The 57,671-nt window shown below is 36.1% G+C and carries 52 protein-coding genes and 7 pseudogenes (2 of these 59 running past the window's edge); 50 read left to right on the forward strand and 9 right to left on the reverse strand.

What is annotated here, in order from left to right; translation table 11 throughout:
* From QUF86_RS09650 to QUF86_RS09675, 6 genes are all read left to right on the forward strand, one after another.
* Nucleotides 1-185: the 3' portion of a hypothetical protein gene (locus QUF86_RS09650; RefSeq protein ID WP_289314781.1), read on the forward strand. It extends 46 nt beyond the left edge of the window; only the last 185 of its 231 coding nucleotides appear in the window; its start codon lies beyond the left edge, outside the window; the stop codon is at nt 183-185.
* Between the two features lie 392 nt (nt 186-577).
* Nucleotides 578-1,027 (forward strand): Lrp/AsnC family transcriptional regulator, encoded by a 450-nt coding sequence (locus QUF86_RS09655; protein ID WP_289314782.1) that lies wholly within the window; start codon nt 578-580, stop codon nt 1,025-1,027.
* A 485-nt stretch (nt 1,028-1,512) separates the two neighbouring features.
* Nucleotides 1,513-3,129 (forward strand): gamma-glutamyltransferase family protein, encoded by a 1,617-nt coding sequence (locus tag QUF86_RS09660; RefSeq protein ID WP_289334160.1) that lies wholly within the window; start codon nt 1,513-1,515, stop codon nt 3,127-3,129.
* Nucleotides 3,130-3,432: 303 nt separating this feature from the next.
* On the forward strand, nt 3,433-5,085 hold the full coding sequence (locus QUF86_RS09665) for a thiamine pyrophosphate-dependent enzyme (protein ID WP_289334161.1): 1,653 nt from the start codon (nt 3,433-3,435) through the stop codon (nt 5,083-5,085).
* A gap of 55 nt (nt 5,086-5,140) precedes the next feature.
* Nucleotides 5,141-6,559: a Na+/H+ antiporter NhaC gene (nhaC, locus tag QUF86_RS09670; protein ID WP_289334162.1), complete on the forward strand. Its 1,419-nt coding sequence runs from the start codon at nt 5,141-5,143 to the stop codon at nt 6,557-6,559.
* A 454-nt stretch (nt 6,560-7,013) separates the two neighbouring features.
* Nucleotides 7,014-7,373 (forward strand): winged helix-turn-helix transcriptional regulator, encoded by a 360-nt coding sequence (locus QUF86_RS09675; RefSeq protein ID WP_289314786.1) that lies wholly within the window; start codon nt 7,014-7,016, stop codon nt 7,371-7,373.
* A gap of 137 nt (nt 7,374-7,510) precedes the next feature.
* Here the strand turns inward: QUF86_RS09675 and QUF86_RS09680 are convergent, their stop codons facing one another.
* Together QUF86_RS09680 and QUF86_RS09690 are read right to left on the reverse strand one after the other, a co-directional pair.
* Nucleotides 7,511-8,071, reverse strand: coding sequence for an NAD(P)H-dependent oxidoreductase (locus QUF86_RS09680; RefSeq protein ID WP_289314787.1), 561 nt, complete (start codon nt 8,069-8,071; stop codon nt 7,511-7,513).
* A gap of 585 nt (nt 8,072-8,656) precedes the next feature.
* A complete protein-coding gene (locus QUF86_RS09690; RefSeq protein ID WP_289334163.1) occupies nt 8,657-9,019 on the reverse strand; it encodes a hypothetical protein in 363 nt (120 codons plus the stop codon).
* Nucleotides 9,020-9,480: 461 nt separating this feature from the next.
* Here QUF86_RS09690 and QUF86_RS09695 point away from each other — a divergent pair, with 461 nt between their 5' ends.
* The 8 genes from QUF86_RS09695 (at nt 9,481) to QUF86_RS09730 (ending at nt 16,497) form a co-directional block, all read left to right on the forward strand.
* A complete protein-coding gene (locus QUF86_RS09695) occupies nt 9,481-10,341 on the forward strand; it encodes a transporter substrate-binding domain-containing protein (RefSeq protein ID WP_289334164.1) in 861 nt (286 codons plus the stop codon).
* 270 nt (nt 10,342-10,611) lie between these two features.
* A complete protein-coding gene (locus tag QUF86_RS09700; protein ID WP_483313910.1) occupies nt 10,612-11,181 on the forward strand; it encodes an MOSC domain-containing protein in 570 nt (189 codons plus the stop codon).
* 300 nt (nt 11,182-11,481) lie between these two features.
* Nucleotides 11,482-12,009 carry an RNA polymerase sigma factor gene (locus QUF86_RS09705; protein ID WP_289334165.1) on the forward strand — a complete coding sequence of 176 codons (528 nt, stop codon included), beginning with the start codon at nt 11,482-11,484 and terminating at the stop codon, nt 12,007-12,009.
* Nucleotides 11,993-13,081: a DUF4030 domain-containing protein gene (locus QUF86_RS09710; protein ID WP_289314791.1), complete on the forward strand. Its 1,089-nt coding sequence runs from the start codon at nt 11,993-11,995 to the stop codon at nt 13,079-13,081. The genes QUF86_RS09705 and QUF86_RS09710 overlap by 17 nt, the downstream gene beginning before the upstream one ends.
* Nucleotides 13,082-13,312: 231 nt before the next feature.
* Nucleotides 13,313-13,525, forward strand: coding sequence for a hypothetical protein (locus QUF86_RS09715; RefSeq protein ID WP_289334166.1), 213 nt, complete (start codon nt 13,313-13,315; stop codon nt 13,523-13,525).
* Nucleotides 13,526-14,464: 939 nt separating this feature from the next.
* On the forward strand, nt 14,465-15,028 hold the full coding sequence (locus QUF86_RS09720) for a dihydrofolate reductase family protein (protein ID WP_289334167.1): 564 nt from the start codon (nt 14,465-14,467) through the stop codon (nt 15,026-15,028).
* Between the two features lie 269 nt (nt 15,029-15,297).
* On the forward strand, nt 15,298-15,687 hold the full coding sequence (locus QUF86_RS09725; protein WP_289334168.1) for a cupredoxin domain-containing protein: 390 nt from the start codon (nt 15,298-15,300) through the stop codon (nt 15,685-15,687).
* A 255-nt stretch (nt 15,688-15,942) separates the two neighbouring features.
* On the forward strand, nt 15,943-16,497 hold the full coding sequence (locus QUF86_RS09730; protein ID WP_289314795.1) for a hypothetical protein: 555 nt from the start codon (nt 15,943-15,945) through the stop codon (nt 16,495-16,497).
* 80 nt (nt 16,498-16,577) lie between these two features.
* Here the strand turns inward: QUF86_RS09730 and QUF86_RS09735 are convergent, their stop codons facing one another.
* Nucleotides 16,578-17,990 carry a PQQ-dependent sugar dehydrogenase gene (locus QUF86_RS09735; protein WP_289334169.1) on the reverse strand — a complete coding sequence of 471 codons (1,413 nt, stop codon included), beginning with the start codon at nt 17,988-17,990 and terminating at the stop codon, nt 16,578-16,580.
* A 497-nt stretch (nt 17,991-18,487) separates the two neighbouring features.
* Here QUF86_RS09735 and QUF86_RS09740 point away from each other — a divergent pair, with 497 nt between their 5' ends.
* Both QUF86_RS09740 and QUF86_RS09745 read left to right on the forward strand, forming a co-directional pair.
* Nucleotides 18,488-18,838 carry a PadR family transcriptional regulator gene (locus tag QUF86_RS09740; protein WP_289334170.1) on the forward strand — a complete coding sequence of 117 codons (351 nt, stop codon included), beginning with the start codon at nt 18,488-18,490 and terminating at the stop codon, nt 18,836-18,838.
* Complete coding sequence (locus QUF86_RS09745; RefSeq protein ID WP_289334171.1) at nt 18,825-19,667, forward strand: permease prefix domain 1-containing protein; 843 nt, start codon at nt 18,825-18,827, stop codon at nt 19,665-19,667. Before QUF86_RS09740 ends, QUF86_RS09745 begins: the two co-directional genes overlap by 14 nt.
* 230 nt (nt 19,668-19,897) lie before the next feature.
* Here the strand turns inward: QUF86_RS09745 and QUF86_RS09750 are convergent, their stop codons facing one another.
* Nucleotides 19,898-20,278 (reverse strand): winged helix-turn-helix transcriptional regulator, encoded by a 381-nt coding sequence (locus QUF86_RS09750; protein ID WP_289334172.1) that lies wholly within the window; start codon nt 20,276-20,278, stop codon nt 19,898-19,900.
* Between the two features lie 143 nt (nt 20,279-20,421).
* On the opposite strand from QUF86_RS09750, the gene QUF86_RS09755 reads away from it, so the two are divergent.
* From QUF86_RS09755 to QUF86_RS09785, 7 genes and pseudogenes are all read left to right on the forward strand, one after another.
* A complete protein-coding gene (locus QUF86_RS09755; protein WP_289334173.1) occupies nt 20,422-21,297 on the forward strand; it encodes an SDR family oxidoreductase in 876 nt (291 codons plus the stop codon).
* Nucleotides 21,298-21,555: 258 nt separating this feature from the next.
* Nucleotides 21,556-21,789: a cyclase gene (locus tag QUF86_RS09760; RefSeq protein WP_289334174.1), complete on the forward strand. Its 234-nt coding sequence runs from the start codon at nt 21,556-21,558 to the stop codon at nt 21,787-21,789.
* Between the two features lie 201 nt (nt 21,790-21,990).
* Nucleotides 21,991-22,386: pseudogene (locus QUF86_RS09765) on the forward strand (IS110 family transposase); the annotation flags it as partial.
* A gap of 292 nt (nt 22,387-22,678) precedes the next feature.
* Entirely contained in the window at nt 22,679-23,641 is a 963-nt protein-coding gene (locus tag QUF86_RS09770) for an L-lactate dehydrogenase (protein ID WP_057219290.1), read from the forward strand.
* Nucleotides 23,642-23,666: 25 nt separating this feature from the next.
* The gene (locus tag QUF86_RS09775; protein WP_289334175.1) at nt 23,667-23,801 is read left to right on the forward strand and encodes a hypothetical protein; all 135 of its coding nucleotides are present in this window, start codon (nt 23,667-23,669) and stop codon (nt 23,799-23,801) included.
* Nucleotides 23,802-23,813: 12 nt separating this feature from the next.
* Nucleotides 23,814-24,038: a hypothetical protein gene (locus QUF86_RS09780; RefSeq protein WP_289334176.1), complete on the forward strand. Its 225-nt coding sequence runs from the start codon at nt 23,814-23,816 to the stop codon at nt 24,036-24,038.
* Nucleotides 24,039-24,100: 62 nt separating this feature from the next.
* The gene (locus QUF86_RS09785; protein ID WP_056527698.1) at nt 24,101-25,672 is read left to right on the forward strand and encodes an L-lactate permease; all 1,572 of its coding nucleotides are present in this window, start codon (nt 24,101-24,103) and stop codon (nt 25,670-25,672) included.
* Nucleotides 25,673-26,369: 697 nt separating this feature from the next.
* On the opposite strand, the gene QUF86_RS09790 is transcribed toward QUF86_RS09785, so the two are convergent.
* A complete protein-coding gene (locus QUF86_RS09790; protein ID WP_289334177.1) occupies nt 26,370-26,672 on the reverse strand; it encodes a hypothetical protein in 303 nt (100 codons plus the stop codon).
* Nucleotides 26,673-27,519: 847 nt separating this feature from the next.
* Here QUF86_RS09790 and QUF86_RS09795 point away from each other — a divergent pair.
* Nucleotides 27,520-27,828, forward strand: coding sequence for a hypothetical protein (locus QUF86_RS09795; protein ID WP_289334178.1), 309 nt, complete (start codon nt 27,520-27,522; stop codon nt 27,826-27,828).
* A 385-nt stretch (nt 27,829-28,213) separates the two neighbouring features.
* The gene (locus QUF86_RS09800) at nt 28,214-28,711 is read left to right on the forward strand and encodes a hypothetical protein (protein WP_289334179.1); all 498 of its coding nucleotides are present in this window, start codon (nt 28,214-28,216) and stop codon (nt 28,709-28,711) included.
* Between the two features lie 572 nt (nt 28,712-29,283).
* On the opposite strand, the gene QUF86_RS09805 is transcribed toward QUF86_RS09800, so the two are convergent.
* Nucleotides 29,284-29,793, reverse strand: a complete 510-nt coding sequence (locus QUF86_RS09805; RefSeq protein ID WP_289314811.1) for a GNAT family N-acetyltransferase — start codon at nt 29,791-29,793, stop codon at nt 29,284-29,286.
* A 400-nt stretch (nt 29,794-30,193) separates the two neighbouring features.
* Here QUF86_RS09805 and QUF86_RS09810 point away from each other — a divergent pair, with 400 nt between their 5' ends.
* The 9 genes and pseudogenes from QUF86_RS09810 to QUF86_RS09845 all read left to right on the forward strand — a co-directional run.
* Entirely contained in the window at nt 30,194-31,222 is a 1,029-nt protein-coding gene (locus QUF86_RS09810; RefSeq protein ID WP_289334180.1) for a serine hydrolase domain-containing protein, read from the forward strand.
* Between the two features lie 257 nt (nt 31,223-31,479).
* On the forward strand, nt 31,480-31,854 hold the full coding sequence (locus tag QUF86_RS09815; protein WP_430104244.1) for a hypothetical protein: 375 nt from the start codon (nt 31,480-31,482) through the stop codon (nt 31,852-31,854).
* Between the two features lie 149 nt (nt 31,855-32,003).
* Entirely contained in the window at nt 32,004-32,810 is an 807-nt protein-coding gene (locus QUF86_RS09820) for a putative protein N(5)-glutamine methyltransferase (protein ID WP_289334181.1), read from the forward strand.
* Nucleotides 32,811-33,030: 220 nt separating this feature from the next.
* Nucleotides 33,031-33,228 (forward strand): annotated as a pseudogene (locus tag QUF86_RS09825) (MerR family transcriptional regulator); the annotation flags it as partial.
* 13 nt (nt 33,229-33,241) lie between these two features.
* Nucleotides 33,242-33,501: pseudogene (locus tag QUF86_RS28900) on the forward strand (hypothetical protein).
* The gene (locus QUF86_RS09830) at nt 33,498-33,758 is read left to right on the forward strand and encodes a hypothetical protein (RefSeq protein ID WP_289334182.1); all 261 of its coding nucleotides are present in this window, start codon (nt 33,498-33,500) and stop codon (nt 33,756-33,758) included. The pseudogene QUF86_RS28900 and the gene QUF86_RS09830 overlap by 4 nt, the downstream one beginning before the upstream one ends.
* A 130-nt stretch (nt 33,759-33,888) precedes the next feature.
* A complete protein-coding gene (locus tag QUF86_RS09835) occupies nt 33,889-34,026 on the forward strand; it encodes a hypothetical protein (protein ID WP_289334183.1) in 138 nt (45 codons plus the stop codon).
* A gap of 665 nt (nt 34,027-34,691) precedes the next feature.
* On the forward strand, nt 34,692-34,874 hold the full coding sequence (locus QUF86_RS09840) for a hypothetical protein (protein ID WP_289314816.1): 183 nt from the start codon (nt 34,692-34,694) through the stop codon (nt 34,872-34,874).
* 338 nt (nt 34,875-35,212) lie between these two features.
* Nucleotides 35,213-35,431, forward strand: a pseudogene (locus tag QUF86_RS09845) (DNA topoisomerase IV subunit B); the annotation flags it as partial.
* A gap of 324 nt (nt 35,432-35,755) precedes the next feature.
* Here QUF86_RS09845 and QUF86_RS09850 read toward each other — a convergent pair.
* Together QUF86_RS09850 and QUF86_RS09855 are read right to left on the reverse strand one after the other, a co-directional pair.
* Nucleotides 35,756-35,884 (reverse strand): annotated as a pseudogene (locus tag QUF86_RS09850) (YhjD/YihY/BrkB family envelope integrity protein); the annotation flags it as partial.
* A 305-nt stretch (nt 35,885-36,189) separates the two neighbouring features.
* A pseudogene (locus tag QUF86_RS09855) lies at nt 36,190-37,296 on the reverse strand (amidohydrolase); the annotation flags it as partial.
* Between the two features lie 379 nt (nt 37,297-37,675).
* Between QUF86_RS09855 and QUF86_RS09860 the strand changes: the two are divergent.
* The 5 genes from QUF86_RS09860 (at nt 37,676) to QUF86_RS09880 (ending at nt 46,543) form a co-directional block, all read left to right on the forward strand.
* On the forward strand, nt 37,676-40,030 hold the full coding sequence (locus QUF86_RS09860) for an FtsX-like permease family protein (protein ID WP_289334184.1): 2,355 nt from the start codon (nt 37,676-37,678) through the stop codon (nt 40,028-40,030).
* Nucleotides 40,031-40,166: 136 nt separating this feature from the next.
* Nucleotides 40,167-40,934 carry an ABC transporter ATP-binding protein gene (locus QUF86_RS09865; RefSeq protein ID WP_289334185.1) on the forward strand — a complete coding sequence of 256 codons (768 nt, stop codon included), beginning with the start codon at nt 40,167-40,169 and terminating at the stop codon, nt 40,932-40,934.
* A gap of 200 nt (nt 40,935-41,134) precedes the next feature.
* The gene (locus QUF86_RS09870; RefSeq protein WP_289334186.1) at nt 41,135-42,118 is read left to right on the forward strand and encodes a glycosyltransferase family 2 protein; all 984 of its coding nucleotides are present in this window, start codon (nt 41,135-41,137) and stop codon (nt 42,116-42,118) included.
* 1,175 nt (nt 42,119-43,293) lie between these two features.
* Nucleotides 43,294-46,029, forward strand: coding sequence for a DUF3289 family protein (locus QUF86_RS09875; protein ID WP_289334187.1), 2,736 nt, complete (start codon nt 43,294-43,296; stop codon nt 46,027-46,029).
* Complete coding sequence (locus QUF86_RS09880; RefSeq protein ID WP_289334188.1) at nt 46,022-46,543, forward strand: hypothetical protein; 522 nt, start codon at nt 46,022-46,024, stop codon at nt 46,541-46,543. The genes QUF86_RS09875 and QUF86_RS09880 overlap by 8 nt, the downstream gene beginning before the upstream one ends.
* Nucleotides 46,544-47,009: 466 nt before the next feature.
* On the opposite strand, the pseudogene QUF86_RS09885 reads toward QUF86_RS09880, so the two are convergent.
* A pseudogene (locus tag QUF86_RS09885) lies at nt 47,010-47,123 on the reverse strand (YjcZ family sporulation protein); the annotation flags it as partial.
* Between the two features lie 301 nt (nt 47,124-47,424).
* Between QUF86_RS09885 and QUF86_RS09890 the strand changes: the two are divergent.
* The 11 genes from QUF86_RS09890 to QUF86_RS09940 form a co-directional block, all read left to right on the forward strand.
* Nucleotides 47,425-49,245 (forward strand): GMC family oxidoreductase, encoded by a 1,821-nt coding sequence (locus tag QUF86_RS09890; protein ID WP_289334189.1) that lies wholly within the window; start codon nt 47,425-47,427, stop codon nt 49,243-49,245.
* Nucleotides 49,246-49,793: 548 nt separating this feature from the next.
* Nucleotides 49,794-50,207: a YhfM domain-containing protein gene (locus QUF86_RS09895; protein WP_289334190.1), complete on the forward strand. Its 414-nt coding sequence runs from the start codon at nt 49,794-49,796 to the stop codon at nt 50,205-50,207.
* Nucleotides 50,208-50,333: 126 nt separating this feature from the next.
* Nucleotides 50,334-50,984 (forward strand): hypothetical protein, encoded by a 651-nt coding sequence (locus tag QUF86_RS09900; RefSeq protein WP_289334191.1) that lies wholly within the window; start codon nt 50,334-50,336, stop codon nt 50,982-50,984.
* 286 nt (nt 50,985-51,270) lie between these two features.
* Nucleotides 51,271-51,780 carry a DinB family protein gene (locus tag QUF86_RS09905; protein ID WP_289334192.1) on the forward strand — a complete coding sequence of 170 codons (510 nt, stop codon included), beginning with the start codon at nt 51,271-51,273 and terminating at the stop codon, nt 51,778-51,780.
* 440 nt (nt 51,781-52,220) lie between these two features.
* Nucleotides 52,221-52,661, forward strand: coding sequence for an SRPBCC family protein (locus QUF86_RS09910; RefSeq protein WP_053347531.1), 441 nt, complete (start codon nt 52,221-52,223; stop codon nt 52,659-52,661).
* 511 nt (nt 52,662-53,172) lie between these two features.
* The gene (locus QUF86_RS09915) at nt 53,173-53,712 is read left to right on the forward strand and encodes a sigma-70 family RNA polymerase sigma factor (RefSeq protein WP_289314826.1); all 540 of its coding nucleotides are present in this window, start codon (nt 53,173-53,175) and stop codon (nt 53,710-53,712) included.
* Nucleotides 53,705-55,120 (forward strand): DUF4179 domain-containing protein, encoded by a 1,416-nt coding sequence (locus QUF86_RS09920; protein WP_289334193.1) that lies wholly within the window; start codon nt 53,705-53,707, stop codon nt 55,118-55,120. The genes QUF86_RS09915 and QUF86_RS09920 overlap by 8 nt, the downstream gene beginning before the upstream one ends.
* A 330-nt stretch (nt 55,121-55,450) precedes the next feature.
* Entirely contained in the window at nt 55,451-55,921 is a 471-nt protein-coding gene (locus QUF86_RS09925) for a YjdJ family protein (protein WP_289334194.1), read from the forward strand.
* Nucleotides 55,922-56,113: 192 nt separating this feature from the next.
* Entirely contained in the window at nt 56,114-56,491 is a 378-nt protein-coding gene (locus QUF86_RS09930; protein ID WP_289334195.1) for a hotdog family protein, read from the forward strand.
* 585 nt (nt 56,492-57,076) lie between these two features.
* The gene (locus tag QUF86_RS09935; RefSeq protein WP_289336207.1) at nt 57,077-57,556 is read left to right on the forward strand and encodes an RNA polymerase sigma factor; all 480 of its coding nucleotides are present in this window, start codon (nt 57,077-57,079) and stop codon (nt 57,554-57,556) included.
* Nucleotides 57,543-57,671 carry the 5' end (the start) of a zf-HC2 domain-containing protein gene (locus QUF86_RS09940; RefSeq protein ID WP_289334196.1) on the forward strand. Its footprint extends 531 nt past the window's final position, so 129 of the gene's 660 nt are visible here — the first part of the coding sequence; the start codon lies at nt 57,543-57,545; its stop codon lies off the right edge, out of view. The genes QUF86_RS09935 and QUF86_RS09940 overlap by 14 nt, the downstream gene beginning before the upstream one ends.

Consider the following 57,671-nt stretch of genomic DNA (forward strand, 5'->3'; position numbering starts at 1 on the left):
GGAAACAAGGCAAAAAAGATGTTTTACTAATGGTTTGCTTATTCGGGCTTTCCATATTGAACATTGTTGAGTATTTCTCGGATATGGACTTATCATGGTTATCTACCATTGTATTGATTGCATTCATTGTTCTTGCGGTACTCATATATATGGAACGAAAAAGGAACAGGGAAAGCGATGAATGAATTCCGGGTCTCGTTGAGCTAACTGTAGGCGTGAAGGCAGGCTTTTTTTAATATTGTACTTAGCCACACCGGCAAATGGTTCGTTAACAGTTTTCAATGAAAACTTTAAATATTTCATAGTATACTTAACTTATGTAGGTCAAACACCCTTCCAAAGATCCGACTTTTTGGAAATTTTTGTGATGTTCATCTGAACTTTTGAACTACGTTATTTTTTTCTTTTAAAAGTGGATAAAGCCAACCTGAAGTATTGTGTTGGTTTACAGTCCATGTTAGAAAGTCTATTATTAGATTAAGGCCTAGTGAAAGTTAGATTCTTTTCAATTTTTTTAAGTTACAGTATACGATGATTTTAGAAAAGAATCCTGATAACGATGTAGGATGTGAAACAGATGAAGATTACCGATATAGATAAAAAAATATTAGAGATATTAACGATAAATAGCCGAACGTCTTATGCGGATATGGGTAAGGAATTAAACATATCACGAAATGTTGTCCGTGACCGTGTTCAGCAGCTAGTAGAAAAAGGCGTAATTGAAAAATTCAGTGTTGTTATCAACTCTGAAGCTGTTGGCCAAAAGGTATCAGCTTTTTTTGAAGTGGATTGTGAACCTGCATACTTAGTGAAAGTAGCAGAAAAGTTGGCTAAGAACCCAAGTGTTGCAAGCTGTTACCAAATGACAGGTCCCAGCACATTACATATGCACGTTTTAGTTGAAGACTTTCCTTCATTAGAGTCATTCATTAATAACGAATTATATGGGATAGAAGGCATTTCCCGAGTTGAAAGTAATATCTTGCTTCGGCGTTTCAAAAGCAGGTCTGGGTTAAAGTTATAATGAACGCTTCATAATTGTAAAAAGTATACGCTCAATGCAGCCTGAATTCCCGATTCATAGGGACTCAGGCAATTTTTTTGATTTCGTTATTTCCTCTTCAGCAAAACCTTCATTCTTCTGTAATCAAACCTCTATGAACTTTTTCCCTTCTCCATTGTTTGTTGTTTTACCATTTGTAATTAACCAGTACGAGCTACTTTTGCCAACTAACATTGCAATTAAACAGGATGGCATTAATACTCATCCCCTCCTTAAGATATAGATCTACTGCCCTTTTCTTAAACGATATAGAATGTCTTATCCTTCATTTTATTAAATATTTATAATATTCAGAATAAACTTTACTTTCGGCGATAAAACATGCTATTGTTATTTTATTGAGCCGCTTTTATTAACAAACGCAAAGAAAAGACTATTATTTCGAGCGTTTGATTATTTTTACCCCGATTAATAAGCCCATATTGAATTAAAGGAGAGCTAGTAGTATGACTTTACAGCTTGACCCTAATTATTCACCTTATCCATCACAGCGAAATGTAGTTTATGCAAAAAATGGAATGGTCGCCACCTCTCAACCCTTAGCTGCACAGGCAGGGCTAGATATTCTAAAAAAAGGAGGAAATGCGATTGATGCTGCCATTGCAACTGCTGCTTGTCTTACAGTAGTAGAGCCCACCTCAAATGGAATTGGCGGAGATGCATTTGCACTCGTTTGGACAAAAGGAAAAATGCATGGTTTAAATTCGAGTGGCCCGGCCCCCATGAACATATCGGTCGAGAAGGTAAAGGAAGCCGGATACGAAAGCATGCCAAAGTATGGCTGGTTACCAGTCACTGTACCAGGTGCCCCTGCTGCTTGGGTTGAATTATCAAAACGTTTCGGGCGTTTGTCACTTTTGGAAACCATGAAACCTGCGATTGAATATGCAACAAATGGCTTTCCCATTTCCCCTACACTTGGCCGCTTTTGGCAGAAAGCATATGAACAATACAAACAAGAATGTACAAGTGAAGAATTTGAATCTTGGTTTGATACATTTGCTCCTAAGGAAAGAGCACCTGAAGTAGGGGAAATATGGTCTTCTCTCGACCATGCCATCACATTGGAAGATATTTCAAGGACAGAAGGGGAAAGCTTTTACAGAGGGGCAATTGCAGAAAAGATCGCAGCAGCCTCTGCGAGTTACGGAGGCTATCTAACAAAAGGTGATTTAGCTAGGTACAAGCCGGATTGGGTTGATCCTATTAAGGTAAATTACCGGGGCTATGATGTTTGGGAAATCCCTCCAAACGGACAGGGGATAATAGCTCTAATGACTTTAAATATACTGCAAGGATTTGATTTTCCAACCAAAGATTCAACAGATACATACCACAAACAAATTGAAGCCATGAAACTTGCGTATTCTTGCGGTAAACAATACATTACAGACCCTAAGCATATGGGAGTAACTGCAGATGAGCTATTGAGTACTTCATATGGGCAACAACGCCAGGCCCTAATCGGAAGTCAAGCATGTACTCCAGCTCCAGGCAACCCGCCGCGTGGTGGAACAGTATACCTCGCGACAGCAGATGGAGAGGGCAATATGGTTTCATTTATCCAAAGTAATTATATGGGCTTCGGTTCGGGGATTGTAGTGCCTGGAACAGGAATCGCCTTACAAAATCGCGGCTATGATTTTAGTCTTGATCCCACTCATTACAATTGTCTCAAGAGCGGTAAGAAAACATACCATACCATCATTCCTGGATTTTTAACAAAAGATAATCAGCCTGTTGGACCGTTTGGTGTAATGGGTGGATATATGCAGCCGCAAGGACATGTACAAGTCATCATGAATACGATAGATTTTCATTTGCATCCACAAGCTGCCCTGGATGCACCAAGGTGGCAGTGGCAAAATGATAAAACAGTAGAGGTGGAAAAATCATTCCCATCACACATTGCAGAAGAATTAGTACGAAAAGGGCATGACATTAAAGTGGCGGTGGACTCCGGTTCATTTGGCCGCGGTCAAATTATATGGCGAAATCCTGAAAGCGGCGTGCTGATGGGAGGGACTGAATCAAGAACGGATGGTGCAATTGCCAGTTGGTAGTGATTGTAAGTAAAAATAATCTAGAGTCTCTATTTCGATTAGAGGCTCTACAGATTACGTATAGCAGGACCTCAAGAGGAACTTTATGCGGATGTAAAAATTGAAGGATGAACTTCATTACCCCGCTGGTTACAGCAGCTTATTTTGTACGGTTCCCATGGTCTGAGTTCAATTAATTGAATATTCAGAAATCAAAACTGTGTATATGTCCGTTTTTAAGAGGGAAGTTGGAATGTTGACCATAAATATAAGTTAGTAAAAAAGATAAAATGAAAGCGCTTAATATAGAAGGAGGAAGATGAAATGACCAGATTATCAGGAGGAGAGGCCGTCGTCCATGCGATGGTGCGGGAAGGGGTAAAAAAAGCTTTCTGTGTTCCAGGGGAAAGCTATTTGGGGGTATTGAATGCTCTTTATGAGCATTCCTCCATCCAGCTTATCACCGGACGTCATGAGGGAGGGGTTTCCTTTATGGCGGATGCCTATGCGAAGGCATCCGGTGAAGTGGGTGTGTGTATGGCTACAAGAGGACCAGGGGCTTCCAATCTGTCCATTGGCCTTCATGCAGCAATGCAAGATTCTACACCTTTAGTCGCTCTCATTGGTCAGGTGGAACGCCCATTTAAAGGAAGGGAGGCTTTCCAGGAGGTTGATTTCGCTGCTTACTTTAGTCATTTATGTAAATGGACGGTAGAGATTGATCTAGTTGAACGGATCCCGGAACTATTGCATCGGGCTTTTCATATCGCACGGTCAGGTCGGCCCGGTCCAGTTGTCGTGTCGTTACCACATGATATGTTAGAAGATTTCGCTACATTTATAGAACATAAACCTTATGAAACCGCACCGTTGATTCCACATGAAGAATCGCTGGATGAAGCGTTAATGGAAATTTCCAAATCAAGAAAACCGATACTCATTGTCGGCGGCGGAATAACCCAGTCAAAGGCGACTAAGCCGTTAATTCAGTTTGCCGAGGCTTTGGGGCTTCCAGTTGTCACTTCTTACCGGCGCATGGATGCTTTTCCGAATAACCATCCTTGCTATGCAGGTGGGTTAGGGTTTGGCACTCCTGCTAACCTGCTTGACTACATCCGAAATGCTGATTTAGTAATAGCTGTTGGTACACGTTTTTCTCAAGTGACGACACAAGATTATAGTCTTTTAGCCGACAATCCACGTCTCATTCATGTTGATATCTCTTCAGATGAACTCGGAAAAGTATATACCCCAACCCTGCCGATTTTAGCCGATGCAAAACAATTCTTATTAAAAGCGGTAGAGAAAGTGACGGAAATAAAAAATGCAGAAAGGGAGGAACTGCTTAATAAACTGCATTCTAATTATCTAGAGTTTTCAACTACAAAAGCAGATTATTCTACGGATTATGTTGATTTGGATGGCATGATGCATGACCTAATACAATTGCTTCCAAAGGATACAGTGATTACAAGTGATTCCGGCAATTTCTTTGGCTGGATATCTCGATATTACCGTTTTGTCCAAGAAAATACGTATATAGGGACAACTTCAGGATCAATGGGGTATGGTTTGCCTGCTGCGATCGGGGCGAAATTAGCTCATCCTCGAAAAACAGTTATTTCCATTTCTGGCGATGGCGGTTATACGATGACAATGCAAGAGCTTGAGACCGCTGTGAGGGAGAATATACCGGTAGTCACCATCGTAGCGAACAACAATATGTATGGAACGATTCGCATGCACCAAGAGAAGCAATTCCCGGATCGCGTGGTTGCAACGAGTTTATCCAATCCTGATTTTGCTAAAATGGCCATGCTCGTCGGAGCTCACGGGGAACAAGTGGCAAAGAATGAAGACTTTATCCCTGCACTTGAAAGAGCCTTGTCAAGCGGCCGTCCTGCCGTGATTGAAGTACTTACGAATCCTAAAATTCTGTCCGCCGGTCAAAGAAAAGTAAGTGGTTTAAAACTATAAGAACGTGCTGCGATTTTTAGGTTTTTTATTTTTATAGTTTAAAGGGGGAAAAACGTTGAGGGAATTATCCGTGATGAAGGCCACTACATTATTGCTTGTTTCAATTGCAGTTATTTTTGGGGGGTTATTGGTTGTTAAAGCCCCTTCAACCATGGTGCTTGCCGCTGCAGGAATAACGGTTATCATTTTATCCCTGCTTTGGGGGATTAAATGGGAGGACATCGAAAAGGATATTTACGACACCCTAGGAAAGATGTTGCTTCCCATTTTAATTCTACTTGCTGTAGGGGTCTTGATTGGTGCCTGGATGTTATCCGGAACGATCCCTGTCATTATTTATTATGGTTTGTTATTGTTGAAGCCTTCAATATTTTTACTCGTAGTCACCATTGCCTGTACGTTAATGTCATTAATGACGGGAACTTCCTGGGGGACGATTGGAACAGTTGGTGTTGCGTGCATGGGTGTTGCGATCGGACTTGGGATTCCCCCTCACTATGCAGCCGGAGCAATTGTGACAGGAGCCTTCTTTGGTGATAAGCTGTCACCTCTTTCTGAAACAACGATTATGGCGGCTGCTTTTACAGACGTAAATCTTGTTGAACACATTAAACATTTGTTGTACACGACTATACCGGGTTTTGTCATTTCTCTGGTTCTTTATGCAATCTTAGGTTTCCAGTTAAACGGAAAAGATAACAACAACGAAGAAATCAATCTAATTTTATCTACATTAGAGACTCACTTTTACTTGAATCCGATTCTTTTGTTGCCTCCTATTGTCGTGTTGTACTTAATTTATAAGCAGAAACCTACGTTACCTGTCTTTGGAATTGGAATTTTACTAGGTTGTGTGTTAGCGATGGTCTTTCAAGGAAGCAATTTGCTAGAAGTAGCTAATACTATGAACGATGGTTTTACGGCTAAAACAAATATAAAAGTGGTTGATGAAATGTTGCAGCAAGGCGGACTATCCAGTATGTATAGTACACTCGGGATATTATTTGCAGCAGCTATCTTCGGTTCACCTATGAGAACTGCCGGTGTGATTCAGGTGATCCTAGATAAAATCACGGAATTGGCCAAAACCGGAAAAGCGATGATGACTTCTTGCCTTACGCTACACAGCCTCTTTTTTATCATAACAGGCAGTTTTTATGTATCGTTTTCAGTATTAGGGCCAATGCTGGCACCATTATATGATAAATATAATCTGCACCGGAAAAATTTAGGGAGAACACTTGAAGATACTGGATCAGCTTTTTCCCCGGCAGTACCATGGGGGATAACAGGTGCTTTTGTCGCAAGCACGCTGAATGTTTCAACAGGTCAATTTATCCTCTATGCACCAGTTATTTATCTAGGAGTTGTGTTTGCCCTCATTTACATTTTTACAGGGTACGGCATTGCCAAAGCCGATCCAGATCAAATCAACAAAGAAGTGAAAAGCGGAAACGTGGAAGCTACCCTGTAATTGATGAAGTATATTGGTTATCGAAAGCCGGAAGGTTCATGAAATTATGGAGAGAAAATAATAAAAGGTGTAATGGGAAAGTACCTACAAATAGGTGAAATCCATAGTTTGGAAAATAATCTTTTAAAACAATGATTATCCAATTAAATAGTATTAGAGCGTGTTTTGATCAATCTTTTTTCAAAAACAGGCTCTTTTTTTTTAGCCTTTGGTTCGAATATTATATTCCAAGGGGTGGGAATGAGGGAAGACAGCTGTGAAAGCCCTTGGCTTACAGGTGCTTAATTGCGGCAGCCTTTTTATATAACGTCCCGTCCTAACGTACAGGAAAAGGATTTTTTTGATGAGATTTGCTAAGCGTACAAGTCTTACATCCTTTCAATAAGATTGATAATGATATATTGTAAAGTATACACACTTATATCATATACTTATCTAAAGGAGAGTGTAAATTGTGCGTGAAACCTGTGTTCCGACTGGCGTGAAACCAAATGACACTGGCTTTGGATATACGTTGTCCTTAATAGGGGGCAAATATAAAATGATCATTTTGTATTGGCTGTCTGAAAATAAGGTTATGCGACATAATCAGCTGAAGCGAAGTATCGGTACCATTTCCTTTAAAACGCTAAGTGTCATGTTAAAAGAGCTGGAGGCAGACGGCCTCATCGTACGCAAGGAATTTCCCCAAATACCTCCAAAAGTTGAATATTCATTATCTGAACGTGGTCTTTCTCTCATTCCATTGTTAAATATGATGTGCGAGTGGGGAGAGAAAAACAGTTTGCCAGGTCAGGAGGCTGTACAGCCATAGGCCTAGCTAATTTGTTTGGAAAACGTCCTCGTTGGTTTCAGAAATCCGCTCCCGATTTTGTCGACAAACCGAAAGAAGTATTTCTTTAAAAAAGAAATACTTCTTTTTTATGGGTTTAATAAACCACCCTAAACCTATTACAGGTTGTCAACAAAATCCAAATAATCCTGAGCGCTTTTTTCCAATTGGATTGAACCCAGCCCATTTTCTTCTTCTTCGTTTCCACCCGGCTCATTTTCTTTACCATAAAACGCAAAGGGCGAACGATAATCTGCATTGCAATACCGGAATGTCGTTTCAAATGGAACTAATATTTGTTCAAGTGTATAGCGATATCTTCCGTTTTCACTATAATCTTCTTTTATGATTCCTGCAGATACAGCTAAAGCAACTTTACGATTCTTTAATTTATCGCCTCCATTTGAACCATAAGCCCATCCATAAACTAAAACATCGTCAAACCATTTTTTAAGGAGAGGCGGACAATTAAACCAATATACAGGGAACTGCAAAACAAGATCACCATGTGATTCAACCAATTTTTGTTCTTTATCCACGTCTATGTTTCCATCAGGGTAAACCTTAGACAATTCGTGAACCGTATACTTTTCTGGATGTTTTTTGAGTTCTTCTACCCATCGCTTATTAATGGCGGAAGTTTCTATGCTTGGGTGTGTCACGATAACAAGAGTTTTCAAAGATTTGTCCTCCTTAAGAATATTTATCTTGAGTATAAAGTGCACACCGTAAATATGTAAGTATGCACTTTTAGTACAGGTACTTACAAAAAGGTGAGTGTTAAATCAGTCATTAATTATGCGTGAACAACTATACGCCACGATATAGTGTTGCCCCAGGTAAGGAAATTTTGGATTGTTGTTTGGGGGATTTTTAGTGGAGGGTATTATATTTTTTGTTTTTTTGATTGTTGGGTTATTCATTCTCTATATAGTTATTGAAACAGCAGTAAGAAAAGGAATTAACAATTCAATTATTGGTTCAATTTCATGAAAAAAAGTATGGAGTTAAAGATGATAAAAAGTCTTTTATTGATGATGATTTAGATAATGATAAATAAACCGGGTTATTAAAATAGGTGGAGGTTGCTGCGGCAACCTTTTCTAGTGGGAAGGGAAATTCCATATGAAACTGTGGCTAGTTAATTAACAATCTCTTTTTTAAAAACAAATTCAACAAGACAACAATGATCCTTACAGGCGCTTTCCTGTAACAAGGAACAGTGCTTTTATTCTTTTCTGGTCCAGATTGCGGCATAGGGACAATTATTCAGAGTCTTTCCCAGGGCGACGAAATTCGGCGTAGTACACCTTTCGCTTTTCTGGTTCGGATTCAATATTTTCGATGAAAGCTGTTTTGGCTTCCTCCAGTAACAAGTCCTTTAATTTCCGAAGCTTTATTGGTCCCACTCCTGGGAACTTATCAGGTATATGTACTTCGAAATCCCCCTGCCGTTTATAAAAGCGAATGCTACCATGCCCGGTTCTTTCGACTTCCCCCAAGGTATAAGCAAAACTAAATCGTTGCTGAATGAATGAAGATAACTCAGGCAGCCCTAAGCCTTCATAGAGGGGAGGGAATTCATGATAAACTGGAGGTTCTTTGAATGAAATTGAAGAGATCTTCAAATCGATACTCCTCCTTTAGTGGAATAAAGGCGACGTTGCCTATAAGAGTTATTAAAGTCAAAATTAAAAGCACCTATTCAATCCTTTCATTAAATATTATTGTGCCATGGGCCAATTTTTTAAACATCTTGGTTAAAGGTGAAAGAAGTTTGCAGTATGTAAGAAAGCCAAATAAATCCGATATAAGGATCCATTGGAAACGGTTAGAGTAAGGGCACATATATTAATTGATTATTTTGTTCGTTAACTAACAGCTGCTTTAATTCAATAAGAATTTTAATTGGGACTACACATTATAGATATGTCTAATATGTGTAGTTCTTTTAATATCAACTGTTAAGCTAATTTAAGTTAAATATAAAAAAGTGTTCGTTTTTTGAAGGTGATTCATTTATTTTGTTGTATTTTTAATAATTGGTAGATTAATTCTAAAAATAGACAAAAATTGGAGGAAAAATCACATGGTTAACAATTGGAAAAAAATACTGATGGCTGGAGTGATTAGCTTATCCTTGCTAGGTACAGGGTACGTCGGTCACGACCTAATCTCCTCGCAAAACGTATCGGCTGAACCTGCATCGGAAAATGCACCAGGGCATTTGAAAAATGTTGAGGCTTCCCAGCTTGATGAGATAATCGAACGAGGATACATTCGGGTAGGAATGACCGGGGACTACAAACCATTTACCTATTTGAACCCAGAAACAAATGAGTATGAGGGCTTTGACGCGGACGCTGCCAAAGAACTTGGCAAAGACCTTGGGGTGGAGGTGGAATTTGTCGCTACCACATGGCCTACGATGATGAAAGACCTGCAAGCGGACAAATTTGATATCGCTGTGGGCGGTGTGACTCGCAACACAGCCAGACAAAAAAGCGCTTATGTATCCCAAGGTTACCTTTCATTCGGTAAGGTGCCTTTGATTCGCAAGGAAGATAAAGATAAGTATCTTACCATTGAAGATATCAACAAGCCTTCTGTGCGCATCGGCGTAAATCCAGGCGGAACGAACGAAGAATTTGTCCGTCAGTATCTAAGCAATGCTAACGTAACTGTTGTAGAAAACAATCTTGATATCCCTCATCTTGTTTCAGAAGGTACGTATGATGTTATGATCACAGACACAGTAGAAGCAATGCTATATGCAAAAGCTGATCCCAGATTGTATGCAGCTCAAACTGATAAGCCTTTCACAAACAGTGAAAAAGGTTATATGATTCCAAGAGGTGATTTCATTTATGCAAGCTACTTGGAAATGTGGATGGATGAAATGAAGCTCCAAGGAAAATTTGACGCACTCTACAAAAAGTGGATGGAATAGAATTTAGCGATGCTCCCAATAAATCTACCCTTAATACTGCCGTGTCAGGGAAGCACTTTTTCGAAAGCCACCAATTTGTCCCTTTTTCTTAATTGGCGATTATTATTATGGTTTGGGGTACGAATTAGGTAAGACCTTCCGTGCTACAAGGGAATGATTCCATCTTTAACAAAGGGTCTTGAGATTCATTTAGGGCAGCTTTTTCTTTATGCAACTATCAGCCAGGATAATTGAATAAATATAACAAATATAAGTATTAGGGGGAGTTGAATGAAAATGAATGACGAAAAAATTGGCGCGGATAGTGGAGTGGTAATAGCTGTAAGTAAAAGTGATAAACACACGTTCAGTAAGGAAAATTGCAATAGTATAAAACTGTTGAAAGGTTTGGGCGTTGAAGGAGATGCCCATTTAGGTAAAACGGTTAAGCATCGTTCGCGTGTAGCGAAAAACCCAAATCAACCTAACCTGCGACAGGTTCACCTAATCCACTCAGAATTATTAGATGAATTGAAAGATAGATTTAATGTGACAGCTGGACAAATGGGTGAAAATATTACCACAAAAGGTATCGATCTGCTTGAATTACCGAGGGATTCGTTACTATATATTGGAGAAACAGCAGTTATTAAAATAACAGGCTTACGAAATCCATGTGTCCAAATTGATCAATTTAAATCAGGACTTATGAACGCTGTTTTAGATCGGGATCAACATGGGAACTTGATACGTAAAGCAGGAATAATGAGCATAGTTTTGGAAAGTGGTGAGGTTCACCCGGGAGACCAGATTAGAATTCAATTACCACCTTTACCTCATACACCTCTTGAAAGGGTATAATATTTTCAATAGAACGGTTTTTATTTTCAGTAAAAAAAATTAAACTAGCTAGTTGCTGAGGCATCCTTTTTCTTATGGAACTATCGGGATAGTTCCATAAGGAATACTTATATTAGATCTAACGTGCTGAGAGTATGAGTTTTACCTAATTTCTAACACAACTGATATGAACGTTATATCTATAAAAGAACGAAAAAATCTCTAATCTAAACTTTTAGAGGTTTTTTTATGCAAAAACACAACTTTTATTTAGCTAATACGTCTAAGTATTGAACATTCAAGAAAAGGAGGGTTGGTAACTTGTCGGAGTACAGAAAAGAAGAAATTGCAGATTGGTATGACCAACATAGTAAATCCATTTTAAGCTTTATTTTATTGATGGTTAAGGATTATCAACAAGCAGAGGATTTGACCCATGATACCTTTGTAAAAGCGTACTTATATCATAATTCATTTAATCAGCATTCTAGTGAAAGAACATGGCTATTCAGTATCGCTCACAATTTAACGGTTGATTTTTTAAGAAAACGGAAACCCAGCAAGTTCTTTAAAGAAGTATTTCTTTTGCAAAAGGACAATAGCTCATTGCCTGAAGAAATGATTCAAATAAAAGAGGAATCATTTGAACTATATAAAGCGTTAGGGGAAATCAAAGATACATATCGAAAGGTGATCGTTTTAAGAAAAATCAAGGGTTTTTCTATTGAGGATACGGCAAAGATATTGAGTTGGTCTGAGAGTAAAGTCAAATCGACTCTTTTTAGAGCGATTCCAGCATTGAAAAAACAATTAATAAAGGAGGGGTATTTGGATGAAAAGGCAATATGAAGATACCGATTTTGATAGTTCCTTAAAGAAATTAAATTCTGATCTAATGTGGAAAACAAAACAAAAACAAGAACTCAAAAACCGAATCTTAACTGATATTGAAAAATTGGATTCCCAAGAGAAAAATAAAAACCCTATCCTATCCACTCGTATCAAAAAAGTAAGTTTGATTAGGAAGTTAGCATACTCTAGTATCGCGTCGATCATATTATTTGGTTTATTTATAAGTTCTGCATTTGTTTCACCTGTAATGGCAGAAGTAGTCTCAAAGATTCCTTTTTTAAGCTCAATTATTAATACAAAATCGATTGGTCCTATTATTGATGAAGAATTAAGCGAGAGGGGCTACAAAGTTAGAGGTCCTAGTATTAACTATCCCAATAAAATGATAACTATATCTGTTGATGGTTCTAATCAATATTATAAAAGTGTTAAAGGTGAAATTGAAGGTATTGTGAAGGATGTATTACAATCAAACAATTATGATGCTTATAAAGTTAAAATAGAAAAAAACGTGGATGTTCCTTATAGCGAAGAAGAAAAGAAACACATTGAAGAGCTAGAAAAACAGCATAAGAAGGACATGGTACTTTGGAAGCCTCTTGATAAAGTGTTAGAAAAGTATCACATCTTACAATATGGTGTGAATCCCAATAAGACAATAGAATTAGCCATACCGGACACCGAGACAAATACAGATGAAATTAAAAAAGAAGTTAGTAAAATAGCACAGACCATAACGAACGAACAATACACAGTTAAAATTAATAAAATAGACATGGATAAAAGAGATCAAGACAAAAGATGGATGACGATTCTAGATTATATTACTGATGAATTAATCGGTAAAAAGGAGTATAAAGTTACGTTGACTGGATATTCAATTAACCCAAAACCCAGAATTAGTATACAGACTTCTTTAAATAGCTCGGATCCTAATTCAAAGAAACATGGTAATAATATCGAAAAGGTCCTTAAAGAATATCTGAATTCTAAAGAAATGCAACCATTGGTTAAAAATGATACATACAAAATTAATGTATACAGCAAGGATAAAAAGAAGATAAATTAAATAAAAAGGCCCCAAATTGGTGGCCTTTTTAATGTACGATTCTAACCTTATCATACAGTAGAATTAAAGTGAAAAAATACCCTTAATGAACTAACAGGGCAGGTTAGTTGAACAAGCTTTGAAGATCCAGCTGAATACTTATGGAAAAAGAAGTTTTTGACAGTTGTGTGAACTGGTAGGATTAGCGACTAGAAATAAAGAATACCTATTTATCAAAAGGGGGCATTTTTAATGGAAAAAGAAAACTTACTAGCTGTAAAATGTTCGTGCTGCAAAAAGGAATTGGGCGCAATAGACTTGGTCATCATCAATGAATCACTTCAGCTGACGCATATTCAATGCCCTGATAAAGGAGAAAAAGCAATTATTGATGTAGGATATTTTAATGCTATATCCCGAAAATACCTGACCTGTACTCATGAAGAAGCCCCTATAAGTTTATAGTGGAATGTAAGTCCATGGCTTTAAGAACCTTCTATAACTAACAGGTGCGTTAGCTGAAAATGAAGGCTATCTTTAAGGGAGTTTTTTCTTTTTACTATAATTACCTTTTTAAATCTAGCACGAAATTGTCCAGGGTTTATTTGCATTCTAATGGGGCACGATATTAGTAATTTTATCAATTTTAATGTTTTATCATGATGAATTAGAGGTTATATATCCGAAATAATAAAAAAATTAAAGTATACCAATTAATCTGTTTCTTTCACATTTGGTTGTCTGGCTCCTGCAAGACACAGTGTATTCTTTAGGGTACAATAGTCATATAATAGCAGGATCTTATTCCTTTAGGACACAACTCCATATTAGTTAAATCCCAAATTTAATAAATCGGAGGTATGAATGTTGAAGGACAAATTAAAAAAATTAATAAATGATCCAAAAGTACAAAAAGCAGTAAAAGAAAAGGTAATTCCTTTGGTGAAAAAAGAAATTGAAAAAAGAAAAACAAATAAAACATAATCATTTTGAAGGACCTAGGCTGCACCGATGGTTTCGAAGTGATTAACTACGAACACACGGATGTTTCCGATATTAGAAAGATACCATTTGAAGCCAATTAAAATATAAACACTTAACTAACGAGTGTGTTAGTTCATTTAGAAGGCCACCAAATTGGTGGTCTTTTGAATGTGAGTTTCCATTCAAATTAGAGAAGAAAGTACCCTTATGCAACTAACGGGGCAGGAAAGTTCAAGAGAGTATATGCCATATTCTGAATAACTAATTGTGGAAAAATGGCAATTTGAGATGATTGTTATTAAGGGAAGGCAGTTTAATAACATCAGTAGCTTTATTCAGAAATAAATGCTGTAAATAATGAAAATATAAAAAAACTTGGCGGGAGAAACTATATCTAATTGATTAAAGGGAGGAAGAATAATGTCCAATAACATAAGACCAAGAAGAATAATTTTAGATTTAGCAATTACTTTAGATGGTTTTATTGAAGGGAAAAATGGGGAAGTTGATTGGTGCATCATGGACTCTGAGATGGGGTTTATTAATTTCTTAAATCAAATTGATACTATTTTATATGGAAGAAAAAGCTACGATTTATGGGGACAATTTACTCCAGAAATTGAAGATACAGATAAAGAAATGTGGGAATTAGTTCATAGTAAAGAAAAATATGTGTTTTCCAGAACGCAAAAAGGGACTGATAATAAAGCGATATTCATAAATGATAATATTCTTGAAGAAGTAAATAAATTAAAGAATAAGCCTGGTAAAGACATCTGGTTATATGGTGGAGCAAGTCTTATTACTACTTTTATCAATTTAGGGCTTGTTGATGAGTTTAGATTATCCGTTCACCCTGTTATTTTGGGAGAAGGAAAACCGTTGTTTATTGATATAAAACAGAGGTTGAATTTAAAAGTGGTTAATACAAGAACATTCTCCTCTGGCGTTGTGCAACTAATCTATCATTTGAATGGGGATTAATAATATTGCACATTCCAAAGATAAAATACCTCGATAGTAATAGTCACTTATTCAGCAAACGGTCCAGATAATGGAATTAGACTTGGATATTTATTTTAATATATAAGATTGTAATAATGTACTTAAAGTAACGGGCAGTTTAGTTGCATAAGAATAGATTCCAGAAGATCGTCATTAGAGTCGATCTTTTTTTATTTTTGCAACCAAATTAATAGTAATAATATTTTATGAATTAGAAAAAAATAGTGTTAGGGAAGGAGGGATTGCGAATGTCTGTGAAAAAGTGGGTAACAGGATTGGTCGTTGTGCTTGCAATGGTTGTAGTAGTGACAACAGTAGGTTCACTCGGCGTATTTGCCGAATCCGGTGTTGTAACTCAGCCTATGGAGACGGGAAAATTGATTGAGGTCGAGATGAAAGATGATTTCTTTAATCCGAAAGTCATCACTATTCCGAATGGAACAGCCACAACGTTGATATTGAAAAACAAAGGTACAAAAGAGCACACCTTCACAGTGGAAAAGCTCGGAATTGACGCCGAGGTCCAGCCAGGTACAGAAAAAAACATTACCGTGAATCCGAAACAGCCGGGTACATATGAACTGATATGCCGGTACCATTTCCAGGAAGGAATGGTTGGAGAAGTAATTGTCAAATAAGAAGCAGGGCCTATAAGGCCTTGTTTTTTTTATAGGCAAAGGAAATTACTTTTTACCCAGACATCCTCATAACAGCTAACTTTCCTCCACAGATGTTCTCTCCTTTGTATTACCGGTTAAGTTTTAGAGAGATTTTTTATTAAGTTTTTCATTACACAGGATATTGATGTTTGAATCATTAATAATTGTTCCACCTCTAATAAATGGTAATACAATGTATCGTAACGTATATACCATTTAGAATGAGGTGGAAAGGTGTATTTTTTTAAACCTATTTCTGATGAGGTTCGTTTATCTCAAATAATATTCAATAAACATAAAAAAACGATGAAGCTCATTTTAGGGTCTATTTTTGCCTGTATTGCTGCTATTCTACAGGCTGCTGCTGGCTTTTTACCAGGTATAGGATATTTCTTAAGTCCGCTAGCCACTGCACCTATTCTGTTATGTTCCATGTTTTCCATTCCATTTGGAGTAATGTCCTACTTTCTGACAATTATGTTGTTATTCATCCTACAGCCAACTGAACTAATTGTATTTCCTTTTACAACAGGATTGTTAGGACTTGGCATAGGGGCATCTTTTTACTTTTTTAGGAAGAGATTAAGTATTATTGCTACTGGTGCAATTCTTTTAATGTTAGGAATTATGAGTCTAATATTTATTTTTCACTTTCCAGTTTTAGGTCCAGCCGTCCCTGTTTCCTTTTCATTTCTTACAATTGGCTTTTTATTGGCTTTCATTTATAGCTGGTTATGGGTTGAAATTGCTTTAATCATTTTTAAAAGATTAAAAATGATTATAATTTAGTGATTCTCCATCACTTGGTTTTAATTTCGATTACTTAGATTCATGTAGAGATTTATCAAGTAGAATTTTATAGTTATGATTCATGGAATTATTTCAAAAACAGTGCCTTGGTTAAAATCAGTCACTTTCATTGAGCCATAAACTGCTAAATATAATCTGGTTTGATTGAGGTTCGTTCCCAAACTAACATAATAGGCTGATTGAGACCCAAATTCATAATCGGTTTGTATCACACTAAAATCATTTTGTTCACCATTTGGTCTTACGTTGGTATAAGCTAAGGCCCCTCGAACCTGAGGTTGAGATTCTTTCCGGGCAAGGTCGGTAAACACAACGCTTCCTGTTAAACCAGGGATACTTTCCCCCATATAGGCTTGCACTCCTGTAAGTGCAGTTCCTCCAAACTTATCGGGTCTGGTATCTTTATGAAAATAACTAGTTAAAGGCTGAAGACGACTACCTGAAAGTGTTACTGCTTCATTGTAAAAAGCAATTGTTTTCTCATCCAAATTCGAATTTTCAGTGCAGCCTCTTATAATCGAAGCAGGAAAAGCACCTTCCCAACCTCGCCAGCCAAAGTTAATAAACCCTTCTTTGTCAGGTTCAGAATTCATGAAAGAAGCTTGAATAAGCTGAGTAACCGGTATTGGTTTATAATGAACGAATGAAAAAATGGACTCGACCAAATCCTGGCCGACATTTCCCGCATATTTAATATACTGGTTATAAAACTTTTGAAATGAAATGCCTGGTATATTGCGAACCCCTTTGGCCATTACCATGAGCGTTTCCTGAATAGTTGTGGGAAGTTCATTAAAACGTGTCACAATGGGTGGATTATTGATGTATATATCCTTACCTACATCAATTTCAATTATTTTACCAGCGATTTCTAGATCGTCCTGGCTTAAGTTAAATGGATCATAGCCTGATCCACCATCTCCGGTTGTTAAAACAAGTTTTCCTGTTTCAGGTGAAAAGTTTAAACTATTGACCCCATTATGATTTGAAAATGGTCTTCTTAAGTTAAGTAATGTCCGTCGTTTTTGGGGTTGACCATTCGATTGTAAAATCCATTCTTCAATTGTATCAATATGATCATATTGCGTTTCTCTATTAATCCACCTTAGGTTTAACGTTCTAGGATCACACGGGTTAGGCTTAAAAGATTCACGAAGAGCACCTGGTCCTTGTGTTCCAGCTACTGAATAATGAAGATAAAACAGACCGTTATAATAAAATTCGGGATGAAACGCTAGCCCCAGCAATCCCCGTTCATCATATCCGCCACCAGAAACACCTAGTTTTAGGATGCGCGGGCGAATATCTAAAAAAGTCCTTATAACTCCGTTTCCTATGTAAAAGATCTCTCCTACCTGGGTTGCAATAAATAATCTTTCAATTGAGTCACCTGGAAGTATAGTTGTTTTCAAAACAGTAGGTAAATTTATCTTACTTGCAATGGGTCGTAAACCAACCTTAACTTTTATCAACTGCTTTGCACTCCTTCCTATTGTTTTCTTTTATAAGAATATGATTAGAACTGTCTATTAGTACCCAATTAGGCCGGGGAATCTGATAAGGCATTGCACCACTTTCCGCACGAGCGTAATTAAACGAAAGGAGTGCGTTAGTTGAAATTTTTAAGAATGAGGATAAATTCAAGTTATGCCAAAAAAGGACGCTATCCAGGAACAAGGATAAGCGCTAATTTTTCATTTTAGGGCCATATTCTTGAATAAGGGGTAGCATCAGGAAAATGCGTATTTACAACGATGAGCATTCAGATACAAGTTATATGAGACATAATGAACTCTATTTTGTAGGTGATTGGATTGTGTCTCAAAAGGCTCTGCTCTATTGGGGTTGTGAAAGAATGTACTTAAACTATCGGGGCAGGTTAGTTCATTAAGAACTACCTGTTTTTTTCTGAATAATACCTTGCATTATAAAGTAATATAAAATATATTTATACCAAGAGGTGGGAAAATTGGAAATTAATAAGGAAGTCTTAAAAGGCCATATAGACACTCTCATCCTTTCTCTTTTACATAGGAGGGATATGTACGGCTATGAATTAGCCAAAATTGTTCGAGAAAAGAGTGATAACCAATTTGAATTAAAAGAAGGTACGCTTTATCTGTCTTTAAAGAGATTAGAAAAGAATGAATGGATTTCTTCTTACTGGGGTGATGAGCAAGGACCAGGAGGAAGAAGAAAATATTACAAACTTACATCAATGGGTGAAGAAGGATTTAAAGAAAAGCGTTTGGAATGGGAATTTGTAAGAGATGTTATTGATTCGTTTTTAGAGGGGGGAGAAAAAAATGAATCAAATTGAAGAATACGTTCATTCGGTTTACCGAAATGTTGATGGAGATAAAGATGAAATCGAAGAATTAAAACAAGAAATGCGCTCACATTTACTAGAAGCTGTTTATGAGTTAAAAGAAAATGGAGTGTCGGAAGAAGAAGCAAATAGAATTGCCATTGAAAACTTCGGAGATAAAAAACACATTATAAAAGGATTATCGGAATTTTTTAATGTTCAAAAGCGATTTGCTCGGTATATCTTATTATTTTCATTGGTTTCACTTGTGCTAGGAGCTATCATTTTTGTAAATACCTCCTTAGAAATATATAATTTCAAGGAAGAAAGAAGCATCATCATGAACGATGTGTTAACCATTGTAGGTGATGATGATGTTATTTCTGACTCCAAAAAAGAGGATATTCAAACTCTTTTCGACGAACATAAGGATCATTTGAATTATCTTGCAATATTTAACACAGAAGAGAACGCTCAATTAAAAGATTGGTTGAAAGAATTTAATATAACACAAAAACCTTCTACCACTTACCCCATTGAATATCAGTATGCAACATTTATGATTGAAGATCCGTATGAAATTTTTAATAAAGAAGGAATTGTTAGCGATGATTATGATTTAGGAACAGTGGCGAGTACAAAGGATAATTGGATTGTTCAATATGAATATAAGGATACCTACCAGAATGTTATTGAAGCAAATAATTCATGGGCATTAGGAGATTACATGGATATTTTTCAGCTGCCGATTTTGTTCTTTGTAGTGTTTGGGGTGCTAATTATTGTTTGGGGATTCTTAAAAAAATATCATAAAAGATATTTAAAAGGACTTATAAACTGAATTTCTTGAATGAACTAACGGGTGCTTTACCTCATTATTAGGAGCTGATCAGAAGCTCCTTTTCTTATGCAACTATAGGGGCAGTTTAGTTGAAGAAAAAAATTTATATTTGTGTTCAACAATCGGGCCATATTCTTGAATAAGAGAAGAATGGAATTTTATGATGCAGTATTCAGGGGATCAACCCTTCTCTCAACCAAGTTAAAAAAACACCGATTATCGGTGTTTTTTTAACTTGGTGAGGAGTCTTTTTGTTCCTTTTGTTTTTTCTCCATATATTTTTTACCCCACTCTCCCATAATGTCCAGTGCTGGGATAAAGCTTTTTCCTTGTGGTGTTAGCGAGTATTCTACTTTAGGAGGAACTTCTTTATACACTTCTCTGTGAACCATTCCGTCCTCCTCCAATTCTCTCAGTTGTCTGGTCAATATTCCTTTTGAAATACCTGGTAATAACCTTTGAAGTTCGTTAAATCTTCTTGTTCGTCGACTTAGATACCATAAAATCACAATTTTCCATCTTCCAGCAATTACATTTTGAGTAAGTGTCAATGAGCATACTTCTTCTTGTTCTTCAGTAGGCGGTTCTCCTTGAAAATTAAATCGAGCCATGGGTATTTTCCCTCTCTCTCATAATGGTACTGTTTTTGTGACTAGGTCATTTAAAAATGCCTACTTTTATTATTGTGACTATGGATATAGTATATTCCTAAGCTTCATAATTCAATATGGAAATTTAATTGGAGGGAAAGAAAATGAAAATATTAGTTACGGGAGCAACAGGAGAATTAGGGTCAAATGTTGTAGAAACGTTATTAAAAACTGTACCAGCGAGTCAATTAGCTGTTAGTGTTCGAAATCCAGAGAAAGCAGAAGGATTTCGAGCTCGCGGAGTAGAAGTTCGACACGGAGATTTTGATAAACCAGAAACATTAGATTCTGCTTTTTCAGGAATTGATCGACTTTTAATTATATCTACGGTTGGGGATTATGAAACAATAATTAGACAGCATAATAATGCTGTAGCTGCTGCCCAGCGTGCTCAAGTTAAATTTATTGCTTATACTAGTGTAACAAATGCAAGTGAAAGTAACTTAGTTCTTGCTCCAGGTCATCGAGCAAGAGAAGAAGCTATTTTAAAAACAGGCATCCCATACTCATTTTTACGAAACAATTGGTATTTGGAAAATGAGATTGGTAGCATACAAGGTGTGATGGCAGGAGTGCCTTGGGTTACATCTGCTGGAACAGGAAAAGTAGGTTGGGCACTTAAACAAGACTATGCGGAAGCAGCAGCAACCGTATTGTCTGGGAACGGACACGAGAATACCGTTTACGAACTTTCCGGTCAGCATCTGACTCAAGAGGAATTAGCATCTGCCCTTGGAACTGTATTAGGTAAAGAAGTACCTGTACAACAAGTCGATGATGCTACTTATGCCGATATTATGAAAGGTGCAGGGGTACCTAAAGCCTATATTCCTATGCTCGTAAACATGCAAAAAGGTATTCGAGATGGTGGATTAGAGATAGAGAGCAATGATTTAGAAAAATTACTAGGTCGCCCTATTACAGCAATAAACGAGGATTTGAGCCAAATTGTTAATCAAATCTCCCAAACAGGGAAATAAATTTAATCAAAAAAACGACCTTCTTATATGTAATGGAGGTCGTTTTTTATATAAAAGGACTAGGAAACTTTACTTCCTAAAGAATGTGAAAACAATGTACTTAAACTAACGGGGCAGGTTAAATTGAAGAAGGTAATTGTTTTTTTCGTCTAGAATATGTCTATTGAGAACTGTTGAAAGATGTAAAAACCCTGTGTTGCCAAAAGGCTAATTTATCAATGCAATTGAAGTATCAATCAATATTTTAGGAGGGTTCAAATGGAGAAAAGAGTTCAATTTGACTTTGAAATAGAGTTTACTAATGGCGGTGGGCTTCAAGGGCAGGAATTCCGCCTTGATATTGATGGAGATGACATCACTGACCAAGAGTTAGCAAAGTATATTGTAGAGGATATGAGGTTACTAATGGTTGGAGAAGTTAAGATATTTAATAAAAAAATAATTAATGAAAAACATAAACGAAAACCTGTTGATGAGAACTCTGGAAAGTAACCGACTTCTTCAGCTAACAGGTGCGTTAGCTGAAGATTGGAGCTGTCTTTAAGGCAGCTCTTTTTCTTATGGAACTAACGGGGCAGCATTCCTGTAATAACTGAAAATGAGGTTTGAACGAAAAAAGACCTCTTGATAAGATGAATGTGTCCTAAGCTGGCCAGCTAAAAAAGGACAAAACATCTATTTGGAGGTCTCACAATGAATTATAACCAAAATCATAAAATCACTCAAATTACTTCTGAAACCTTAATTGTCGGAGTAGATATAGCCAAGCGCAATCATGTCGCGAGAGCACAGGATTTTAGAGGATTGGAACTGGGTAAAACGTGTTTCTTTGAAAATACGAATGCAGGATTTCATTCGTTTCTAGATTGGATTAACCAACTTGTTAAAGAGTGTAAGTTAAATCAAGTGATTGTAGGCATGGAGCCAACCGGTCACTACTGGTTAAATCTAGCTCATTTTCTAAAAGAGAATAATATTAAGTTCGTATCAGTCAATCTACTACATGTTAAACGAAGTAAAGAATTAGACGATAATTCACCTACAAAGAATGACGTGAAAGATGCAAAAGTCATCGCACAATTAGTCAAAGTTTGAAGATAAAGGTTTCAGCTCGCAAAAAATCAAGGGATTTCCTTGGTTTTTTGTTTTTTTAAAGGCTATTTAAATACATTATCAAGTAAAAACTATTAGATAGAAACTGAGTAGCTTTACAGAAAAATTTATGCAGTTTAGTAGCCTTTGTAAAAACAAATTTTTTTTGAAAATGGATTGTAAAATGGATTGTAAAATGGAAAAAAGTGATGTATTATTAAATTGTGAAATGTTTCACAAACAATATTTTCCTTTTACAAACTTAATGAGATGAAAGGATGAAAAACTTATGACAAAAGAAAAAGTAAGCCGTGTCGCATTAATTGGAACAGGATTTGTAGGCTCAAGCTACGCCTTTGCTCTTATGAACCAAGGAATTGTAGATGAGTTGATTATGATTGATTTAAATAAAGAAAAAGCAATTGGTGATGTGATGGATTTAAATCATGGGAAAGTTTTCGCTCCAGATCCAACAAATATTCGCTTTGGAGAGTATGAAGATTGTGCAGATGTAGATTTAGTTGTAATTTGTGCAGGAGCGAACCAAAAACCAGGAGAAACACGCCTTGACCTTGTGGATAAAAATCTGAAGATTTTTAAAACAATAGTCGAGAATGTCATGGCTAGTGGATTTGATGGCATCTTTCTTGTCGCAACCAATCCCGTTGATATCTTAACATACGCAACATGGCATTATAGTGGGTTACCTAAAGAACGAGTCATTGGATCTGGTACCATTCTTGATACAGCTCGTTTCCGTTTCCTACTAGGTGATTACTTTAAAGTCGCACCGAAAAATGTGCATGCGTATATCATCGGAGAACACGGTGACAGCGAGCTACCTGTTTATAGTTCTGCAGACGTGGGTGGTATTCCCGTTTTGAAAATGATTGAACGCCAAGAACACTATAAAAAAGAAGACTTAGATGAGATTTTTATTAATGTACGTGATGCAGCCTACAAAATCATTGAAGGAAAAGGTGCTACTTACTATGGCATCGCTATGGGACTTGTGCGAATTACAAAAGCCATTCTCCACAATGAAAATAGCGTGTTAACTGTCTCAGCTCATCTGGATGGCCAGTATGGTGAAAAGCATGTGTACATGGGTGTTCCAGCAATCATTAATCGTAGTGGGATCCGAGAAATTGTCGAATTAGAACTCAATGAAGAAGAACAACAGAAATTCCAACACAGTGCTTATGTCTTAAAAGACATTTTGGCGCCTCATTTTGAAGAATTAAAATTATAACATTAAATAGAAAGAAGGAAGCATCATGTGGATTCAAGATTATAATCCATTGAATAACACGTACTTATCAGCCTTGGTTGCTGCCCTTCCTGTCATATTCTTTCTTTTGGGTCTGACTGTATTCAAAATGAAGGGCATTATCGAGCCCTTCTTACACTAATCATTAGCATAGGTGTTTCGGTATTTTTATTCCAGATGCTTACCAGTTGGATCGTTGTTAGAAGGCCAATATGGTCAAAGTAATGTTCATGTTGATACTCCAACTGTAATTAATCGTACAGGTGCAAAAAATATTGTGGAGCTTTCCCTAAATGAGAGCGAAAAAGAAAAGTTTGCACATTCTGTTAAAACACTTAAAGATATTCAATCTCTATATTGGGAGTATTTTAATTCTTAAGTAAGAAATTCTTAAGTAAGAAATTCTTAAGTAAGAAATTCTTACGTAAGGGAGCTGTTATTATGTTAGTAGAAACTATCGATCCATTTAATAATCTTGCTATTTCAGCGTTAGTTGCAGCTATACCGATCCTTTTGTTTCTCTTATGTTTGACGATCTTTAAAATGAAAGGTATTTATGCAGCGCTTCTAAATTTATTTGTAACCCTTCTTATTGTACTTTTCCTCTTTAAGCTACCTTTGGGTGAAGCAATCGGGAGTGTTGTACAAGGTACGATACAAGGGATATGGCCGATTGGTTATATCATTGTGATGGCCGTCTGGTTATATAAAATCTCTGTTAAATCCGGGAAATTTGATGTTTTACGCGGAAGTATTGCGGGTATTTCACAAGACCAACGTCTTCAGCTCTTACTTATTGGGTTTTGCTTTAATGCCTTTCTTGAAGGGGCAGCAGGTTTTGGTGTACCGATTGCAATCTGTGCCGTTCTATTAGTTTCATTGGGATTCAAACCTTTACAGGCAGCCATGCTCTGTCTAGTAGCAAATGGTGCTTCAGGAGCATTCGGTGCCATTGGCATACCGGTTGGAATCATCGGTACATTTGGGCTGGAAAATGTGACCTCCATGAATGTGTCAATGATGACTGCCTTAACACTGCCGATCATTAACTTTACCATTCCGTTTTTATTAATATGGTTAATGGATGGATTTAAAGGGATTAGAGAAGTATTGCCGGCTATTTTAGTGACATCTATTACTTATACAGTGGCCCAAGCGATCATAACAATATTTGTAGGACCAGAGTTAGCTGACATTATTCCTTCTCTATTAACAATGGGTTTGTTGGCATTATTTCTTAATAAGTGGCAGCCTAAACATATATTTTTACTCAACGGCAAAGAATATGAATTTGAAAATCATTCAATGGGTGATGTTGTAAAGGCATGGTCTCCATTTTATTTATTAACAATATTTGTATTGATTTGGAGCTTTCCTGCATTTAAAGGTTTGTTTTCTCAAGGAGGAATTCTTGAATCGGCTGTACTGAAATTTATAGTACCAGGATCTTCGATCAATATTGGCATTGATTTAATCGGTGCAACAGGAACAGCGATATTATTAGCTGCTTTAACGACGATTGTAACGACGAAAGCAATCAATTTCAGTGAAGGTCTGTCTCTCCTAAAAAAAACTGTTTCAGAATTTTGGATTCCAATCATTATGATCTGTGCAATTATTGGTATAGCTAAGTTAATGACATATGGTGGATTAACAATTGCTTTAGGTGAAGCAGTTGCTACAACAGGAAATATCTTCCCTTTACTATCACCACTATTAGGATGGATTGGAGTGTTTATGACTGGGTCTGTAGTAAATAACAATACGTTATTTGCGCCTATACAAGCTACTGCAGGTAATATCATAGGTACAAACTCATCATTATTAGTTTCTGCTAACACTGCCGGGGGAGTTATGGCAAAGCTTGTTTCTCCACAGTCAATCGCAATAGCAGCTGCAGCCGTTGGTGAAACAGGAAAAGAATCTGATTTAACGAAAATGACATTAAAATACAGCTTTGGGTTATTAGCTTTTGTGTGCATTTGGACATTTATATTATCGCTATTTTATTAGTAATACTTTTATATAACTAACTAGTAAAAAGGAATCAGAGAACTACTCTGATTCCTTTTTCAAAGACAAAGCTGCTTTTAAAAATTAATCTTACTGCTCACTTATTCGAAAATAAATTGAAATACAATCGTTACGGTGAACCGTATCATAAATAATTCCAACCTAAATTCATCATATTTTTGTTAAAGTCTAGTTAACGCTTTGTAGCAAGCAGCCATTCATATTTTCATTTTTCAACAAACGGGCGCGATTGTTGAACAACATAGGTAGAAAATGATCAAACTTTTTTATAAAAACCAAACTTAAATCTGCTGAGAAGAATCCATTTTGATCAATCTTTTTTCAAAATGGATTCTTTTTATTTATCGTAAAATACTGGTTTGTGAGTTATTTTTGATCAAACTTTATTTCAAAGCAACACTACGAGACATGATGCAATATTGGCCATAATCTTTTCATTCATTGTTGCTGTTTTAACCCTTAATGGATAAAAGACTATTTAGACCTTATTGAAATATCAGTGCGTTAGCTTAAGATCGGGACTGTCTTTAAGGCAGTTTTTTTCTTTATGCAACTAACGGGGCAGTTTAGTTCAGTAACGTCGCATAAGAGACATATAGTGAACAAAAAAAAAGACAGTGTACCACGCTGCCTCTTTTTGTATGGTTAAAGAAAACGAAGAATTATTTAATCTTCTCTAGTGAACAATTATTCTATGTTTTAATTCTGAATTCATATCTAAAACACCTATCACAATTTGATTATCTTCCGTCAATGTTATGTATCTGAAATAATCATCATCAGAAATCAACAAGTCGGTGTCATTCGTCGTTTTTTCCATTTTGGCAAATACATCTAATGTGTACTCAAGGTGAAAAAAATCATCCAATCCCTTGCTTGAGTTACCTACCCAGGTATACAGAAAATCTTTCAGTGTGATTTGTTCAATCACCGATAATTGTTTCTTGAATTTTAACTTATCTACTGTAACGCTTATCATCTTTTAACACTCCTTAACGAGTATTAATTATATACATTGAAGTCTCCTCCAACAATGCTATTTGCGTAACAATCTGTTTACAGTTAAGTTACTACACTAACGGGGCAGTTTAGTGGAAGAATAATGTTATAATTTGGATGTGAGGAATTGTGTCTACTTGAACAAACGGAGTGCGTTAGTGAATCAAATTAATGAACTACTGCTACGTGCAGGGGGGTGTAGAGAAAGGAGTTGAAAAGACTTGATAATTTATGCAGAAACCTTACGTGCAATTTCCATAGTAATACTTATTATTAGTTCTTCTTTCTATCTTCGGCATTTGGTAAAAACCAAAAAACAAAGGAAACTTTCAGCCTTTGAATTTACAATGTATACAACCATTCAAATAGCATATATCTTCTTTGCAATTAGTTTATTGATTTCTATATTCGTTAAGTGATTGGGAAGGGTAGAAAAGATTGTGAAGGATTCTACTTAAACTAACGGGTGCGTTAGCTGAAGATCAGAGCTGTCATTAAGGCAGCTTTTTCTTTATGCAACTATATGGGCAGGATAGTTGCATAAGGTCCATTTTTAGTACCAACTATTAATACCAAGTTACAATTACATAAAAAATCAAAAATAGTGAATTGTTAATTGAAAAGGCTTATGTAACCTATTCACTAAGACCTTCAAGTGCTAACGCATTATTCTTAAAAGGCGAATTAAGGGAAGTCAAAGGGCTTCCCTTAAAAATCGCTTAATTTTCAACACTATTTTATAACATGGCCTTTTATTTAGAAGGTTCCAATCGTTAGCGAATAGATTATTGCCATCAGCAGATAATATAAGCGAAGGAGTGAATCATATGCCACAAGATTATAATGATCCATTAAATAATGCCGAGAACCTTGATAAACGTAGAGACCCAACTAATTATCCTACTGATAAGAATGAAGACAACGATACAGTTGACAGATCTGTAATGATTGATGGTGGCCCTGGATTTGATGGAGAAGAACGTTCTAGGCGTGGTGATAATATACCAACAATAGAGGAAGCTGCAAACTTTAGAGATCGTTTCAATTCCGACCATGAGAAACTTATGGGCAGAATCATTCTTGGAGATACACTTATTAATCGAGAAAATACACATTTTGGACGGTTTGAAAGATAAAAAAGAGACAGCCAATTTACTTGGCTGCCTTTTTCTTTTCTGTTAATTTCTTTTGAGACCTTGCTGATAACACGAAATATATGTGCGAAAGTTTAGGAGTCAGCGAAGCGAAGAAGAATTGCCTCCTATGCATTAGGATAATATTGAGCTGTATTCTTCAACCAACGGGAGCTTTACTTCATAACCAGCAGCTCCTTTTATTATGGAACAAACTGGGCAGGTTAGTTGAATAAGGTCCAGATTAATCCTTGAAATACAATACATTTGAAAAACGTGCTAATATTGTTATATCAGTGTGTAGAGATATTGGTCTTTTTTATTGACCAAAAATATATGTCTCATGATACGTCTGCCATCTGAAATATTTTTAATGGAGATGATCAATATGCACGAGGAAACAAGATTACCGCGAAACGGCAAAGAATTTGTATTATTCTTAGCGATCATATCAATACTTTCAGTCAACATTATCGCACCTCTTATTATGGGATTTAAATTTGGATTCAGTAAAGAAGTGTATTTTGAAACCTTACAAGTAATTCCGTTTGTATGGATTTGTGTCATTTTATTGGTAACACTTGTTGCAAATCCAATTGTTAATAAACTCGTACAAAAGTTTACTGAACCTACGGACGGTTTTAATGCAAGAGTATTATTCACGATATTATTTAGCGTAACCATCCTGTCCATTTTGCTGACAGTTATCGGATCTTGGATTGGCATGAGAGAAATTAGTTTGGAGCCGATTCAAACGTTCTTTTATGATTGGCCACGTAACTTTTTCATCGCATTTTGGGTTGAAGCTTTGATCGCACAGCCGATAGCAAGATTTGCAATGGAAAAATTACATGCAAGTCAGGCACGTAAAGCAGTAAATGCGTAATAATCAAACAAAATAAAAGCCTATATAGCCGATTGTTTTTTTAAAAGCAGTCGGCTTTTTCATGCAGAAAAATGTATGTGTTAGAACATATCATTAGTTTTTGCATTATACGAGCTAAAGAGGAAGATAGTTATAATTGTATTAAATAAAATGACTAACGGGTGCTTTAGTTGAATAAATTTAATTCAGGTCGATTCCTTAACTTGGAAATCAGCTTTTTTTTATTTCGGAGAGTTTCATAACTTAAAAATTATGAAACTCTTTATAAGATGTGATAAATATCAAGCCTAAAAAGTGTCACTTTGACCGATAAATGCGCTTATTTTAAGTGTTATTTGACACATCCGACTTTAAAAACCCAGCTATTCTTCACATTAGAAGATTAGCTGGGTTTCTTAATTATTTACATCCAATCATTTATAGCTCTATCTGATCTTTTTAGAAAAAAGCGACTTCTCATTGTTCATCAATCGCGCCCGATCGCGGAACAAAGAACTCCTGCATATCAGGAATTTTAATCAACATTCATTCAGTCATACCTAAAATACCACTCCTAAGGATTCAAAGGATAGTTAGATTTCATTCGCGAACAACCTAAGCTCTTGAGACTCATTAGAAAACTTAACCATTCGTTCAAATTGCAACCCCAGCTTTTCAAGTAGTTTAGCAGAACTGTGATTGTTTGGAGAAGTTATAGCCACAATGCGATTAATACCTAAAACGTTTTTTCCATGCGCCATTACTGCAGAGGCTGACTCATAGGCATATCCTTTCGCCCAAAACCTGGGAAGAAAGGCAAATCCAATATCCACATCTTCCAAGGTGTCCCTTTTTATCAGACCGCAGATCCCAATAGGAATACCTTCCTCTTTCAATTCGGTCAAATACAGACCGAAGCCCAATCGATTATACATTTCAACGGGTCCGTTCAAAATATAATTTCGGGCATCTTCGAGGGTTCTCACACCCTTATCCCCGATAAACTGGATCCATGAAGGCTCATTCAAAAGCTCAAGTATAAACTCCGCATCATCAGGTGATATCCAACGAAGGATTAATCGATTTGTTTCAAGAACTTTCAAAGTAGATACACCCCTTTATAATGTCTATAAATGATTCAATATAAGTCAGAGTCTGGTCTTCCATCACCACGGGTATAGCTACCAAACTCTCTTGTCGTATGAAGAAAAACATGAATCTTCCTTTCATTCTGATGGGAAGTCTGTCCTTTTCTCCCTGGGATACAGACACTGGTATTACCCCATCGCCCTCAGGCTGTTTTTACGACGATGCGTCAGGACGCCTGTTAGTCATAATAACAATTATTTCAAATTCCAATAAAATGAACAAGGAGTTATTTCATTATATAGCCCAATACACGAAAAAGACGCGGTATAAAATAAACGGGGCAGTTATTTAATAAGAAACAAGGATTTATTCTTTATTGTATCGAAAGGATTAATAAAGGAAAGTAGTGAAAAAATGATTATTAATAAAAAGATTAACACACAGTTTAATTCAGTTGTATCAAATGTTAGAAAGACATCTGAATTAGTTGACTGTTCAGGTGCATCTGTTTTTATAATTCACAACGATAATATTGTAACAGAGGAATATTGGGGTAAACATTCTAAGGCTCCTGATTTGAGGGGAATCCAAGAAGATACCCAATTTCATGTTGCATCAGTTAGAAAAAGTTACATAGGCTTTGCAGTTGCCTATGCGGTTTATGAAGGATACATAGACTCAATAGATGATTTAATAGTTAAATATATTCCAGCGAATAGTATGCCAATATTTAATGGGACAACAATAAGACACCTACTAACACATACGCATGGTTTAAAGAGTATTAATGGAGAGGTACATCGGGAATTTATACCTGGAACTAATTGGTCATATAGAGGTGTCGGAATTGATATGTTGACGCAAATCGTTAAAAATACAGCTGGTAAATCGGTTGCTGAAATAGTTGCTGATAACGTATTTAAACCTCTGAATTTTACAGAGACTGGCTGGTATGGAGAAGTAAATGAAAAACTTGTTTCTGTAATACGGAAGCCTAATGACCCAAATTGGACTACAAGTAAGAGTACAGACGGCAATAAGATGAATATGTATGTATCATCAAGAGAGTTGGCTAAATGGGGGTACTTTCATCTTAAAAAGGGAAATGTAGATGGAAAACAAATCGTATCAAATGAAATTATAGATATCGTTACAACCGTTCAAAGCCCAAATTCATTAGATGTGGAACTTCCCCAAAACGGATATTTATGGTTCGTAAAAGATTTACCTGCAAGAAAATCAGAAATTGGTGAACTTGTATCTAAAGGATCCTTTCAAATTTTAGGCTATACAGGAGTAACTCTTTTGGTTATACCTCAACATAACCTCGTGGCAGTGCGTGCGTTTAATAGTTTTGGTTCTCCTAATGGATTTGATTACTTAGCTGATGTCCGAGAATTTGGTAATACTATTATGACCTGCTTAATATCGGCATCCCATTGATGGATTGAGCCTCGAAATAATACGTCTTGAGGCTATCAAAATTTTTTTTAGATAGAGTCATATCTTCATGTGTTCTTTAATTGAAAGTGACTTTTCACTTCATTACCAGGAGCTGATCAGCAGCTCCTTTTCTTATGCGACAAATGGGGGAGGCTTGCTTAATGATAAATATTCCAAAATCTGTTTAATTCCAAATTAATAATGTTAAAATTATCCTATGATTCGGCTAAATAAATGTAAAAAAGGGAGTAGTTTATTTGTTAAAATCGAAAGCATTTAGAATGTTAGTACTAATATTCATCCTATTCTCCATCTTTATAATTCTAAAAAAAGATGTGATATTTCAGGAAGGAAACCCTATTCCGTTTGCTGTGGCTATATCTAAAATAATTATTCAGGATAAAGAAATTACTGAAGTAAAAGGAACAGAGGAAGTGGGGGGGATTTACGGATATTTAGTAAAACGCGGGGAAATGAAGCCTTTCATTAAAATGATGGAAAAGGAAGGCTGGGAATTCGAAGAAAGAAACGAGATATCAAATGCTTTAGTTTTTAATAAGGGCGATGTTACTACAAGTATTGGTTATCAATATTATACAAGATACTACACAATAATTTATTATTCTCCTTGAATTAACGGTTGCGTTAGCTGAAGATCGGAGCTGTCTTTAAGGCAGCTTTTTCTTTATGCAACTAACGGGGCAGGATAGTTGAGGAAGGATTTCTACAATTTTTAAAGAATTATCTATAATTAAATAAGGTATTAAGAGTGGTGAAATAAATGGGGAAGCAAATTAATTTTGATACGGACGACGAAATAGAAAAATGTATAATTTCCAGGCTTCGGACCGCAGGTTGTGTTTTCGCAGAAGATGAGACCAGGTTGCTTATCTCAGAAGCAAGGACGCCAGACTCCCTCGCCGTTATGGTGGATCGACGTGAAGCAGGTTTTCCCCTTGAACATATAATTGGTTGGGCGGATTTCTGCGGTATTCGTATAGCTGTGGAACCAGGAGTCTTCGTACCCCGTCGCCGCACCGAGTTTCTCGTCCGCCAGGCAGCTGCCCTCGCCATGCCAGGAGCCATCGTCGTTGATCTGTGCTGCGGCACGGGTGCGGTGGGTACCGCGCTGACCGCAGGTTTGGGATGGATAGAGTTATATGCAATAGACATTGACCAAGCTTCTGTGCAGTGTGCCCGCCGTAACGTTACTTCCGTCGGTGGTAACGTGTACGAAGGGGACCTCTATCAGCCACTGCCAACAAAACTGCATGGCCGCGTCGACATCTTGGTCGCAAACGCACCTTATGTACCTACCGAGGCAATCAAGCTGTTACCCCAAGAAGTGCGAAAACATGAGGCACGGGTGGCGCTCGACGGGGGCCCAGACGGGCTGGACGTCCAGCGACGGGTCGCCTCTGAGGCGCCCCTCTGGCTGGCACCCGGCGGTCATTTACTGGTCGAGACTAGCCAGCAACAGACGAAGCAAACTGTTGAAATCTTTGCTCGAAACGGGCTAACTCCTCAGGTGGCAAATTGCGATGAACTGGACGCTACTGTCGTAATTGGAACCAGGCCCGCCCTCTAGAGTGAATAAAGGCAGCTAGTCCTTACCGCAAATGAGAGTATAAATGCTTGGGACTGTGCCTCTAGAAAAAAATTTCTTTGTTCAACTAACAGATGCATTAGCGCCATAAGAAGGCCGCCAATTGGCGGCCTTTTGAATGTATGATTCTTACACTTATCATACATTCAATCTAAAGTGAGAAAGTACCCTAAATTAACTAAATGTTGGCGGTACCTTTTCTTTGCTAGGGGGCGTCGATCGCGATGAAGCGAAGTGCCGTGTTATGTATGATTTCACTGTTCTTAAGATAGATGACATCCAGCGTAAAATTAAAGATCTCAAAAGAATTGAACAGATGCTGATGGATCTTAAAGAAAGATGTCCCGAAAACAAAGATATTTACGAATGCCCCATTATTGAAGCATTGATGAGGAAATAAGAGGCGAAACAGGATGAAAAACACAATAAAAAGTTCAGGTTGGTTTATTTGTCGAACTAATCACATGCCCGTGCCATCTGGTTTTACTGCTTCCGTTGTTTGCATGAACGGCACTGGGTTCATACTTCACGGAATTTAAAGATGTTATTTTCATTATGATGGCTCTGTAATTTGTTTTTGCTCTTTTCAAGGGCTGGAGAAAACTTTATCCAGAAACAAAGAAAGAAACAAACAACGCATGATTGTTACAGCATGGAGAAGTTTAAAGCATGAAGGAAAAAGTGTCGCAGTTAGCCACTGTATTTTCGGGTTTTTTTAGGGCTGCACGCTGCCTTGGTTCACTGATTTTCATCCCTCTTGGATTAACTGGATTTGCAGGAGCATTATCCTTCTACTCATTGAAGTATCGGTTATTGTTCACCATCGTTAACATCATTCTTCTTGCTTACTCCCTTTACATGGTTTACGGGAGAAATGGCCCAAAATCCGGACGGAGAGATTCACTGACAAATCAAGACTTGTTAGTGTGAAAAGGAATATGAGGATGGAAAAATTATTCAATCATTTTGCAGCAGACCTGGCTGCATTTTTCTTAGATGCATGGTGAAACCTTTAATAGTGCATATTAATTTCTAGAACCATTGGAAGGGGGTAATCGCCATGAAAAAGCAAGTAAAGCAAAATGAAAAGGATACTGAAGAAAGACAAGAGGAGCTGCAAACAATTAATGATATTTCTAACAGCGAAAACGGGCAGCCGGTCCCTCAGCCTAAAGATTACGATGAAATAGAGTATTAAGATAAAAGTAAATCCCCGGGATAAATGCGTTTAAACCAATTCCTTCAGTAGCTAATTCAAGGGTGCATTTATGAAAAAGCAGATTTACAACATTAAGATATTTTCATTATTAAAAGCCTGATATATCTCTATATTATCTAGAGAAATCTGGCTTTTTTAATTAATCACTAAAGTCTTTAAACGGAGACTTTAACTAATTAACACCCTGAAATTATCCACTTTTTCACCTCTGCAATATAATACAAGCTAGTACCGTCCACATCTAACATTGGCATTTATATTATCACCTCAATAATCTGATATCGTTTCTAAGATCTTCAACTATTCTTTATTCAGAATGGTTGAAGTATGTATTGCTATACTAAATCCCATAAATCTAATAAAAAGATAAGTGCTTTATCTTAATGACAAGCGACTTGGATTTAGAGATATATTGAAGAGGGTATGCATAAAATAAAATTCCCATTAAAAGAGTAATTGCGCAATTACCGACTGTTTTTTCTATTATATATTCCTCTGAAATTTTTTATATTTTATTTTTCCTTTAAAACATTATTTTATTACTAATTGTTTTGGTAACAAACACCTTGAATTTTTAAGTTTTTTTTACCCAAGATATTAAGGTTCAGGAAATGAACCAAAATTTTATGAATAAGGTGATGTAGATGAAGACAAACATGGATAAAATTTTACCCGTTTTCGCTTCAGTTGGAGTAGGTATTGCTGCTTATCAAATGTTGAGTGGAAATGGCGGAAAAATGAAAAATATGATGCCACTTGCCTCTAACATGATGGGAATGGGGACTGGCATGCAAGAACAGAATCAACAACAGTCCGGAAATCAATAACGCTTATAAAAATAACAATTTTCCAATTAAGGTAATTCCTTCTAATCCATAAATAATCCCCTTTCCATGTCAAAGATACGGTTGGGGGACTTATCTAATTTATTCAAGAAAAGGGTTGTTAAAGTTTAATAAGAACTATTACCAAAAAACATAGTTTGAGGGTAGTGTCACATGCCCATCAAGCTAAGGCAAATCATTACCCCTAAAACGAAAAAAATTACGTTCTCCCCAAATCATCCTCTGACTTTCTTTGTGCTCTCTCCAACACCTCAAGACGTCCTAAGTGTAAAAATAGACGGTCAAATGTAAGAAGATGAATCCCGATAAATACAGCCCCTAAGCAAGGGGAAAAAGTGGATTATGCCTATAATGATCGGGAGATTGAAGAAATCATGGCTAGTATGCCAAGTACTCCAAAGCCTAACCTGCAGCGTTATAAAGGGCTGGGGGAAATGAATCCAGAGCAAGAGCAATTGTGGGAAACGACCATGAACCCAGATACAAGAACTCTACTCCAATTCAATTTGAAAGAGAGACTGAAGAGCGAGTGGAAATTTACGAAGATCGCATAACAAAAAAGAATTGGAAATCAACTTGGAATAAGATAAAAGTTAACCACATCAAAATCCCTTCAAAATGTACGATTCTTACAATAATCATACTGTACAAAAGGGAGCCTAAAAGGCTCCCTTTTATATGCAGCTTAACTTTTTAATGATCGCCATTCTGCCCATTTGCAGAACTTGATGTTTTATGGTTCCCCTTTTTACCCTTATGCTTTCCTTTTTTACTCATGAAAGAATCCCTCCTCAATACAAGATGTTATTTCTTGATTAGTGTTCGTTGAAGTGCTTTCAGGTATTACGGGAACTGAAGGAAGCTCATTCACATTTTGGATGATCTTCATTTATGAAGGCATTGATTTCTCCCCCTATAATGATGATGAGCGCAGATAAATAAAACCTGATCATTAACACAATGATGCCACCAAGACTGCCGTATGTAGCAGACTTAAAGAAGTATTCGCAAAGGACTTTGATATCATTAGTTTTAGGGTAATGAAAAAGATTACTTAATTAAGTGAATTTTTCGGAGAAGAATTTTTGTGGACAAGCTTAATGCAAATGAAATAGTTGTTGAACTAACAGGTACGTTAGTTCTATAAGGGGTACCGTCAGCAAAACTTGGATTTACAACGTTAAGGGGATCTGAATGCAAAAATAGCCACTTCCGTCCAGTTTGTTAAATCTTACTGAAAAAATCAAGCCCTTACAGTTGTTGTAAAATAACTGTAAGGGCTTTTCCTTTTTGAAAGTTATCGACTTAATGCAGGTTTGATTTCCGTCGGAATTGGACAGACATAGTTAGCTCCATCTAAATTTTCCTTCAGTTCAGCTTTTGCCTGGTCAATGACTTCTGGTTGGAGCAGTATATCGACTGCGGTAGCAGCCATTACTTTGCCGGCATGCAGCATACCTTTGTGGCCGATCGATGTTCCCCCCTGCGCCACAGCCTGCCAGGAATGAAGCTGTGTCCCCATCGCAAAGCAGTTGACTGCGCATTGCACAGTAGGTACAATCCAGCTTACATCTCCAACATCGGTCGAACCGGTCATACGAAAGGTTTTGTTTATATAGGGCATTAACACAGTGGAAAGCTCTTGTTCCTTTATCTTTTGAATTAAGTTTTTGTCTACTGGTAGCTGAGAAAGCATGCGCAAAATACTTTTCTTATCGGGTTCTGACATGGTGGTGCGAATTTGACGGGCAAATGCTTTTTCTTCTTCGTTAAATTCTGGGACGCCAACCTTGCGATAATTATCGTACATAACAGCTGCTAATGTTCGATTAGGAATCAAGTTGGAGCACCCTTTATCAAAAATGATGTCAACTTCTGTTTCTGTCATCATGGCAGCACCACGGGCAATCTTGCATACGCGGTGATAAATCTCATCTACCTGCTCCAGTTCTGGAGCCCGCACCATATAGAGTACTTCCGCTTCTGCCTGCACAACATTGGGAGCCAGCCCGCCCGAATTAGTAATAGCATAGTGGAGGCGAGCTTCAGGAATAATATGTTCACGGAGAAAATTAGCCCCGATATTCATTAACTCTAAGGCATCCAATGCGCTGCGGCCGAGATGAGGAGAGCCTGCTGCATGGGCCGCTTTTCCTTTGAATTTAAAGTACACCTGATAGTTGGCCACGTTTGTTACCGATGCAACTGCGTTAAAGGAATACGGATGCCAGGAGATAGCCGTGTCCACATCATCGAACAAACCCTCTCGGACCATAATAGTTTTTCCTGAGCCCCCTTCTTCAGCCGGACAGCCGTAATAGCGAATCGTTCCTTTGATTTGATTTTCTTCCATAAAGTGGCGAACAGCTACTGCAGTCGCCAACGAGCCGGTACCCAGGAGGTCTACATCTAAAGTTGTATGGAAAATTTAGCCTTAAGCCGTATTAAAGATTTCCATTAAATTGTTATATTTAAATAAGTGGAAAGCTTTTTATTTAATGAGTTTGTATCGATCGTCAGTTCTTTTTTATTATGCTAACGGTGCAGTTTAGTTGAAGAAGGAATGTAAATGAATAGTTAATTTTTGTAAACCATAAAGGGTTTTAGTATCCCCAATCGAAGTATTAAAAGATACTGGGTTTGGCAGAGGAAAGAGTGAGTTTTAATAAATATCTTCTTATATGTTTAACGTTAATTTTGTCATTCTTGCTTAGTACTTGTTTTGGAAATGAAAAAGTTTAGAAATAGAAAAAATATTATCTATGGAGGAAGGAGGGGAAATTTTGTTTTTAAAAATTGTAAAGAATGATTTCATCAGGAATAAAATTGTAAATATATCAGTATTTGTATTTATAACAATGGCAGTTATTTTGGCAGCTAGTGCAACAAATATCATTGCCAATCTGATTCAGTCGATGTCGGAACTTCAGGAAAGTGCAGTCCCAGCTGATATTACGCAGATGCATTCCGGAGAATATGACCAGGAAGAAATCGATCAATTTACGGAAGTACACCGTGAGAATATAGCGATGCAGGAGACGATGGTTCTTCTGACTTTTGATGGAAGTAATATTCATTTTGACCAAAATCAAACGATGGCTGGTACTATACAGGATATTTCATTTGTCGTACAGAATAAAAATTTTGATTTTATATTGGATCTGGATAATGAAAAGCTGGATGTAACGGAAGGGAAAGTGGCGGTTCCCATCTATTTCATGCAGCAATATGACTTAAAAATAGGTGATACGATTACGGTGAAAAGCGGAGAGTATGAGAAAGAGTTTGTCATTTCAGATTATGCAAGAGATTTTGAGATGAACTCTTCCCTTACTTCTTCGAAACGGTTTGTGATTAATCAGGCAGACTATAATGAAATGCTTTTAAAGCAGGCAGGGGAACTGGAATATCTGATCGAATTCAAACTGCATGAAAACGGGGATTCTCAGGCTGTTCAGACGGCATATATCGAAGAAGGTCTTCCAGCAAACGGTCCTACAGTCGGAGGAAAGGTATTTCTGTTGTTTAATGCCATGTCAGATGCGGCAGTTGCAATGATTATTATACTTATCAGTATTCTGCTGATTATTATCGCTTCGCTCTGTATTAGACTTACGTTTCTGGCAACGATTGATGAAGATTTAAGAGAAATCGGTGTGATGAAAGCAATCGGAATATCCAAAAAGGCTATAAAGAAGGTTTATCTTAATAAATACAGAGTCATGTCAGTAGCAGCAGGTATCATAGGCTATCTGCTTTCCTTTGCAGCAGTATATCTGTTTAACGGTAATATGAGACTTTACCTATCTTCGGATTTATCAGGAAACTTAAAATATGTTCTATCTTTTATCGCTCCATTATTTGTATATTTCATGATTGTGTTGTACTGCAAGAAAGTACTGAAAAGAATCGATAAGATTTCTGCGGTGGAAGCATTGCGTTCAGGTATCATGGACCGTGGAAAGAACCGCAAATACAGTTTTCCACTGCTTAAGAACAAATTCTTCAGCACCAATATTTACATGGGACTTAGGGATGTATGGAAACGATTCAAATTATACAGGTTACTGTTCATTATTTTTATCGTATGTACGTTTATTGTCATACTTCCCATAAATATTTATAACACCATGAATTCACCGGAATTTTCCACATACATGGGAATAGGAAAATCCGACATGAGAATCGATCTTCGAAGGACAGATACGATTACAGAAGATTTTAAAAAGCTGCAGGAAGAGCTGAAAAATGATTCTGATATTGAAAAGTATGCGGCCTACATCACATGTTCCTACCAGGTCAAAAATGCGGAAGGTTCCTGGGACTATATTAATATTGAAACCGGAGATTTTTCCATATTTCCATTAAAATATCTGGAAGGAAGAGCACCGCAGGGTGAAGGGGAAATCTCACTTTCCTATGCCAATGCGTCAAAAGATGGATTAATCAAGAAAGTGGGAGATGAGGTAGTCGTAAAGGTTGCCGGGACAGAAAAGACTTTGAAAGTAACGGGAATTTATCAAGATATTACAAATGGCGGGGAAACAGCAAAGGCGCATACCAGTCTTGGTTTAAATGAAGAGTCCGTTCTTTGGTATATTGTGAGCATGGATGTGGCTCCAGGCGTTGATATTCGTGAGAAAATGGACTACTACCAGAATACCTATGATTCTGCGCAGGTAAATGATATCAAAGAATATACCCAACAGACTCTTGGAAATCTTATTGATCAGATGAGCACAATTGTTATAGGTGGAATCGCAATTGCAGTAATAATTGCAGTATTGATAACTGCATTATTCCTTAAGATGATATTGTCAAAGGATATGTCTCAGATTGCAATCATGCGAAGTGTGGGATTAACTTCTAAAAATGTTAGTCATCAATATATGGCAGGAACTTTGATGGTACTGATATTGGGAATAATATTTGGAGTGTTGGCTTCTAATTATTTAGGGGAGTTTCTTGTAAGTATGGCCATGTCCTCTATGGGAGCTGCAAAAATTGAATTGGTTCATGTTGCATGGCAGACTTGGCTGCTATGTCCGTTAGCGCTGATTGTAGTAGTTGGATGTACTATATCTGTGTGCTGTAAGGTAACAGTAGAAGATGATTTATCAGTAGTTTTAAGAAGTTAGAACTGCTGAAAAAGGTCCGGGCAGGAGGCGTAACTGCGAAGGTAGAAGAAGTCTCCTGCGTGAAGGCACCGATGCAGAAAAGAATGCAGATTCCTGAAAAATAAGGCAATTCCGGGGTGACATTGGAGGAATATATATGAGCAATATATTAGAAGCAAGAAGTATGAACAAAAAAGTAGAATTAGGAAAAGATAATGAGCTTGATATCTTAAAAGATGTAAGCTTGGAGATAGAAGAAGGTGAATTCGTATCAGTCATGGGGCCATCCGGAAGCGGGAAATCAACACTGCTATATAATGTAAGCGGTATGGATAGAATGACTTCTGGTAGTGTGAAATTTAAAGGCCGTGAAATCGGCAGACTAAAAGAAGAAGAACTGGCGAAGATTCGAATGAATAACATGGGATTTATCTTTCAGGATATTAATCTTTTAAAGAATCTGTCAGTGATTGACAATGTTATGTTTCCTGCTCTTGTATCAAAAGATGCGGATAAAAATGTGGTACATCAAAAAGCAAAAAAACTGTTGGAAATGACAGGAATTAAAAAGCTTGCAGATCATAATATCACCCAGGCATCAGGTGGACAGCTGCAGAGAGTCGGCATTTGCAGAGCATTGATAAATGATCCGGATATCATATTTGGAGACGAACCGACCGGAGCATTAGATTCCAAATCGACAGAAGAGATAATGTCAATTCTTGCAGAGATTAATAGAAAAGGGACAACCATAATGCTCGTTACGCATGATGCAAAGGTGTCAGCAAAAACCGAAAGAGTATTGTTTATGGTAGATGGAAATATTGTGGCACAGAAGAAAATGCGTAAATACGATGCGCAGCATGACGATATTAAGGAAAGAGAAGAAAGCATTATGAAATGGTTAGTGGAAAATGGATTCTAATTTTTCATCCACATTATTACAAAGAAGATTCAACACATCAATTTCTAGCGAATTAAATATGATTAATATTCCTCGTAACAATTATTAATTGTTAAATTTATGTAAATTACCTAATAACTAGATTAATGATGGTATAATTAACCAAAAAATGACGATAAATATTTCTGATGCAGTTTATAGTCTTTTAAGGAGAATTGGATATGCGTAAGGTTACAGTTGGGATACCTTGTTACAATGAAAGTAAAAACATTTTAAAATGCCTAGATAGTATAACATCTCAATCAGATATATTTCAGGGTATCGAAGTACTGATAGTAGATGACGGGTCAACGGATGATACAGTAAAAATTATTGAGAATTATAAAAAACAGTACAATATAAATGGCAATATGAAGATATTAACTCAAAAAAATACTGGCGGCCCATCAACCGCTAGAAATAGAATTATCGATGAAGCCGAAGGGGAATATATCTTCTTTGTTGATGGAGACGATTATCTTGCTGAAAATTCCATTTCAAATATGTATACATTAGGTAAAGAAAATGATTCAGATGTTATTATCGGAAAATATGAGGGCGTCAATCGTAGAGTTCCTGTATATGTATTTAAAAGTACGCAAATAAACACGAATTTTTTTGATTCACTAGTAAAAGACACGATGTCAGTATTGAAAATGTTTAAAACTGAATATCTCCGTTCTTTGAATATTCGTTTTAGAAAAGATATTAGATTGGCAGAAGATCACCCCATTGCTATGAGTGCTTATTTACACACTAAAAAAATTAGTATATATGCAGATTCTCCTTGTTATTATTGGGTGAGACATATTAATTCTGAGAATAAAACTCATTTAACTGGCGGCGTCATCCCAGTAGATGAATTTTATAAGTATTTATTTGAAACATTTGAAGTAATAAAAAATGCACGAATCACTGAAAAAGAAAGAACAGAAGCTTATAGAATATATTGGGACAGATTACTTACACTTGATATAGTTAATGAGTTTAAGCGTAATAGAACTGAAATGGAAAGAAATCATTCATTTGCGATTTTACTCCGTTTGTTTAATAAGTATGAAGGCCCCTTAATAACACCGTTATTAACAGGTTATAAACGTTATACTGCAATGCTACTTTGCAATGAGGATTATCTTTTATTTACTGAGTATTTGAAAATAAAATAATGTTAGTTGATTTTTATTGAGGCCATTATAGTAAATAGAAATACACTTGAGTATTTTAAAGCTAGCAAATTCTAATTCCAATTGCTAGCTTTCTGATACAAAGTATAACAAACTAATCGACGTCATTCTCGTACCTACACAGGCAACCTAAAAAAAGGTTCCCTGCTTTTTTTTATTTATTAATCATCATTACGAACTATATGCATTCACTTTTCCTTCTCCGAAATAACTATCTCTACCACGCTTACCGATATCAGAACTTCCTCTGTCAAATATTTAAGCACCTCATTAACAGAATGCTTACCACCCGTTCATTAAGAAAAGCGATTCTTTTTAAAGAATCACGCTCGATTGGAACTACCATGAAAATAAGTTTCTTTAATAATGAAAAATGACAATACTTAAGAAGACCCTGCTCAATCGTTTAAAAAAAGAGGAGAGCGTTAATTAATTAGTCTATAGATTAGGGTTGAGGTCAGTATCAGTATTGACACTTCCTAACCATTTTCATTCTTTGTGGTGAATCGCCGATTTTTGCGATTCATGGATGGCTAACGGGTCTATATATTGGGTCAATCTCTAAAGAAAGATCATTAATTCATAAGTCTGATAAAAATATTTAGGAAATATTTACCTTATAATCCATATTTTTAATCTGTAAACTAATACTTAGTTGATAAAATTATTTTTTAGGGAGGAAAGGAGAAAAAATGAATTTATCCCTCAAGGAACTATAAGAGCTGTTACTGTTTGTTTTATGCTCTTCAATGCTTTTTGGCATTTTTCCACAGTCTAAGGACCAAAAAGCATCATCCCCTGACACGTTTCATATAAATGGTTGAGGAGCGAAACGGGATTCATTCATTGGTTTCCAGGCTGAAAATATATTGGGTCAAAGATTTATTTATGTTCGGTAAATTTAAAAAGACAAGGCACTTAAATATTAGGTGTCTTTCTGGTTTAATAATTTTTAGAATATTCAGCATTTGTATCGTTTGGAATAATTCCCAATATATACTTTTGATGGGTACTGACTAGTTGCTATTAGAAAATAACAACTTGTAAAGGAGTTGATTTAATGAAATTAACTCAAGGATTTTGACAATATTCTTTGGATGGGAACCACGATATCGTATATAGGTTAAATTAAAATTTTTATAGAGGAGATTATCACGTTGAAAAATAAAGTAAAAAGTATGTTGAGTTTTTTATTGATCTTTGCAATGATTTTCGGCGGATCTGGGCAAGCGGTGGTTGCCAAGGGCAATAACCATGCTAATCAAGGAAAACATAAGAATTCTAGTGAGCAAAATGTAAAACAGTGGTTAAGTGAATATCAATTCTATGAGGACACCAGAATTGCAAAAATCTATGATCAGACTGCAATAAATGAATTAAAGCGTTTCGCGACAGTCATAAAAGAAACTAATGCTAAGTTTGATTCTAAACTGATAGCGGAAATTGATGAAACCGGAGACTTTAAACAAAAAGATATTAATGAACTTGATGTACTTCAACAATTGATTAACCAATATGAACAAGCTGTTCAAGAGGAGTATATACAAGAGTCGGTTCTTAAAAGTGATCGGCTCTTGGAAATCAAACATAAGTTAACCATATGTCTATGGGGGTATGTAACAAAAAACGATTTTAATGAACCAACTGAAGTATTACTTGCAGATATACTCTTTAATTTTTATTTATCGGATAAAATTGTCAATAAAAATGCTATCGGCATCTTAGAGGATATCTCCGATCAAGCAGATCACAAAGGAAATAAACTAAAAGCTCATTTGAATAACGCTGGGAAAATGTCTGAAAAAGGTAATGAGTTTCTAGAAAAAGATCTAGCTATCCCTGCATCAAAATCCTATCAAAATGCATATAAACAAGTGTTATTCGGACTTGAAAAAGCAGGCTATTCATTTAACACAGAATTCTTTGAATCTACCTCTGACACGGATGGTGATACTATAACAGATGGAATAGAATTCCTAGAGGGTATGAATCCATTTAAAAAGGATACAGATGGTGATGGATTGCAGGACAATATTGAATATGAGGTTAAATCATTTATTTCCCCAACAAAATATGATTCAAATCGTAATGGCATAAGTGATGCAGATGAAGATATCGATGAAGACGGCCTGAGTAATAAAGACGAGCAAGCTAATCAAACAAATTTGATTAAGGGAGATTCAGACCAAGATGGTTTAACTGACGGATTTGAAGTACATCAGTTCGATACATTACCTAATAAGTATGATACAGATAACGATGGGTTAAGTGATGGAGATGAATATGCTTTAAAGACAAATCCGAATGCTACAGACAGCGACAATGACGGAAGCGAGGATTCACAAGAACTCTATAAACAATCGATTAGTAAATCATTGATTCAGCCTGATAAATCAGAAATTAAAAGCGTAGAAGTTGGATTTAGTGCAAAGGATAATATTAATAAAACGACTAGAATTAGCAGCACAAACAATATAAATATTAAAACAACTAATTTACACGGTATTATTGGTTCTCCTGTAAGCATCAATACGCAATCAAAATTTGAGAAAGCAAGCATTCAGTTTACTTATGATGAAGCGAAGCTAGGAGACACGTTGGAAGATGATCTAGCCATCATTTGGTACAATGAAGACGAGGAAATGTTTGAAAGCCGTAACGCTGAGTTAGATAAAAGTAAAAATACAATAAGTGTGGAAACTACTCACTTTGGTGAATATCTGGTTGTTGATAAGGCAAAATGGTTGGAGCTATGGAATCGGGAAATAGACTACTCAAGGACGCATGATCTAAATAACGCTCTGTATAACAATCTTGCAACGAAGACAGTAGGTGATGTAGAAATTGATATAACAGATTCAGATGGGGATGGCTTATACGACATCTATGAAATTGAAGGAATGAAAACACCATACCGTATAATTTACTCAGATCCTAACAAGAAAGATAGTGACGGAGATGGATTAACCGATGGGCAAGAAATGGGGCAATTAAAATCATTCACGGTAGAAATTTTTGGAGTTGAAATTCATTTTGAAGGTTTCTTTCCAACCAGTTTCCCTGACCGAAAAGATAGTGACGGAGATGGAAAGTTTGATAATGAGGATTTGAGACCGTTGTACTCTGATTTTACCGATACAGAAATTTATCAATCAGATAGACCAGAAGGCTATGATGAAAATGGAAATGTAGCGAATGATATGAAAACAAATGATTATACAGAAGATGAAATAAAAGACATTAGCTGGATGTTCAGACTCCAATTACTTGAATCTTATTTCCCAAGTATTCTCTTTTATGAGTTCGAGGATATGACAACAAGCTTGTTTTCCATGGGAGATATGGAAGATGTTATTTTAGATATGATTAATCATTTTAGAGAGGGAACTGGTAAAGAGTACAGAAACCAGACTTTAACTAAAGAAGCGAGTGAGCATGAAACAACGAAAGCCTATGTTGATTTTGTCAAAAATGCCTTAGTTGATGAGCTAAAGAAAAATGGAGGTAATTTGGCAGCACTTAAGTTGGATAAAAGTACAAAGAATACAAATGAATTTTATAATTTGATACAGAGAAATGCTAGTTATCCGACGTTTAGCACTTGGAGTGATCGAGTAGGTGGACTTACAATTACAGTAAATGATACTTGGGGGAATACGGTATCCGTAAAAGATTTTTCTGTAGAGAATAATCACTTTAAAGGAGTCATGCGTGTTCGTTTATATGATCATTTTGGGTTGGATCGGCCAGATGTTGAGAAGGAGTATGTCAACTTAGCAGGATTCCGTTCCTGGTTTGTCTTACAGCATTATGATGAATATAATGGGAAATATAAGCCCTTTGTTACTGTAATGGAAATGGATGTACCATTTGAGGGGAAATTGAGTGATTAAAGTTAATTTAAAAATTATAGTTTTAATGATTTGTATATTCTTAATTCCATTAAACTTAATTGGATGTAAAAAGAATGAGGAATCAAGTGGGGAAACAAAGATTTTCGAAATTGACAATACAGAAGAGATATTTGGTAAAAAGGATGAAGAAGAGGTGACTGTTAAAAAGCATTATATGATTCTAAATCCACCAAAAGATCTAATAGAATTAAAAGAATTAGTTGAAAAATACAGTAAGGAACATCCAGTTGGAGAAGAAATGAAAGTAATGGAAGGCAAAAACAGGATTTTTGATATGTCCTTTTATAGGGAAAGTGAGGATTTACCAAGAGACTGGCAGCTTGATGAAAGTTACATGAATACAGATCGGCTAGAACATCATAAGAATGATCTAATTGCATATATAATTTGGTCAGATGCTGAACCACAAAAAGAATACAATGTTTATGATAAAAATAAGGAAGGAAAGGTAATTAAGAGGATGTATTTTATTGAGGATCAGCTTGTTGAGTGATACACTATCCATACACTAAAAGAAAAAAACAATGGAATTGTTAGGGAATATAACAAGAACACTACATGATAGACTGGGGATCACTATGAATATTTTCCATTGGCCCCTCATTACTCGAATCGTATCCATACCCTATTAAAACTAATTTTTTCTTTGTTCCGTTAAAGGGCGCGATTCTTTAATAAGAATCGCTTTTCTTATAGAACTAACGGGTGCGTTAGTTGATTAAGATATGAGATCCTTGAGGATCCTAAGCGTAGGAAATTAGGGGCTTTATTTTCCATAAAATTTATTATCATATTTTTTCGCGTTTTGTCGTCTGGACCATAATTAGAGTCCTCAAAATAGCTATCATTCCCTAGAAATAGGAATCAAATTTGAAGAAGCCGACCAATAAAGGTCGGCTTTTTTCATACTATTTTTAACAACAGGCGCCATATCCGTAACCGCCGCCGTAGCCGTCGCAGCCACCAACAAAGCTAGCTCCAACAATGATTAAGAGTATAAACAAGACGACTATAAAGGCGAAACCTCCACCAAATCCAAAACCGTCATCACAACTTGATTCACAACGTGACATATAGAAACATCTCCTTTTTGTTTTTAAGGAGGAAATTAATTAAATGGGTAATATCACCTTATACTCTAATTAGGAAAATGACACAATAGTCTCCATCTCTGTTCATAGGATAAAATGTTGGAGGTACCTCTTATTGAGCTAACGGGTGCGTTAGCTGAAGATCGGAGCTGTCTTAAGGCAGCTTTTTCTTTATGCAACTAACGGGGCATTTTAGTTAAAGAAAAAAAGGCAATAAAAACTAATCTTGTCCAAACCAATTAAAGTAAAATTGCATCTCCTAATATAGAAGGAGATGATAATTATGTCAGAAGATATGGATAAAAAATCTGGTTCTGATAAATTCAATATTTTTGATTATATCGTGATTGGTGCCGGAACTGCCGGAGGGGTAATCGCCAAAAAATTAACGGATGATAAACATACCTCTGTACTTGTCCTTGAAGCAGGAACAAATATGACGAATGAGCTAAGTAACCCTAGCGTTCTGGCTGCCATTAATACAACCCGCGGTAACAGGTTTAGCTTTAATGTTACTTCTGAACTAGAGTCAACTATTGCACGTACACTTATTGCAACAAATGGTCGCGCCATAGGGGGAAGCTCAGAAATTAGTGACATGTACGCCGTACGTGGGAGTAAAGAGTTGTATAACCAGTGGGCAAGTCTTGTTGGTAATCAATGGAGTTATGACAAGATTAGCTCCTTATTTGTAAAAAATGAAACCTATACAGGATCGACACAAGACCCTAATGGACGAGGAACACAAGGGCCGATCTTTATTAGGCAACAGAGTATTCCCCCTAATGGATTGATCAATTCGTTAGTTCAAGCAACAAACACTGTATTGGGAACGCCGATTGCTGTGGACTATAATACCGGCATAAGGGATTGTACATTTTATAAAACGCAAATTATTCAAAAAGAGGTTAGCCCCGGTCAATTTGTCCGATCCTCAACGGCAACAGGTTATTTAAATGACCATATTGTCAGTCAAGGAAACCAGTTCCATCCAGATGAATTTGGAGTTGGTGGAAGAAAATTGGTTATTTTAGCTAAAACAACTGTTAACAAAATCTTATTTAAGAAAAAAGATGGATTGAACATTGCGGTTGGTGTTGAATTTGTCAAGGATGGTGTTTCACATAGAAGGTTTGCAAGAAAAGGAATTATCGTCTCTGCAGGATTTTTTTCCTCAGTCATTCTACAACGTTCAGGAATCGGTAAATCGGATGATTTGGCTAAAGCAGGTATACCAACATTGATAGAGAGTCCAAATGTGGGTCACAATCTTCAAACTCAGGGTTATGTTGGATTGGGGGTTGAGATAGATACCTCCCAAATTCTTCCAATATTTTTTGCTGATCCCAACTTTCCACTTATCTTAGGTGCTTTCCAAGCAGAGAATCCAATGAATCTACTAGAAGGTCGTCGTCTCCAACTGATAGGGGCTCCTATCCCATTTTTTATCCCTGCTCCAGATGTGATCAGCAATGGTTGGAGTTTAGATTTAACTTTCCAAACCACTCCAAGTATCATGAGTTTTGGTATTGTAGACGTGAATACAAAAAGCAGGGGTACAGTGCTAGTGGAACATAGCGATCCAGAGGCTTATCCATCTCTTAACTTCAATCCGTTGGAAGATCCCAATGACCTAACGTATATGGTCGATCAATATAAGAGAATTTATAATATTATTGTAGAGGCTAGAGATCCACTGAAATACCCAAATAACGGCATCGGGAAAGTTGTATATCCTCCCGAGAGTATATTCCAGCTACCTGACAACGATCCTAACAAACAACAGCAGCTTGAAAATTATGTCAAAGCCTCTTACACAAACTTTTCTATAGGCGGGCAGTGTCGGATGGGACAGACGATTCAAGAAGGGGTTGTCGATGGATTCCTCAATGTGTTTGGTACCAAAAATCTTAAGGTTGCCGATCTGTCCATTTCGCCTATTTTTCCGGATGGTCAGCCGTCCGCCGCTGCTCAGATGATCGGACTAAATGCGGTACGGTTTATTCGAGAGGACTCTTCCCCATGTGTGGTGGATGATGATGATTTTAAGGATTACGAAGAAAGTGAATCAGAGGATTATGAAGAAAGTGAATCAGAAGATTGAAACAGGGGAAAAATTTTGAATTATAGACTCGAAGAGAGGTTGACTTTTATTTATGTAGAAAATATCGTAATCTTCTTCAACTAACGGGTGCTTTAGCTTAGGATCAGAGCTGTCTTTAAGGCAGCTCTTTCTTTATGCAACTAACGGGGCAGGTTAGTTCATCAAGCGTAGTGTATTCAAACTGTTCATTAAACCCAAAATTCCCTACTGCAAATCTTCATAATAACAACCTCAAATCCATAAAATTGTTTATAAAGATTTATTAAAAATCAGCCATAATTAAACAACTAAGTATCAACCTAAAAGGAGCTGGTTAATTGTTAAATCTATTCCTAGAGTTTTTTTATATTTTGGTTACCATAGCTGACGCACTTATTTCTTATTTTCGGGATAAAAACAAGAAACAAACCAGATAGTAAAATAACTCTTTTTACGTCACAATATGTGCCAGCTCTACAATAAGCCTTATTGAACTATCGGGGCAGTTTAGTTGAAGATAAGCTGGAACTATTATGAAATGTAAACGTCTAAATTTATGGAGGTGAATGATGAAAAAGATAATAAATTTTACTTCTCTTTTTGTCTTTATGGTGTTATTGGTCGGTTGTATTGGGGAAGAAAAAGGACAATTATCAAGAGTAGATGTTCAAAAAATTGATACAGAAGGAAAATACGAAGATGTGGTAATGATCACAGATAGCGAATCAATAGAACTGCTAAGGCAGGCATTTGAACAAATCAAATGGGATGATAAAGTGGTTAAAATGGCTAGAAAACCAGACGTAGAAGCAACTTTGTTTTACACTTTTGATGAAAATATACCTGAAAGACTTTATGAATATGAAATTTGGTTTAATGAAAGTGCAGGTACAGCAACAATTATTAGTAATAATGAAAATGAAAGTTATGGAGAGTTAGATAAAGATAATGCACAAGCCCTAAAAAATAATTTTCTTAAGTAACGGGTGCTTTAGCTGAAGATCGGAGCTACCTTTAAGGCAGTTTTTTCTTTATGGAACTAAAGGGGCAGTTTAGTTAAAGAAGGATAAAAATAGATGAAGGTAGAACATTTATTTAGGTGATTAATAATGATATTAAAACATTTTCTTTTATATTCGGAAAACGACGATGGGGTTGCCGATGTAAAATCAAATTTTTCATTTCAATCAAGATGTATTACTGCCCTTTACGAAAAGTGCTTTTCAAAATTCAAGACCGAAAATATTAAGCAAATCAATATCTTTTGTGTTAAAGACTCCCCAAACCCTTCCTTATCAATTATAGATGGGTTCTGTGATGTGGAGATTGGTTATGATGTAAGTGAATTTTTTAAACTAGAAGAGCAAGAGAAAAAAGAGGTAGTATTGGACATTTTGAAGCAAGGCATCGATAAGGTCGTTAAATTAAATAACTGGGAAAGCAGACCTTTCGATGATGCCTATAACTGTGTGAAAGAAGCAAGTTACAAAAATGAATACGTTTGGAAGAAACCAAAGAGTAGTCCCAATCGTACCTATAAAGCTGAAGTTTTTATAAACCACGGTCTCTATTTATGTGAAATATATTTAATTGTCAGGGATAAGAACGGACAAGAAATAGTTAAAGAACTTGTGTCATCTACTAAACCAGATGAGATAATATTCAGTTACTATCTTGGGGAATTGAATTGGTTATCAAATTATGAGGTTGCTTTATTTAATAGACCTAAATCCAAATATGTTTCTGTTCATCTAAAATAGGTCTTCTTCAACTAACGTGTACGTTTGCTGAAGATCGGAGCTGTCTTTAAGGCAGCTCTTTCTTTATGCAACTAACGGGGCAGGTTAGTGGAATAAAAAGTAAATTAATCCATTATTATCTGTATTATGTTAACTGCATAAATCAGTTGTACAGAGATAATAAAGTTGTTTAATTTGCAATTATTTTGCGGTAATGAAATTAAATATCAAATAAAGGAAATATCTTCTTGAAAGTCGAATATTAGCCTAGAACCATAACTTAACTATTCCGATGAGGAGGATTCTTGTGCGTCCACGACCATTATCTATTGAAAATCCAGAGTATGATAGGTATGTTAGTCTTGTGCCAGATGGAGATATTGAAGAAATACTTAGTAAGCAACGAACTAAGACCATTACCTTCTTGAGCAGCATATCAGAGGAGTCAGCAAGGAAGGCGTACGCACCAGGGAAATGGACTTTAAAAGAAGTGATTGGGCATTTGGCCGACGTGGAACGTGTGATGTCGTATCGAATGCTTGCCATTGCACGAAATGAAAGTGCACCACTCCCAGCAATGGATCAGGATCAATACGTTTCTGCGGCAAACTTCAACAAATTATCCTGGGAGCAGCTACTAGCTGGTTTAGACACGGTACGCTCCAACACGTTAAGTCTTATTTCAACCATTGATGATGCAGCGTGGGATCGTAATGGAACTGTAATGAACAGCCCAGTTTCGATAGGTACCTTTGCATATGGCATTGTCGGGCACGAGTTACACCATCTGAAAGTGATTAGTGATAAATACTTATAAGTCTTTTTCTATTAATGAAAAAACCTAATTTCTCATTTAATGCTGAGAAATTAGGTTTTTTAATATTGAAACTTCCTTAACGTTGTAAATCCGCATTTTCCTGACGCTACTGTACAGAGATAATAAAGTTGTTTAATTTACAATAAAGTCATTAAAAAATAATAATGTTGTTTAAAAATCCTTATGTCACTAACGGGGCAGGTTAGTTCCATAAGGAATACTGTTAATTGACATTAAAGTCGTTTAAAAACGTCAGTCCTGTTATTCCATTAAAGGGCCGGATTGTGGAGGATTGGAAAATTTTGATTCTACAAATAATTGGGGGATTGGAAGAAGGAAAGCTATGTATAATTAGTGATGTAAGTTTATGCTTTTTATGTAATAATTATTTTGTAGAAATGTAAAGTTACAATACATACATAGTGAAGGTGGGGATCATAATGGCAACGGGAACGCATACTGTAGTAGTTCCAGTAGATGTACAGGCAGTTTGGGATTATGTCAGTGATCTCGAAAAATGGGCAACGACAGTACCAGCCTATAAAGAACATGAAATCATAAATGACAAGCAATCTATTTGGACATTTGAAGGTAGTGTGAAAGGTATTAAAAAAACAATACAAGCGCAGGTAGATATTACCGAATGGAATGAACCTTCAAATATTAAGTTTGAACTAAAAGGTTTATCAGATAATTTTACAGGAAGCGGTCACTTTACTGCAGAAGATGTTAATGGTAAAACAATAATGACTTGTACGGTGGAAATCCATGCAGGCGGATTATCTGGTGCGGTGTTAACACCAATTATTAAATGGGCTGTTCCAAAAGTAGCCTCTCGTTTAACAGAATCTATCGCACGTAAAATTGCAGTATTCTCATAGTTTTCAAAGATTGAAAGCCAATTCATTTTGGAGATACCTTCTCTGAAGTATAGATGGTAACATTCTGAAGTGACCAATATAATGATATCGAGCTCTACTAGAAATTTTATAATTAGCAGAAAGGGGGCTGTCCAAAAAGGATGGCCTCTTTTTTTCAATATTCCAGAATCGCTTTTCTTAATGAACTAACGGGTGCGTTAGCTGAGGATCAGAGCTGTCTTTAAGACAGCTTTTTCTTATGCAACTATCGGGGCAGGTTAGTTCAATAAGCGATTTTGTAGAATAAAGTGTAAACTCACAACACCTTTGAGTTGCAGAATACACTCAACAAATTCAAAAGCTATCAAAAAAAAGCAACAGTTTAAATAAGCAGAAATCGCAAAGTGGTTTCTGTTTATTTTTTTAAACTTAGGTTTTTATTTGCATGTTATGCTTTTTCTAAAAATACTTTAACTTTTTGAAACTTTTTCTGAAGATATATTCCACTAATAGTTGAAAGGAGTTGAGAGAGATGGAGTTTGAGAATGATAAGATGGTTAAAAAAGCAATCAGGGGCAATAAAAAAGCTTTTGAACAACTCATAAAGCAGCACTATGAACGAATCTACCGGACTGCTTATCTTTATGTACATAACGAAGAGGATGCATTAGATGTCGTTCAAGAGGCAACGTATCAGGCTTTTACGAGTATTCATTCGTTAAAGCATCCGGAATATTTTATGACTTGGCTTACAAAAATCATTATCCGCTGTGCTGGCCAAATCCTTAAGAAAAGAAATAATATTGTGCGGCTAACAGACGAAGTATTGTCTAATTTAACGGTAACCTATCATTCAGGTCATGACGAAGCAATAGATCTATTAAATGCGATCGGACAGTTAAAAGGGAATTATCGAACCGCCATTATTTTGTTTTACTACTATGATTATTCTATTAAAACCATTAGCGAAATCATGGAGATCCCCGAAGGGACTGTAAAAACTTATTTAAGCAGGGGGAAAGCCGAATTAAAAAAGTCCTATAAAGAAGAGGAGGGCAAATGCAATGGATAACAAAGAAGTAAAAAGTGCTATTGAAAAAATAGTTGTACCAAAAGAAAAAGTGTTTAGCGCTATTGATAAAGGCTTAAAAATGTCAGGGCAAGGTAGGAAAATAAAGAAAAAGAAAGTTCTTGCAGGTTCAGCTGCTGCAGCTGCTCTTCTTGGAATCACCATTGCTTCTGGATTTGTTAATCCTACAATGAATAAAGTATTGGCTAATACCCCTTTAATAGGCGGGATTTTTCAAGAATTCAATGATTCAATGGGCGTTGAACTTGCGAATCAAGATGCAGTTACAGAATTAAATCAATCCTTAACTAAAAATGGAGTGACTGTAAAACTCATCAGCGCTTATTTTGATGGCAATGTGGTATCAATTACAGGATTTGTAGATGAAGATGTTGAAAAAGGGCATAACGAAAAAGGGGAAGTAAGCTTTGATATGAATTTTGAACACAACAAAGGGGATAATGACCCTTGGTTGAATGGAAAGTCGACAGACATTAGGAAGGTCAAGGGGGGATACAATTTCCAATGGAAAATGGAATATCCATATAAATCATTTAAGGAGAATTCTACTCTCCCCATAACTATTCATAATATTAACGGGATAAAAGGTGAATGGAATTTTGATATCCCAATTCAGCAAGAAAAAAACAGTACACTTGTTATTGATCAGGAGCATGGATACCCGGATGATGAGGTCAAAATCCGTATTAAAGAGATCCTCACCGCAAGGGCGTCATCTTCGCTTGTTTATGAGACCGTGGAGAAATACAAGGGTGATGACATTATTATATTAAAAGCTGTTGATGATAAAGGAAATGTGTATAGGTTTGGAAACCAAACAGTTCTCGAGGATTCTGAACAAGAAGATGGATATCAAAGTACCATGAGAAGAGAAATGACCAAGCTCAATTCAGATATTACTTCACTTACCTTTTATCCTCAGTTATCTGCAGCAGATCCAAAAGTACAACAGCTTTTGAATATTAAATCTTTCACCTTAAAAAGCAAACGGCTCAATTTAGGCCTTCAGGTAAATGATATAACCAAAAAGGGTAGTAAACTAGTAATCGATTATCAATTTACAGGGCTCTCCAAGGAATTGAGTAAACACCAGCTTGATTTATTTGAAAATAATTTGAAATATGAATTATTGTTGGTAGATAAGGGATATTTAGGGGAAATAGATCCTGAAAATCCAGTACCACCTAAAAATCATAGCATTCGCATGAATAAAGTGAAAACTATCGATAAAAAGACAGCGCACTTCCGATCTACATTCGATTTAAATGGAGAAGAAAAAATCATGAACTTTAAGCTGGAAAATACAATGTTGCAATTTAATTTTTCAAACTTTGTCCCAGCTAGGGAATTAAAACCATTTACTGTTGTACTTCCAGTGGGGAATGAATAAACAAGTAAAGTAGCTCGTTTTAGGGACCATATAGTTGACGAGTGGAATTCTACTAGGCATTGAATAATTAGAATATCGGGGCGATGACTTATGTAAGTCACCGTCTTTTTTTTATTAGTTAGAAGTTTGTGAAATATTGTACTTAAACTATAGGGTGCGTTAGCTTAAGATGGGAGCTGTCTTTAAGGCAGCTTTTTCTTATGGAACTAAAGGGGCAGGTTAAAAAATGAAGTTTTTGATGTTAATAATTGAAATTAATTTTAAATTAAGTGTGAGAGTTATTTTTAAATAATAAATTTGAGGGTGTTTAATATATTTAGGTTTAGTTTTTTGTTTCAGTTCGGTATAGCATCTATTTTACTTTTAATTTCTACTGTTTGTGCTTTATATGAAGGTAGTGCAATCGTAGATCATCCTAGGGAATGGAAGTACTCAACACCATTTTCCCAATTTTTATACGGTGAGGTAAATAGTAATAGCTCTATATCACAACTTGACTACTTTATATACGCAGTTAAATTTCAACCAACTTTTCCTGTCATTATGGTAATAAGCAGTTTATATTTGTTAATTCTTATTGGATACCATTTATTAAAGCAACAGCATAAACGGTTTGCTTATTATTTATCTTTTTTGGGTGGAGTATTATTCTTACTTAGTTATTTTATTTTTAATTCTCCCACATTTGGTGGTCAAATTTTTTTCTATATTTGGTTAGTGAGTGGTGTATTGTGCATTGTAATTGCTGTAATAACTTATTTTCAGATTTTAAATCGTAACACAAACGAAATTACAAATTAAACTTCTTGAACTAACAGGTGCTTTAGTTCATTAACAGGGGTTGCTGCGGCAGCCTTTTTCTTATGGCACTAACGGGGCAGTTTAGTGGAAGAAGGGTTTTTTTATTACTTTGTGGAATATATTACCTTGAAAAGTCTGGTGTTGATGTAATATTCAAATTTGTAATTAACCAGACATTAGGAGGAGTTTAAAATGTCATTAAAAGCAGGAGACATAATTACGTTTGAACGAACTTTTACAGTAAGGGATGTTGAATTATTTACTGAGATTTCAGGGGATGAAGGGATACATCATATAACCCCAGATGAACAAGGAAGACTTGTCATTCAAGGGTTACTAACGGCAACTCTGCCAACAAAAATAGCTGGAGATAATAACGTACTGGCTCGTAGTACGAGTTTTGAGTTTTTAAGACCTGTTTTTACAGGAGATACCATAGTTTGTAAAGTTAAAATTGAGAAATACGAAAGGCAAGAAAATAATAGAACAGCGTTTATTGCATCCTTTTTATGTAAAAATCAGAATGAAAAAGAAGTATTGAAAGGAGATGTATCAGGCGTAATTCTTTAAACCTTATTATAATACCGGGAGCAATATCGAAATCTATGGGACAGCATTCCTGTAATAACTAAACAGAGTTAATATATGTAAAACCAGATAGATTGTGAATAAATATACTTAAGCTAACGGGTGCGTTAGCTGAAGATCGGAGCTGTCTCTAAGGCAGCTTTTTCTTATGGAACTAAAGGGGCAGGATAGTTCCATAAGAAATACTGTTAAGTGACATTAAAGTTGTTTAATTTACAATAAAGTCGTTTAAAACATAATAAAGTTATTTAAACGTCATTCATATTATTCCATTAAAGGGCCATTTAATGGAGGAAGAATCTGAAGAAAAATTGATTACTTCTGGTAATGATATTGAACTTAAATTATAGAAGCAGTTAAAGAAGGATGAGGTATATTCTTTTGAATATGCCTATTTTTATTTTGATGAAAATTAAATATATTATGTTGATCCTGAATCATTTGGAGATTGGTAATCGAGAAAATAACATAATTGCCCAGTGTAAAATATTTAAATATTTTTGTAACGTAATTAAATTCTAGGAGTTATATAAGTGAATGGGGTGAAAAGAGATCGACTTTGAGGAAATCTATCGCGAATACTTTAAAGAAGTTTATTTGTTTATCAAATCATTAAGCCACGATGAGAGTATAGCTGAAGAAATTACGCAAGAGGCATTTTTTAAGGCGTTAAAAGCAATTGAAAAATTCGATGGTTCTAAAGATATTAGGGCGTGGCTTTTTACAATTGCAAAAAATACATATTTCTCTCATTACAAAAGAAAGAAAAGGCAAATAGATTTAGATGTTAAAGAAGAACCAAGTACGGGAGTTCAAATTGTAAAACATTTGATGAATGAAGAAGATGCCTTTACTGTTCATCAATTTCTTCACTCTATGGATGAGCCATACAAAGAAGTCTTTTCACTACGCACTTTTGGCGAATTACCTTTTGAGAAAATAGGAAGACTCTTTGGGAAAAGTTCGGGGTGGGCAAGGGTAACTTTTTACAGAGCGAGGAAAAAAATTATTGAGTATATGGAGGAGTTGAATCATGAAAGAGATTAAATGCACAATTATTCAAGATGTTTTACCTCTTTATATTGATGAGGTAGTTAGTCAAGATACAAAAGAAATGGTAGACCAGCATTTACAGCATTGTGAAAAATGCCAAAAGGAATAT

The organism is Peribacillus sp. NJ11, from assembly GCF_030348405.1.
Taxonomy (GTDB): Bacteria; Bacillota; Bacilli; order Bacillales; family DSM-1321; genus Peribacillus.

Excerpts from the sequence above, each read along its gene's own strand:
- QUF86_RS09895 (WP_289334190.1), top strand. The coding sequence starts at position 49,794 with ATGAAAAAGATAATAAATTTTACTTCTCTTTTTGTCTTTATGGTGTTA.
- QUF86_RS09750 (WP_289334172.1), bottom strand. The coding sequence starts at position 20,278 with ATGGCTCGATTTAATTTTCAAGGAGAACCGCCTACTGAAGAACAAGAA.
- QUF86_RS09755 (WP_289334173.1), top strand. The coding sequence starts at position 20,422 with ATGAAAATATTAGTTACGGGAGCAACAGGAGAATTAGGGTCAAATGTT.
- QUF86_RS09890 (WP_289334189.1), top strand. The coding sequence starts at position 47,425 with ATGTCAGAAGATATGGATAAAAAATCTGGTTCTGATAAATTCAATATT.
- QUF86_RS09915 (WP_289314826.1), top strand. The coding sequence starts at position 53,173 with ATGGAGTTTGAGAATGATAAGATGGTTAAAAAAGCAATCAGGGGCAAT.
- QUF86_RS09870 (WP_289334186.1), top strand. The coding sequence starts at position 41,135 with ATGCGTAAGGTTACAGTTGGGATACCTTGTTACAATGAAAGTAAAAAC.
- QUF86_RS09700 (WP_483313910.1), top strand. The coding sequence starts at position 10,612 with ATGAAAATGAATGACGAAAAAATTGGCGCGGATAGTGGAGTGGTAATA.
- QUF86_RS09830 (WP_289334182.1), top strand. The coding sequence starts at position 33,498 with ATGAAGGAAAAAGTGTCGCAGTTAGCCACTGTATTTTCGGGTTTTTTT.
- QUF86_RS09720 (WP_289334167.1), top strand. The coding sequence starts at position 14,465 with ATGTCCAATAACATAAGACCAAGAAGAATAATTTTAGATTTAGCAATT.
- QUF86_RS09785 (WP_056527698.1), top strand. The coding sequence starts at position 24,101 with ATGTTAGTAGAAACTATCGATCCATTTAATAATCTTGCTATTTCAGCG.
- QUF86_RS09795 (WP_289334178.1), top strand. The coding sequence starts at position 27,520 with ATGCCACAAGATTATAATGATCCATTAAATAATGCCGAGAACCTTGAT.
- QUF86_RS09790 (WP_289334177.1), bottom strand. The coding sequence starts at position 26,672 with ATGATAAGCGTTACAGTAGATAAGTTAAAATTCAAGAAACAATTATCG.
- QUF86_RS09865 (WP_289334185.1), top strand. The coding sequence starts at position 40,167 with ATGAGCAATATATTAGAAGCAAGAAGTATGAACAAAAAAGTAGAATTA.
- QUF86_RS09665 (WP_289334161.1), top strand. The coding sequence starts at position 3,433 with ATGACCAGATTATCAGGAGGAGAGGCCGTCGTCCATGCGATGGTGCGG.
- QUF86_RS09745 (WP_289334171.1), top strand. The coding sequence starts at position 18,825 with ATGAATCAAATTGAAGAATACGTTCATTCGGTTTACCGAAATGTTGAT.
- QUF86_RS09655 (WP_289314782.1), top strand. The coding sequence starts at position 578 with ATGAAGATTACCGATATAGATAAAAAAATATTAGAGATATTAACGATA.
- QUF86_RS09710 (WP_289314791.1), top strand. The coding sequence starts at position 11,993 with ATGAAAAGGCAATATGAAGATACCGATTTTGATAGTTCCTTAAAGAAA.
- QUF86_RS09840 (WP_289314816.1), top strand. The coding sequence starts at position 34,692 with ATGAAGACAAACATGGATAAAATTTTACCCGTTTTCGCTTCAGTTGGA.
- QUF86_RS09660 (WP_289334160.1), top strand. The coding sequence starts at position 1,513 with ATGACTTTACAGCTTGACCCTAATTATTCACCTTATCCATCACAGCGA.
- QUF86_RS09770 (WP_057219290.1), top strand. The coding sequence starts at position 22,679 with ATGACAAAAGAAAAAGTAAGCCGTGTCGCATTAATTGGAACAGGATTT.
- QUF86_RS09695 (WP_289334164.1), top strand. The coding sequence starts at position 9,481 with ATGGTTAACAATTGGAAAAAAATACTGATGGCTGGAGTGATTAGCTTA.
- QUF86_RS09930 (WP_289334195.1), top strand. The coding sequence starts at position 56,114 with ATGTCATTAAAAGCAGGAGACATAATTACGTTTGAACGAACTTTTACA.
- QUF86_RS09900 (WP_289334191.1), top strand. The coding sequence starts at position 50,334 with ATGATATTAAAACATTTTCTTTTATATTCGGAAAACGACGATGGGGTT.
- QUF86_RS09725 (WP_289334168.1), top strand. The coding sequence starts at position 15,298 with ATGTCTGTGAAAAAGTGGGTAACAGGATTGGTCGTTGTGCTTGCAATG.
- QUF86_RS09715 (WP_289334166.1), top strand. The coding sequence starts at position 13,313 with ATGGAAAAAGAAAACTTACTAGCTGTAAAATGTTCGTGCTGCAAAAAG.
- QUF86_RS09835 (WP_289334183.1), top strand. The coding sequence starts at position 33,889 with ATGAAAAAGCAAGTAAAGCAAAATGAAAAGGATACTGAAGAAAGACAA.
- QUF86_RS09760 (WP_289334174.1), top strand. The coding sequence starts at position 21,556 with ATGGAGAAAAGAGTTCAATTTGACTTTGAAATAGAGTTTACTAATGGC.
- QUF86_RS09800 (WP_289334179.1), top strand. The coding sequence starts at position 28,214 with ATGCACGAGGAAACAAGATTACCGCGAAACGGCAAAGAATTTGTATTA.
- QUF86_RS09810 (WP_289334180.1), top strand. The coding sequence starts at position 30,194 with ATGATTATTAATAAAAAGATTAACACACAGTTTAATTCAGTTGTATCA.
- QUF86_RS09920 (WP_289334193.1), top strand. The coding sequence starts at position 53,705 with ATGGATAACAAAGAAGTAAAAAGTGCTATTGAAAAAATAGTTGTACCA.
- QUF86_RS09775 (WP_289334175.1), top strand. The coding sequence starts at position 23,667 with ATGTGGATTCAAGATTATAATCCATTGAATAACACGTACTTATCAGCC.
- QUF86_RS09820 (WP_289334181.1), top strand. The coding sequence starts at position 32,004 with ATGGGGAAGCAAATTAATTTTGATACGGACGACGAAATAGAAAAATGT.
- QUF86_RS09910 (WP_053347531.1), top strand. The coding sequence starts at position 52,221 with ATGGCAACGGGAACGCATACTGTAGTAGTTCCAGTAGATGTACAGGCA.